Origin of the sequence: Streptomyces sp. NPDC002838 (genome assembly GCF_040295365.1) — a bacterium.
Classification (GTDB): domain Bacteria; phylum Actinomycetota; class Actinomycetes; order Streptomycetales; family Streptomycetaceae; genus Streptomyces.
This window is the reverse complement of the sequence record NZ_JBEOVF010000002.1, coordinates 169,632-225,704: the sequence shown is the minus strand read 5'-3', so window position 1 is coordinate 225,704 and position 56,073 is coordinate 169,632. Positions and strand designations below refer to the sequence as shown.

General features: G+C 72.3%; 52 protein-coding genes (1 of these 52 cut by a window edge). 23 read left to right on the top strand and 29 right to left on the bottom strand.

The features are described 5' to 3' along the window. On the top strand, window positions 1-693 hold the 3' portion of the coding sequence (locus tag ABT063_RS03675; protein ID WP_351055440.1) for a GNAT family N-acetyltransferase. The gene continues 204 nt to the left of window position 1, outside the view; 693 of the gene's 897 nt are visible here — the last part of the coding sequence; its start codon lies off the left edge, out of view; the stop codon is at window positions 691-693. 118 nt (window positions 694-811) lie between these two features. Further along, on the top strand, window positions 812-1,153 hold the full coding sequence (locus ABT063_RS03670) for a hypothetical protein (protein ID WP_351055439.1): 342 nt from the start codon (window positions 812-814) through the stop codon (window positions 1,151-1,153). A gap of 30 nt (window positions 1,154-1,183) precedes the next feature. Here the strand turns inward: ABT063_RS03670 and ABT063_RS03665 are convergent, their stop codons facing one another. Then, a complete protein-coding gene (locus ABT063_RS03665; protein WP_351055438.1) occupies window positions 1,184-2,065 on the bottom strand; it encodes a Gfo/Idh/MocA family protein in 882 nt (293 codons plus the stop codon). Window positions 2,066-2,364: 299 nt separating this feature from the next. Between ABT063_RS03665 and ABT063_RS03660 the strand changes: the two genes are divergently transcribed. Further along, window positions 2,365-3,222 (top strand): aldo/keto reductase, encoded by an 858-nt coding sequence (locus ABT063_RS03660; protein WP_351055437.1) that lies wholly within the window; start codon window positions 2,365-2,367, stop codon window positions 3,220-3,222. A gap of 402 nt (window positions 3,223-3,624) precedes the next feature. Beyond that, on the top strand, window positions 3,625-4,443 hold the full coding sequence (locus ABT063_RS03655) for an SAM-dependent methyltransferase (protein WP_351055706.1): 819 nt from the start codon (window positions 3,625-3,627) through the stop codon (window positions 4,441-4,443). Between the two features lie 56 nt (window positions 4,444-4,499). Here ABT063_RS03655 and ABT063_RS03650 read toward each other — a convergent pair whose 3' ends face one another. Together ABT063_RS03650 and ABT063_RS03645 are read right to left on the bottom strand one after the other, a co-directional pair. Beyond that, window positions 4,500-5,417, bottom strand: coding sequence for a helix-turn-helix domain-containing protein (locus ABT063_RS03650; protein WP_351055436.1), 918 nt, complete (start codon window positions 5,415-5,417; stop codon window positions 4,500-4,502). A gap of 99 nt (window positions 5,418-5,516) precedes the next feature. After that, entirely contained in the window at window positions 5,517-5,747 is a 231-nt protein-coding gene (locus ABT063_RS03645; RefSeq protein WP_351055435.1) for a DUF397 domain-containing protein, read from the bottom strand. Window positions 5,748-6,092: 345 nt separating this feature from the next. On the opposite strand from ABT063_RS03645, the gene ABT063_RS03640 reads away from it, so the two are divergent. From ABT063_RS03640 to ABT063_RS03630, 3 genes are all read left to right on the top strand, one after another. Next, window positions 6,093-6,521, top strand: a complete 429-nt coding sequence (locus ABT063_RS03640; protein WP_502990745.1) for an ATP-binding protein — start codon at window positions 6,093-6,095, stop codon at window positions 6,519-6,521. Window positions 6,522-6,549: 28 nt separating this feature from the next. Continuing rightward, entirely contained in the window at window positions 6,550-7,095 is a 546-nt protein-coding gene (locus ABT063_RS03635) for a hypothetical protein (protein ID WP_351055433.1), read from the top strand. Window positions 7,096-7,256: 161 nt separating this feature from the next. After that, on the top strand, window positions 7,257-7,514 hold the full coding sequence (locus ABT063_RS03630) for a DUF5133 domain-containing protein (RefSeq protein ID WP_351055432.1): 258 nt from the start codon (window positions 7,257-7,259) through the stop codon (window positions 7,512-7,514). A gap of 106 nt (window positions 7,515-7,620) precedes the next feature. On the opposite strand, the gene ABT063_RS03625 is transcribed toward ABT063_RS03630, so the two are convergent. Continuing rightward, window positions 7,621-8,625 carry a GlxA family transcriptional regulator gene (locus ABT063_RS03625; RefSeq protein ID WP_351055431.1) on the bottom strand — a complete coding sequence of 335 codons (1,005 nt, stop codon included), beginning with the start codon at window positions 8,623-8,625 and terminating at the stop codon, window positions 7,621-7,623. A gap of 194 nt (window positions 8,626-8,819) precedes the next feature. Between ABT063_RS03625 and ABT063_RS03620 the strand changes: the two genes are divergently transcribed. Then, the gene (locus tag ABT063_RS03620; protein WP_351055429.1) at window positions 8,820-9,305 is read left to right on the top strand and encodes a hypothetical protein; all 486 of its coding nucleotides are present in this window, start codon (window positions 8,820-8,822) and stop codon (window positions 9,303-9,305) included. 126 nt (window positions 9,306-9,431) lie between these two features. Further along, the gene (locus tag ABT063_RS03615) at window positions 9,432-9,644 is read left to right on the top strand and encodes a hypothetical protein (RefSeq protein ID WP_351055428.1); all 213 of its coding nucleotides are present in this window, start codon (window positions 9,432-9,434) and stop codon (window positions 9,642-9,644) included. A 7-nt stretch (window positions 9,645-9,651) separates the two neighbouring features. On the opposite strand, the gene tgmB is transcribed toward ABT063_RS03615, so the two are convergent. From tgmB to ABT063_RS03600, 3 genes are all read right to left on the bottom strand, one after another. Next, entirely contained in the window at window positions 9,652-10,638 is a 987-nt protein-coding gene (gene tgmB, locus ABT063_RS03610; protein WP_351055427.1) for an ATP-grasp ribosomal peptide maturase, read from the bottom strand. A gap of 16 nt (window positions 10,639-10,654) precedes the next feature. After that, window positions 10,655-10,846 carry a putative ATP-grasp-modified RiPP gene (tgmA, locus tag ABT063_RS03605; RefSeq protein ID WP_095755164.1) on the bottom strand — a complete coding sequence of 64 codons (192 nt, stop codon included), beginning with the start codon at window positions 10,844-10,846 and terminating at the stop codon, window positions 10,655-10,657. A 119-nt stretch (window positions 10,847-10,965) separates the two neighbouring features. Next, window positions 10,966-11,265 (bottom strand): YkvA family protein, encoded by a 300-nt coding sequence (locus ABT063_RS03600; RefSeq protein WP_351055426.1) that lies wholly within the window; start codon window positions 11,263-11,265, stop codon window positions 10,966-10,968. Window positions 11,266-11,498: 233 nt separating this feature from the next. On the opposite strand from ABT063_RS03600, the gene ABT063_RS03595 reads away from it, so the two are divergent. Continuing rightward, entirely contained in the window at window positions 11,499-12,617 is a 1,119-nt protein-coding gene (locus ABT063_RS03595; protein ID WP_351055425.1) for a hypothetical protein, read from the top strand. Window positions 12,618-12,799: 182 nt separating this feature from the next. On the opposite strand, the gene ABT063_RS03590 is transcribed toward ABT063_RS03595, so the two are convergent. Further along, window positions 12,800-13,987: a DEAD/DEAH box helicase gene (locus ABT063_RS03590; protein ID WP_351055424.1), complete on the bottom strand. Its 1,188-nt coding sequence runs from the start codon at window positions 13,985-13,987 to the stop codon at window positions 12,800-12,802. Window positions 13,988-14,400: 413 nt separating this feature from the next. Here ABT063_RS03590 and ABT063_RS03585 point away from each other — a divergent pair, with 413 nt between their 5' ends. Together ABT063_RS03585 and ABT063_RS03580 are read left to right on the top strand one after the other, a co-directional pair. Continuing rightward, window positions 14,401-14,757: a zinc-binding dehydrogenase gene (locus ABT063_RS03585; RefSeq protein ID WP_351055423.1), complete on the top strand. Its 357-nt coding sequence runs from the start codon at window positions 14,401-14,403 to the stop codon at window positions 14,755-14,757. Beyond that, window positions 14,733-15,014 (top strand): zinc-binding dehydrogenase, encoded by a 282-nt coding sequence (locus ABT063_RS03580; RefSeq protein ID WP_351055422.1) that lies wholly within the window; start codon window positions 14,733-14,735, stop codon window positions 15,012-15,014. The genes ABT063_RS03585 and ABT063_RS03580 overlap by 25 nt, the downstream gene beginning before the upstream one ends. 65 nt (window positions 15,015-15,079) lie before the next feature. Here the strand turns inward: ABT063_RS03580 and ABT063_RS03575 are convergent, their stop codons facing one another. The 4 genes from ABT063_RS03575 to ABT063_RS03560 form a co-directional block, all read right to left on the bottom strand. Next, entirely contained in the window at window positions 15,080-16,444 is a 1,365-nt protein-coding gene (locus ABT063_RS03575) for an FAD-dependent oxidoreductase (RefSeq protein WP_351055421.1), read from the bottom strand. Between the two features lie 129 nt (window positions 16,445-16,573). Continuing rightward, complete coding sequence (locus ABT063_RS03570) at window positions 16,574-19,243, bottom strand: SpoIIE family protein phosphatase (RefSeq protein WP_502990744.1); 2,670 nt, start codon at window positions 19,241-19,243, stop codon at window positions 16,574-16,576. A 375-nt stretch (window positions 19,244-19,618) separates the two neighbouring features. Next, a complete protein-coding gene (locus ABT063_RS03565) occupies window positions 19,619-22,114 on the bottom strand; it encodes a SpoIIE family protein phosphatase (RefSeq protein WP_351055419.1) in 2,496 nt (831 codons plus the stop codon). A gap of 117 nt (window positions 22,115-22,231) precedes the next feature. Continuing rightward, window positions 22,232-22,717: a lamin tail domain-containing protein gene (locus ABT063_RS03560; protein WP_351055418.1), complete on the bottom strand. Its 486-nt coding sequence runs from the start codon at window positions 22,715-22,717 to the stop codon at window positions 22,232-22,234. A gap of 158 nt (window positions 22,718-22,875) precedes the next feature. Here ABT063_RS03560 and ABT063_RS03555 point away from each other — a divergent pair, with 158 nt between their 5' ends. Together ABT063_RS03555 and ABT063_RS03550 are read left to right on the top strand one after the other, a co-directional pair. Then, window positions 22,876-24,387 carry an MFS transporter gene (locus tag ABT063_RS03555; RefSeq protein ID WP_502990743.1) on the top strand — a complete coding sequence of 504 codons (1,512 nt, stop codon included), beginning with the start codon at window positions 22,876-22,878 and terminating at the stop codon, window positions 24,385-24,387. A gap of 45 nt (window positions 24,388-24,432) precedes the next feature. Further along, window positions 24,433-25,305 (top strand): NAD(P)-dependent oxidoreductase, encoded by an 873-nt coding sequence (locus ABT063_RS03550; protein WP_351055417.1) that lies wholly within the window; start codon window positions 24,433-24,435, stop codon window positions 25,303-25,305. A 63-nt stretch (window positions 25,306-25,368) separates the two neighbouring features. On the opposite strand, the gene ABT063_RS03545 is transcribed toward ABT063_RS03550, so the two are convergent. Together ABT063_RS03545 and ABT063_RS03540 are read right to left on the bottom strand one after the other, a co-directional pair. Then, a complete protein-coding gene (locus ABT063_RS03545; protein ID WP_351055416.1) occupies window positions 25,369-26,565 on the bottom strand; it encodes a cytochrome P450 in 1,197 nt (398 codons plus the stop codon). Between the two features lie 151 nt (window positions 26,566-26,716). Next, window positions 26,717-27,181 (bottom strand): hypothetical protein, encoded by a 465-nt coding sequence (locus ABT063_RS03540; protein ID WP_351055415.1) that lies wholly within the window; start codon window positions 27,179-27,181, stop codon window positions 26,717-26,719. 205 nt (window positions 27,182-27,386) lie between these two features. On the opposite strand from ABT063_RS03540, the gene ABT063_RS03535 reads away from it, so the two are divergent. Together ABT063_RS03535 and ABT063_RS03530 are read left to right on the top strand one after the other, a co-directional pair. Next, complete coding sequence (locus ABT063_RS03535) at window positions 27,387-27,914, top strand: hypothetical protein (RefSeq protein WP_351055414.1); 528 nt, start codon at window positions 27,387-27,389, stop codon at window positions 27,912-27,914. Window positions 27,915-28,028: 114 nt separating this feature from the next. Continuing rightward, window positions 28,029-28,457 carry a DUF2267 domain-containing protein gene (locus ABT063_RS03530; protein ID WP_351055413.1) on the top strand — a complete coding sequence of 143 codons (429 nt, stop codon included), beginning with the start codon at window positions 28,029-28,031 and terminating at the stop codon, window positions 28,455-28,457. A 288-nt stretch (window positions 28,458-28,745) separates the two neighbouring features. Here ABT063_RS03530 and ABT063_RS03525 read toward each other — a convergent pair whose 3' ends face one another. From ABT063_RS03525 to ABT063_RS03505, 5 genes are all read right to left on the bottom strand, one after another. Continuing rightward, window positions 28,746-30,011, bottom strand: coding sequence for an MFS transporter (locus ABT063_RS03525; protein ID WP_502990741.1), 1,266 nt, complete (start codon window positions 30,009-30,011; stop codon window positions 28,746-28,748). A gap of 449 nt (window positions 30,012-30,460) precedes the next feature. After that, complete coding sequence (locus ABT063_RS03520; RefSeq protein WP_351055411.1) at window positions 30,461-31,024, bottom strand: hemerythrin domain-containing protein; 564 nt, start codon at window positions 31,022-31,024, stop codon at window positions 30,461-30,463. 260 nt (window positions 31,025-31,284) lie between these two features. Next, a complete protein-coding gene (locus ABT063_RS03515) occupies window positions 31,285-32,034 on the bottom strand; it encodes a metallophosphoesterase family protein (RefSeq protein ID WP_351055410.1) in 750 nt (249 codons plus the stop codon). After that, window positions 32,031-32,327 carry a BON domain-containing protein gene (locus ABT063_RS03510; protein ID WP_351055409.1) on the bottom strand — a complete coding sequence of 99 codons (297 nt, stop codon included), beginning with the start codon at window positions 32,325-32,327 and terminating at the stop codon, window positions 32,031-32,033. The genes ABT063_RS03515 and ABT063_RS03510 overlap by 4 nt, the downstream gene beginning before the upstream one ends. Beyond that, window positions 32,327-33,016 (bottom strand): nucleotidyltransferase family protein, encoded by a 690-nt coding sequence (locus ABT063_RS03505; protein WP_351055408.1) that lies wholly within the window; start codon window positions 33,014-33,016, stop codon window positions 32,327-32,329. Before ABT063_RS03505 ends, ABT063_RS03510 begins: the two co-directional genes overlap by 1 nt. 165 nt (window positions 33,017-33,181) lie before the next feature. Between ABT063_RS03505 and ABT063_RS03500 the strand changes: the two genes are divergently transcribed. After that, window positions 33,182-33,358 (top strand): hypothetical protein, encoded by a 177-nt coding sequence (locus ABT063_RS03500; RefSeq protein WP_351055407.1) that lies wholly within the window; start codon window positions 33,182-33,184, stop codon window positions 33,356-33,358. Window positions 33,359-33,436: 78 nt separating this feature from the next. Here the strand turns inward: ABT063_RS03500 and ABT063_RS03495 are convergent, their stop codons facing one another. Next, window positions 33,437-33,970: a DoxX family protein gene (locus tag ABT063_RS03495; protein ID WP_351055406.1), complete on the bottom strand. Its 534-nt coding sequence runs from the start codon at window positions 33,968-33,970 to the stop codon at window positions 33,437-33,439. A 58-nt stretch (window positions 33,971-34,028) separates the two neighbouring features. After that, complete coding sequence (locus ABT063_RS03490) at window positions 34,029-35,159, bottom strand: acyltransferase family protein (RefSeq protein ID WP_351055405.1); 1,131 nt, start codon at window positions 35,157-35,159, stop codon at window positions 34,029-34,031. 573 nt (window positions 35,160-35,732) lie between these two features. Between ABT063_RS03490 and ABT063_RS03480 the strand changes: the two genes are divergently transcribed. The 3 genes from ABT063_RS03480 to ABT063_RS03470 all read left to right on the top strand — a co-directional run bounded on the left by ABT063_RS03480 (window position 35,733) and on the right by ABT063_RS03470 (window position 38,845). After that, window positions 35,733-37,682 (top strand): DUF1996 domain-containing protein, encoded by a 1,950-nt coding sequence (locus ABT063_RS03480; protein WP_351055704.1) that lies wholly within the window; start codon window positions 35,733-35,735, stop codon window positions 37,680-37,682. A 72-nt stretch (window positions 37,683-37,754) separates the two neighbouring features. Then, complete coding sequence (locus ABT063_RS03475; protein ID WP_351055404.1) at window positions 37,755-38,030, top strand: hypothetical protein; 276 nt, start codon at window positions 37,755-37,757, stop codon at window positions 38,028-38,030. Between the two features lie 176 nt (window positions 38,031-38,206). Beyond that, window positions 38,207-38,845: an SAM-dependent methyltransferase gene (locus ABT063_RS03470; RefSeq protein WP_351055403.1), complete on the top strand. Its 639-nt coding sequence runs from the start codon at window positions 38,207-38,209 to the stop codon at window positions 38,843-38,845. A gap of 52 nt (window positions 38,846-38,897) precedes the next feature. Here the strand turns inward: ABT063_RS03470 and ABT063_RS03465 are convergent, their stop codons facing one another. Then, window positions 38,898-40,451, bottom strand: a complete 1,554-nt coding sequence (locus ABT063_RS03465) for a glycerol-3-phosphate dehydrogenase/oxidase (RefSeq protein WP_351055402.1) — start codon at window positions 40,449-40,451, stop codon at window positions 38,898-38,900. Next, window positions 40,448-41,044 (bottom strand): TetR/AcrR family transcriptional regulator, encoded by a 597-nt coding sequence (locus ABT063_RS03460; RefSeq protein WP_351055401.1) that lies wholly within the window; start codon window positions 41,042-41,044, stop codon window positions 40,448-40,450. Before ABT063_RS03460 ends, ABT063_RS03465 begins: the two co-directional genes overlap by 4 nt. Before the next feature lie 68 nt (window positions 41,045-41,112). Here ABT063_RS03460 and ABT063_RS03455 point away from each other — a divergent pair, with 68 nt between their 5' ends. From ABT063_RS03455 to ABT063_RS03445, 3 genes are all read left to right on the top strand, one after another. Next, window positions 41,113-42,708, top strand: coding sequence for an FAD-binding oxidoreductase (locus ABT063_RS03455; RefSeq protein ID WP_351055400.1), 1,596 nt, complete (start codon window positions 41,113-41,115; stop codon window positions 42,706-42,708). A gap of 58 nt (window positions 42,709-42,766) precedes the next feature. After that, window positions 42,767-43,648 (top strand): YegS/Rv2252/BmrU family lipid kinase, encoded by an 882-nt coding sequence (locus ABT063_RS03450; RefSeq protein WP_351055399.1) that lies wholly within the window; start codon window positions 42,767-42,769, stop codon window positions 43,646-43,648. 101 nt (window positions 43,649-43,749) lie between these two features. Beyond that, complete coding sequence (locus ABT063_RS03445; RefSeq protein WP_351055398.1) at window positions 43,750-45,468, top strand: hypothetical protein; 1,719 nt, start codon at window positions 43,750-43,752, stop codon at window positions 45,466-45,468. 65 nt (window positions 45,469-45,533) lie between these two features. Here ABT063_RS03445 and ABT063_RS03440 read toward each other — a convergent pair whose 3' ends face one another. The 6 genes from ABT063_RS03440 to ABT063_RS03415 form a co-directional block, all read right to left on the bottom strand. Further along, window positions 45,534-46,175 carry a cutinase family protein gene (locus tag ABT063_RS03440; protein WP_351055397.1) on the bottom strand — a complete coding sequence of 214 codons (642 nt, stop codon included), beginning with the start codon at window positions 46,173-46,175 and terminating at the stop codon, window positions 45,534-45,536. Between the two features lie 149 nt (window positions 46,176-46,324). Beyond that, window positions 46,325-47,554, bottom strand: a complete 1,230-nt coding sequence (locus ABT063_RS03435; protein ID WP_351055396.1) for a PucR family transcriptional regulator — start codon at window positions 47,552-47,554, stop codon at window positions 46,325-46,327. Between the two features lie 122 nt (window positions 47,555-47,676). Further along, window positions 47,677-48,621, bottom strand: a complete 945-nt coding sequence (locus ABT063_RS03430) for an alpha/beta hydrolase (protein ID WP_351055395.1) — start codon at window positions 48,619-48,621, stop codon at window positions 47,677-47,679. 20 nt (window positions 48,622-48,641) lie between these two features. Then, window positions 48,642-52,640, bottom strand: coding sequence for an acyltransferase domain-containing protein (locus ABT063_RS03425; RefSeq protein ID WP_351055394.1), 3,999 nt, complete (start codon window positions 52,638-52,640; stop codon window positions 48,642-48,644). Continuing rightward, window positions 52,637-54,400 carry a fatty acyl-AMP ligase gene (locus ABT063_RS03420; protein ID WP_351055393.1) on the bottom strand — a complete coding sequence of 588 codons (1,764 nt, stop codon included), beginning with the start codon at window positions 54,398-54,400 and terminating at the stop codon, window positions 52,637-52,639. Before ABT063_RS03420 ends, ABT063_RS03425 begins: the two co-directional genes overlap by 4 nt. A gap of 45 nt (window positions 54,401-54,445) precedes the next feature. Continuing rightward, window positions 54,446-55,984 (bottom strand): acyl-CoA carboxylase subunit beta, encoded by a 1,539-nt coding sequence (locus tag ABT063_RS03415; protein WP_351055392.1) that lies wholly within the window; start codon window positions 55,982-55,984, stop codon window positions 54,446-54,448. Window positions 55,985-56,073: the final 89 nt, after the last annotated feature.

Here is a 56,073-nt window from a genome sequence, read left to right as displayed (position 1 = left end):
TGGTTCGACGTGGCCGAAGGGGAGGAGGAAGCAGGCGCGGAACTCCTGCGCACCGCTCCCTGGCAGGTCGAACTCGAACTGAACCTGCCCGGAGGGTGGCGCGAGGACCCGGACCTGCGCGCCGCGGCCGAGAGCCGCCTCATCGCCGCACGCGCGGCCGGATACGACCTACTGGTGGAACGCTTCCTGTACCGGTGGACGCCGGAGCACGGCCTGCCCGAGCGGCCCGGCCGCCTGGTGTTCCGGCCCGAACCGGACGACGCGGTGTTCTTCGACGCGCTGCGCCGCATCCACTCCGCCACCCTGGACGCCCATGCCCTGCTGGCGATCGAGGAAGGCGGCGTCGACAAGGCCGCCCAGGAGGAGCTCGACTTCTTCCACTGGTGCCCGTCGCCGCGGGAATGGTGGCAGGTCGCCCACACCCCGCAGGGGGACCCGGTGGGCATCCACATCCCGGCGCACAATCCGACGGGTCCGTGCATCGGCTTCATCGGGGTCCTGCCGGAACAACGCGGACACGGCTACGCCTACGACCTTCTGGCGGAGTGCACCCACTTCCTGGTCGAGCAGGGCGCGGAGTTCATCGGCGCCGCGACGGACCAGGGCAACTTCCCCATGGCCGCGAACTTCACCAAGGCCGGCTACCCCGTCGTAAGTGAACGCCTCAACTTCCACACGACTCGCACCGGCTGAGGTCGTGCCCACGGACTGAAGTCGTCCGCCCCGGCGCTGACAGGCGGTCCGGTCCGTCTGTCAGCGCCGGGTGGCATGCTGATCGTCGGTGTGACCGGCAGCGGGCGACGGAGGCGCGGTGGGGTTCGACGGCGAGGTCTGGCAGGTGCGCAGTGGCGACGGGGCGGTGGGGGAGATCCTGATCGACGACGCCGACTTCCCGTGGCTGTCGGGCCACTTCACGGCCGGCCCGGCGTTCGCCGCCGTACAGGAACTGTTCGCCCGTGAGCTCGCCCTGGCCGAACAGGACGACGAGGAACACCGGGAGCAGTGGGAGGCGGCCTACGACGAGATCCGCAGACGTGTGTCGCTGTCCTCGCCCGACGGTCCCGTCCCCGAGTTCCTGCTGCACATCGCCGGCGACCGGGCGTGGTTCCGGTGGAGCGACGAGCCGTTCGCCGACGACCCGTCCGGCGGGTGAGCGACCCGACCCCACGGCCCTTGGTGAGGCTCAGCCGCCGTTCAGTACGGCCTCGGCCGCTGCCAGTATCTCGGTGACCCGCAGGCCGAACGTGGCGTCGCAAGCGTGGGGGCGGCCGGTGCGGGCGGTGGTGAGCAGGGCGTCCGCGGCGCGGCTGACGGCGGGCAGGAGGCCCTCCGGGCTGTCCGGGAGCAGAGTCACCCCCGCTTCGCCCCGCAGCTCGACCTCGGCTCCCGCGGCCGCGGGCGGGGCCGTGAGGCTCAGGGTCAGGGTGCTCGACGCGCCGCCGGCATGGTCGAGGACCAGATGCACCGTGTCGGCGGGGCCGTGCGCTGCCGCCGCCACACGCCGGACGTCGCCGAGCACCGGCAGGAGGATGGACAGGGCGTGCGGACCGACGTCCCACAGGGCGCCCTTCTCGCGTCGCCACGGCGAGTCCGCGAACGGGCTGTCACTGGTGAACACCGAGCCCAGCCACTGCGCCCGGCCGGTGAACCAGCCGCCCGTGTCCGCCTGTTCGGCGATCCACGCCTCGGTCTCGGTCCCGAAGCGGGTGGTGAAGAAGACGACCGAGGCGACGCCGGCCTCCTGGACGGCCTCGACCACGGCCCGCCCCTGCTCCACGGTCGCGGCGAGGGGCTTGTCCAGCAGCAGGTGGCATCCGGCCCGCGCGGCACGCACCGCGAGCTCGGCCTGCACGGCCGGGGGCAGCGCGACGGCCACGGCGTCCACGTCGGCGAGCAGCGCGTCGACGTCGTCGTAGGCGCGCGTGCCGTGGAGGCCGGCCAGTTCCTTGGCCGCGTCCGGACGGCGGCCCCACACCCCGACGAAGTCCAGCTCGTCGTGCCCGCTCAGGGCGGGGGCATGAGCCATCCGCGCCCAGGGGCCGGTGCCGAGCAGTCCTATGCGCATACCGCCGCCTCTCCACGCCGTGGAACCTGGTGACGACCGGTGCCGGGTGGCCGACGGTCAAGGGTGAGCGTCGCACATCGACAGGGCGCATGGGCAAGCCCCGCCGAGTTCGTTCGGCGATCCGCCCGCCTCCACCGCCGGGATTCAGCAGCCCGGCTGCTGAATGCGTTCTCATTCCTCTATTGGACCTTCGGGGCAGCGGGCGGAGAGGCTGGTGTGCGCCCGGCGCCGCCGCGAACCCCGTTGGCGGCGCAGGACGCCATCGGTTCCGCGCGACAGCCGAAAGAGGTCTCGAGCACATGCACACTCGCCGCATCGGTGACATCGAAGTCAGCGCGATCGGCCTCGGCGCCATGCCCATGTCCATCGAAGGGCGACCCGACGAGGCACGATCCCTCGCCACGGTCCACGCCGCCCTCGACGCCGGCCTGACACTGATCGACACCGCGGACGCCTACCACAGGGGCGCCGACGAGGTCGGCCACAACGAGACCCTCATCGCCAAGGCACTCGCCTCCCACGACCGGGGTCAGGACGTCCTCGTCGCCACCAAGGGCGGCCATCTGCGCCCCGGGGACGGCAGCTGGACGCTGGACGGCAGCCCCGGGCACCTCAAGGACGCCTGCGAGGCCTCCCTGCGCCGGCTCGGCGTGGAGGCGATCGGCCTCTACCAGTTCCACCGCCCCGACCCGAGGGTGCCGTACGCGGAGTCCGTCGGCGCGGTCCGGGACCTCCTCGACGAGGGGAAGATCCGCATGGCGGGGATCTCCAACGCCGATCCGGAGCAGATCAGGCAGGCCAACGAGATCCTCGGCGGTCGGCTGGTCTCCGTGCAGAACCAGTTCTCCCCGGCCTTCCGCTCCAGCGAGCCCGAACTGCGCCTGTGCGACGAACTCGGCATCGCCTTTCTGCCCTGGAGCCCGCTCGGCGGCATCTCCCGCGCCGGCGAACTGGGCTCGGCCCACGCTCCGTTCGCCCGGATCGCCGCGGCCCACGGGGTCAGCCCGCAGCGGGTGTGCCTGGCTTGGATGCTCGCCAAGTCACCGGTGGTCGTGCCGATTCCGGGAGCGAGCCGCCCCGAGACGATCCGCGACTCGGCCGCCGCGGCGGACCTCGTCCTCACCCCGGACGAACTAGCGGAGCTGGATGCCGCCTGACTCGAGGGGCATCGGGCGGGGGAGCCCGGGTGAGGCCCGGAGACGTGCCCCCGCCTCACGGTGGCGGGACGCGCCTGCCCACGCCGGGCTGCGTCTCCGTCCCAAGGGCCGGGGCGCCCACCCAGCCCACGGGCAGACGTGCCAGGACGGCGGACCCGTCCACCAACGGTCGGCGCGCCCGCCCACCGCGGGCAAACGCACCCGCCCCCACGGCAGCCCCGCCCGCCCCCCGCGTGCGACGCGCCGGCTCACAAAGTGCCGGCGCGCCCGCCCCGTTCCCGCTCGACCGCGCCCTTCCTCCGTGGAGGATCGTGAGTGGACTGGCATCGGCAATCGTCGAGTCCCTAGGATGGACTCCCTGTCCTGCCAGGCCAGTTGGCGCGGCACGAAGCTGGGGGAATGATGCACACGGGTAAGCAGCTGTCCACGTCGATCGACGCCACCGTACCCACGGCCGCGCGCATGTACGACCACTACCTGGGCGGCAAGGACAACTACGCGGCCGACCGGGCGGCGTGCGAGGAGCTCGACAAGGTCGTTCCCAGCACGCGCCGCCTGGCCATCAACAACAGGCGGTTCCTGCAGCGGGTCGTCAAGGTGCTCGCCGCGGACCACGGCATCCGGCAGTTCCTCGACCACGGCTCCGGCCTGCCCACCCAGGACAACGTCCACCAGGTCGCCCAGCGGATCGACCCGACCTCGCACGTGATCTACGTCGACAACGACCCGATGGTGCTGGTCCACGGCCGCGCCCTGCTGGAGCAGGACGAGCGCACGGCCGTCATCCACGCGGACATGCGGGAGACCGACGCGATCTTCTCGCATCCGGACACCGAGCGTCTCATCGACTTCTCCCAGCCCGTCGCCGTGCTGTTCAACTCGGTGATGCACTGCATCCCCGACAGCGAGACCGACGGTCCCCCCGTCCTGGTCCGCCGTGTCGTCGAACGGCTGGCGCCCGGCAGCTTCCTGGTGATGTGCCAGCTGGTCAGCGAGGACCCCGAGGTCCGCGACTTCGTCACCAACTTCATGGACCAGGCCACCCAGGGCCACTGGGGCCGAGTCCGTCAGGAGAAGGACGTCGCCGAGTGGTTCGAGGGTCTGGAGATCCTCGAACCGGGCCTGGTGGAAGTCTCCACCTGGCGACCGGACTCCGAGGTGGCACCCCGTCAGCTCACCCACGAGTGGATCGAGTTCGGCGGCGTCGCCCGCCTCCCCTAGCACCCCGAGAAGCGACGAACGCCCCTCACGCGACTCCCGTGAGGGGCGTTCCCGGTTCAGGCGCCGTAGCGCTGCTTCATCGTCGTCCGCAGCAGCTCCAGGGAATCCCTCGGCTCGAGCGCCTCGTCGGCCAGCCGGTCCAGGGCGAGGCGGTACTCCTCCGTCTCGTCCCGGTCCTCGAGGAAGTTGGCGCTCTTGATGTGCTCGAGGTAGACGACGTCCGGCAGATCCAAGCCGCCGAAACGGAGATACGTGATCGGGAAGGACGGCGCCGAGGCATGCGAGGCGTCCAGCGGCACGACCTGCACGGTCACGTTCGGGCGTTCGGCCAGCTCGACCAGGTGCTCGAGCTGGTCCCGCATCACCTCGCGACTGCCCAGGACCCGCAGCAGTACCGACTCGTCGATGACCGCCCACAGTTGCGGGGCATCCGCCCGCGACAGCAACTCCGCGCGCCGCGTGCGCAGTTCGACCCGGCGCCGGACCTCGCTCGCGGCCGCGGCGGGCAGACCGCGTTCCACCACCGCCCGGGTGTAGTCGGGGGTCTGCAACAGGCCGGGCACGTACTGGATCTCGAAGGTACGGATCGCGGCGGCCGCCTCCTGGAGGCCGACCAGCCGGTCGAACCACTCGGGCATCAACCGCTTGTCGTAGCGCTGCCACCAGCCGGGCTCACCGGCGCGCCGCAGAAGTTGGAGCAGCACCGACGCCTCGTAGTCATCGGTGCCGTACAGCTCCAGCAGCGCGCGGACGTCGTTCTCCGCGGGCGGACGACGGCCCTTGCCCGACTCGATGCGGGACAGCTTCGCCGCACTGAACCCGAGGGCCCGCGCCGCCTGGTCCTGGGCGAACCCGGCGTCCTCGCGGAAACCCGCCAGCTGTACGCCGACCAGCATCTTCAGCAGGGTCGGAGCCGGCTCCGGGCGGTCCAGATACGGCTGCAGACGGGAGATGCGATGCGACTCGGCGGACATCCTGACTCCCAGTAAACCGGCATAGAGGCGACTTACATTATCGCACTCCACCGTGCCTCACCGCATCCATCCGTGTACGCAAGGGAGTTGACCTCCCCGTCACAGCAGGTGGTCGAACTCACCGTCCTTCGCACCGGCGAGGAACGCCGCGACCTCGGCCGGCGTGTAGACGAGCGCCGGGCCGTCGGGGTCACGGGAATTGCGCAACGCGATGCCCCCGCCGACCAGAGCGGCCACTTCCACACAGTTGCCCTCGGCGTTGCTGTGCCGGCTCTTGATCCAGCAGGCGTCCAACGCGCTCGCCCGCACTCCGTTCTGCACTGGTGGCACCGCAGTCTCCTTGCTGTTCACGTTCCTCACCGGGCGCCGTGCCCGGCCTCCGGGAAGGGACGAACCGCGTTTTCCACGGCCCCTCCCGCCCCACCCGTCTTTCGTGCAATTTCTCGTGCAATTGCACGTGGGCGCTGTCAGCGTGGATAATAGCTCCAGCGTCAACCCCCACGTTGACCCCCTGTCTTGACGTCGCATCAGGGAGATGTCGTGTCATCACCTGCGAACCACGTGCTCCGGCAGCCCGGTGAGATGCTGCCCGGGGCAGGTGGAGCGGCCGTGACCGGCGGACTCCCGCCGCGGCCGCGATCGGTGGACCCGAGTGAGCAACCGTCCCTGAGACCCGTGCGCCCGAGCGGCGCCGCGGACTTCGCCGTACTGCGCATCAGATGCGGCGGGGAGGGCTTCGCCCAGGCCCGGTCCTTCACCCGGGACACGCTGCACTGCTGGTCGCTCGATCACCGCAGCGGCGACGCGGCCCTCGTGATCACCGAACTCGCGGCCAACGCCGTGGCTCACGCCATGCCCCGGCTCCCCGCCAGCGAGAGGGAAGTCTGGCTCGGCCTGCTGCTCGATCCCGCCCATGTGATGCTCACCGTCTCCGACTCGGGCGACAACCCGCCCGAGTACCCGGCCACCGAAGGCTCCGATCTACGGGAGCACGGCCGTGGCCTGTGCATCGTCGACGCTCTGGCCGAGGAGTGGGGCTGGACCCTCAAACCCCCGGCAGGCAAGACCGTCTGGGCCAAGCTGTCGACCTGCCCTCCCCCCTGACATGACCGCCGCGGAAAGGCCCCACGCCATGCGCACCGCTCCGAAGCGCCAGCCGAGCACCGAGCGCACCGATCACCCAGTGCCGCCCACCGGGGCGGCCAGAACCGCGCCCCTGACGGGCCTGGACCGGGTGCCGTGGCGCGAGATCCAGGATTCCACCGGCTGCGCGGCGGCCATCCCGCTGCTCCTCGACCGCGTCGCCCGGGGCGACGCCGACACCGCCCGGGCCGCACTCGTCGAACTGCGGGGGCGCGTCTGCCAGTACGGCTTCGTGGTGGAACAGGCCACCGCCGCCACGGTCCCCTTCCTCTGGGAACTCGCCCAGCGGCCCCACGTCACCTGCCGCGCTGAGATCATCCAACTGCTCAAGAACATCGCCGACGCCCGGCAGTGGGAGAGCACGGCCGCCGTCTACCCCAAGCTCCTCAACCACCGCGAGAATCACGTGGTGTGGGAGCGCGCCGCGCGACAGGCCGTCCACGAACGGCGCGGCGCCCTGCGGCGGTTGATGGCCGAGGAGGACACCGAGATCGCCCGCGCCACTACGGAGCTCGCCCGCACGCTGGGCGTGTGACACCTCCCCTGGGGGTGCCCCCAGGCGCTCAAGGCACTGAGGAAGCTTCACCAAGGCAGGAAGTAACGGTTTTGCGCCAAATGCGCCCCGTATGGCGGCTCAGGCGCATGGTCGGGCACGGATCGGGCATACGCAGCGAAAAATCGAGAGAGGGGCGCTACGTGCTCGTTCCGGACCCCAAGGTCGTCAGGAAGCTGCTGACTCGGTACGCATCGCTGCGGATCGCTCAGGCGGAGAGGGAGAGGAAGGCGACGGCACGTGAACTGGCGGACGTCAGTTACACACTGTGCGTGATGATGGGTACGAGCGACATTTACGAGGCGGTCGCCAAGGCCGACGCCCTGCTGATGGAGGCCGCGCGCCCGGATGCCGGCGCGACGGATCCTGAGGAGGAGAACGGTCTGCGGCTGGCTGTGTGACGCCGCGTCGCCCCGGCCGTACGCCCGCTCACGCGCGTGCGGCCGGGCCGACAGACTTCAAGGGCCTGTCCGGCGGATCACGCCGCAGACGCGGAGTCCGGCACGCCTACCGGCGTCCATGAGGCGCCGCCGTTTTCCTGCGACCTGATCCGTCGGACAGGCCCTTGCCCTGGAAGGCGGCGCGGTAGGCCTGCGGAGTGGTGCCGACCACCCGGCGGAACCGTTCGCGGAAGGCGGTGGGTGAACCGAACCCCGCCTGCCCCGCGATCCGTTCCACCGCCTGGTCGCTGTTCTCCAGCAGGTACTGGGCCCGCCGTACGCGCGCCCGCAGCAGCCACTGCAACGGCGTGGTGCCCGTCTGCTCACGGAAGCGACGGCTGAAGGTGCGCTCGCTCATCCCCGAGCGGGTCGCCATCGCCCCCAGGGTGATGTCGTGGGCCAGGTTGTCCTCGATCCACTCCAGGAGCGGTTCGAGACTCGAGCCACGCGGCACGGGCGGGTGCTCGTGCACGATGAACTGCGCCTGCCCGCCCTCCCGTTCCAGCGGCATGACGGACATCCGGGCGGCGTGCGCGGCGACGGCCGACCCCAGATCCCGCCGGATCAGGTGCAGGCACATGTCCATGGCCGCGGCGGCTCCGGCCGAGGTGAGGATCTGGCCGTTGTCGACGTACAGCACGTCCGGCTGCACCTCGACGCGTGGATAGCGCCGCGCCAGCACATCGGCGGCCACCCAGTGGGTGGTGGCCCGCAAGCCGTCCAGCAGACCGGCCTCCGCCAGCACGAAGGCTCCCACGCACACGGACGCGATCCTGGTGCCGGCCTCGGCGGCCCGCCGCAGCGCCGCCACCACGTCGGCGGACGGCGGAGCGGCCTCCTCGGAGCAGCCCGGCACGATGATCGTGTCGGCCTCGGCCAGCGCCTCGAGTCCCCGCTCCACCCGCAGGGTGAAACCGTCCCCGTCCGCGCGCACATCCGGCGACTCGGCGCACAACCGCACCCGGTAGGGGCGGCGGCCGTCGGGCAGCCGTGTCCAGTCGAACACCGTCATGGGCGCCGCCATGTCGAACGGCACCACTTGATCGAGAACCAGGATCGCCACAGTGTGCATGACCGCAACGATAGGCAGGTTCCCGCCATGCCCATGAGCCCTGGTCCACGCCCCGCCAGAAGGGGAAACGCATGATGGAGGTTGTTGGCGAGAATCCGTTGGAACCTGTCGTTTCCGCCCCTGTGTGATCACTGACGGGGTTCCTAGGGTGGGTCGGACACCGCCGATCGCAGCACAGGGAGACACCCCATCCGATGACCAAGTTCCTGCTGACCCTGCATGTCCTGGCCGCCATCGTCGCCGTCGGACCCGTCACCGTCGCGGCCAGCATGTTCCCGCCGGCCGCGCGCCGCGCCCTCGTGAGCCCGGACGGAGCTGACACGGCAGGGTCCGACACGGACGGGGTCGGCACCGTGCGGCTGCTGCACCGCATCTGCCGGGTCTACTCCGGCATCGGCCTGGCCGTACCCGTCCTCGGACTCGCCACCGCGCTGGCGATGGGCGTCCTGGGCAGCGGCTGGCTCGTCACGTCCATCGCCCTGACCGCCGCGGCCGCCGGGATCCTGGTCGCCTTCGTACTGCCCCGCCAGGACGAACTCCTCGGCCAACTGACCGCGCACCAGCCCGTGGAGCGCGCCGGTACCGTCCAACTCGCCATGTTCACCGGTGCGTTCAACCTGCTGTGGGCCACGGTCACCGTCCTCATGATCGTCCGCCCGGGCTCCACGACAGGAGCCTGAGCGCAGGGCATACACGCGCCCTGTGTCAAGCCCACCACTCGAATGCACGTGTCGGTGTCCGGGGGCGCCTAGACTCGGCAGCCGTGCCCATGTGCATGGGCTGTGATACGAAAGGCGCGTTGACGGGTGTTCCAGGATTCCCCCATCTACGACCGACTCGTCGCCGAGCACGGCGACATCCCCACTCAGACACGCAGGGAGGCCGAGCGTGTGAGCAGGGAACTGGAGTACGTCATGCGGCCGCTGCAGTCCCACGCTCCCGGCCTCCCCGCCGACCGCCCGGCCTCCCCGGGCGCAGGCTGGCAGCGGGCCGCCCTGCCCGGCCCGCGCCCGCACTGATCCGGTCTCAGCGCACCGCCGTGTTCGCCCCGTTGGCATGGGCCTGCGGCGGCGGTGGGCCCGGTCGGGCCAGCCACTCGGCGATGGCGCGCGCGATCGGCTGGCCCGTCTCCACCTCGATGAATCCGAACTGGCCCGACTGGTTGCACTCCAGGAACCACCAGGTGCCGTCCGTGTCCTCGGCGAAGTCGAAGGCGCCGTAGGCCAGTTCGGCGGCACGCAGATACGCCTGGACGGCGGTGGCGACGCGCGGCGGAACGTCGGTGGGACGCCAGGACGAGCCGGCCGTGGCGAAGCGGACGTCCACCTCGTCGGCATCCGCGTCGTCGGGGCCGGCCTTGCGGGCGGCCAGCATCCGCTCGCCCACGACGGTGAGGCGGATGTCGGCCCGCTTGGCGACGCGCCGTTGCAGCAGCGTGGGCCCGTAGGCGACGGCCGCGAAGTCGGTGTCCGGGGCGACACGGCTGGTCGGCACCGCACGGGGCGGATCCTGCGGATGGGCGCCGGAGACGGGCTTGACCACCAGGTCCGGATAGCGTTCCGCGAACTCCCGTGCCGCCTGCGGGAACGTCGTGATGAGAGTGGCCGGCACGGGCAGGCCGCAGCGCTGGGCGAGACGCAGCTGCCAGGGCTTGTGGCGGGCCCGGCGGGCCGCGTCGGGGTGGTTCATCCAGCGCGCGTCACAGCTGCGGAGCATGCCGTAGAGCGCCTGGGAGGCCTCCTCGGTCAGCCAGGCGGACGGCTCGGCCGCCCGCGCGGCCGGCGTTCCCGGCCTGCGTACCCAGACGGACCGCAGCCCCCCGATGCTCACCAGGCGGCCCGCGGCCGAGAGATGGCCGCGGAACGCACCGTGCACATACTCCCCGGACAGCGAGACACCGCCGGTCAGGTCGGCCGGATCGAGCCGGACCACCGGAACCCCCGTTGCGTTGAGGTGCACGACCACCATGTCGGCGGTCACGTCCTCTTCGCAGGTCAGAATCAACACGGTCATGGTCGGGTGCCCGTGTTCAGTCGTCGAAGTGTGTCTTGGAGCCCGCGGTGGAGGTCGTGGTCCCCAACTCCCTCATCAGGCCGTGGTCGCAGGCGGCTATCCGCCCGTCGAACAACACGTTCAACTGCAGTCCGGAGTCGTAGAAGTACGGAGTGGTGGCCTCCAACTCCGCTGCCGGACGTGCGTAGTTGAGCGCGAACGGTTGCATCGTCTCTCCCTCGCCGGTGGTGCTGCGATCAAACGACGGTCACCCTGCGGCCTCGTTCGGTCCGCCGACTTGCTCGGGCTTCCAGAGAGTTATACGAATCGAACGGATGAATGGTTGCCTCACGGTGCGTAGTCACGGTCGGCGCGGTGGCCCGCGCCCGCCGGGGAGCCCCGCAGGGAGCGCAGAGCGAGGAGCAGAACGCCGATGTCGTCCAGGTACACCGGATCCGGCAACACGTCGGTGGGCAGGACGAAATACAGCAGCGCGCCCCAGAAGACCCAGCGCGGCCCGGTCGGCAGTCCCGCACGCCGCAGACTGCTCCGGGCCCGGACCAGCCGGACCAGCAGCACGAGGGCGACGGCCAGTGCCAGTGCCGCGAGAAGCGCGACGACGACGATGACTGCTGTGGTCGAATCCACGGCGGCCTCCTCAAGCCGATGCGCCGCGATGCGTGCGCTGTTTGTCGGATTCCCTTATTTGGCGCCCGCATAGCCTGCCGGAGCGTCCGGTACGTCCGAACGCCTGTCAGAACGTCGGCGCCGACCGGCTGGTGCGGGGCTCGGCGCACGGCTGGGGGCAGGCACTCATCCCTGTGGATCACCCGAGTGGCGCGCCGCGGCGGGGACGCCTAGTAATGGTCATCAAGCGTCGCGTGTCGCGCGTCGGGGGCGCCAAGACCGGCCGCACTCTTCCCCTGGAGCAGAGCATGACCACCGGCTCTTCATCAGCCCACTCGAACAAAGCCGACATACCCCGCACCGAATCGACCGTCACCAACGACCCGGTCGAGTTCGCGTACGGTGATCCGGTCGACGAACTGGTACGTGCCGCCGTGGCGGACCGGCCGCTCGAGGACATCGCCCACCTCATCACGCTGTTGGAGCAGTCGCCCGAGTACGCCGAGGCCACGATCGCCGCACTCCGCGCGGTCGGCGTGGGCCGCTCCGTCGAGGACGTCACCCGGCTGGTGGCCCTGTTGACCCGGCCGCCGCGTGACGCCGCCAGCGCGGACGAGGCGATCCGCGCGGCGGCCGAGTGCCGCCCCGTGGCGGAGGTGACCCGGCTGCTGGAGCTGCTGCACCGGACACCGCTGGAACCCCACTGCGGTGAAGAGGCGGTGCGGGCCGCCGCCGGCCGGTCGGTGGAGGAACTGGTGGACCTGATCGGGCGGCTCGCTGAGGAACGGCAGGCCCGTGCGGACCTGCCGACACCGGAGCCGGAGTCCGCACCGCCGACGGAGGGGGCCGAGGAGCCGCCCGGGGAGGACGGTGGCCCGCTGCCCGTCCGCGAGGTCCGCCGGACCGCCCGTCCCGCGCGACCTCGGCGGTACCGGGTGGCGGAGCGGGCGCCGAGCCCCGCGTACCGGCCGGCTTGGCTGGTCGTCCTGGTGCTCGCCGTGTGCGGAGCGCTCAGCTTCCCGCTGGACCGCGACGGTGCGTCCGTCCGGGTCTACGGGTTCGCCCTCGCGGTGTCGGCCGCGTGCGTGCTCCTGGCGCTGTTGCTGACCGTACGGCCGACCGCCCCGATGCTCGTCGCGGCCGTCGTGCTGCCGGCTGCGGTGGCCGCGGTGCAACTGTTCGAGGAGAAGGTGCGTTCCGCCGGCCTGTCCCGGGCGCTGGACCTGATGCTGGCCCCTGCCTCGCTCGTCGGCCCGATCGCCGTGTGCGCGTCTCTGGCGGCGCTGACGGCCCTCATTACGCGTCTGGCATGGCAGCGGCCGACGGACGCGCCGCCCCGGCCGATGGCCGAGGCCAACCGCCCGGCGGACTGACCCGGCGACTCGCGACGGCTCGGCGACGGCTCAAACAACGTACCGAGGACAAACGGGCCCTCGCTCACCGCCCTGGCCGCAGTACGCGCCACCCTGGACCCCTCACCGAGTCGGAACGCCTCGCCCTGGGCGCCGACGCCGACCGCTTCCCGCTCTTCTGCTGAAAGGCGTCGGTGACCTGACTATCGCTCGGAGCCGTCCGGCCCGCCGTCGGCGTCGCTCTCCTCACGCGTGCCGGGCGTGGGGCGCAGGGCCTTCGCGGTACCCCTGAGCCGTTCCAGCGTCCGGCTCAGCTGCTGGAGCGGGGACGCGGGTTGCGCGACGGACGGCTGCGACGGCACGGGGACGGAGGCCGCGTTCTCGCGGTACGCGGCCAACGCCTCGTGGGCCGCTTCGGCGGCCTCCCGGTACAGGTCCCGGGACTTGGTCATCGCGTCGAGCGCCTCGGCGTACATGGCCACCAGAGCGCGTTCCCGGGCGAGTTCCTCTTCGAGGGTCAGCAGCCGCCACTGCTCCCGCAGCGCGGTGAGGGCGTCCTCGGCGCCGTCCGGGAACGGCCGCGGCGACGCGACGTACCGGGTCAGGGTGTCGATCAGTTCGGAGGGCTCCGAGCCGTCGAGGAAGACGGTGCGTACGGAGAAATCGCCGCCGGTGTACTCGGGCGGGGCCGGATGCCCGGGCAGGACGATGGCCCCGCCGCGCGGTACCTCCACGCCGATGACCCGCAGGGCCCAGTTGACGGCGCGCAGTTGGTGCGGTGCGGCGCGGTGCTCCACCACACGGTGCCGCAGGCTCGCGGGCAGCAGCCGGGCCAGCGGCAGCCGACCGTGTTCGTCCGGTGTCATCGCCTCGTGCACGACGACGTCGACGGCCCAGCTGCCGCGCACGGCGTCCCGCAGTATGCGCCGCATGGCCTTGTCGTCCGAGGGGAGCCGGTTGACGTCCCCCAGGCGCAGGCCGGTGGCGGCGTCGTGGTCCCAGTCGGCGTCCGGCTCCTCGGGCCAGAACATGGTGGCGGGGGAAGGCCACCGCTGGTCCCACGGGCGTTCCGCCTCCGCCACCAGCACCCACTCCTGCCCGGCGTCCGTGCCGGGCGCGAGCGTGAGCCGGGCGCGTACGGTCACCGTCTCGGCCACCCGCCAGCGGGCCTCGAAGACGAGCTCCCGGGAGCCCCCGGAGTCCTCGGGGTTGCCGGAGTCCCCGGCGTCCTCGTCCTCGGACGGATCGAGGTAGTCGTCGATGGCGCCGCTGTCCTTGAGCTGCCTCAGACGGCGCAGGAGGACGTCCTGCGGGGCGGGTCCGACATGGCGGCCACGGGCCAGCCAGACCGTAGGGGGCATCGTGGGGCGGACGCTGGGGGAGGTCGGCATGAGTCCATGTGGGGGTGGGGGCACGTGCGAGATCCAGTATCGCCGTCGGGCCTCGTCAACGATCACGCGGGGGTCCCCAAGACCTCCCTTCGCGGGAGTCGGCCGGCCCGGGTTGACGGGATCCGCACACGGGAGGCGTACTGCGCACTCGGGGTGCGAACTGGCCACTCCATAAGGCACTTGTTCACTCGTGTCCCCGCTGCGGCACCCCCACCACAATGACTCACCGAACAGGGCCCGCCCACCATCCGCATTGGGGCGGGTCCTGTTCGCCTTCGGCGTGTCGTGCACCTGGCCTGGACACTGGCTCGGCTACAAGGCAGCAGCCGATACATCCCTGGCCGACCAGCCGCGGCACCGCGGTACTGCCCCGGCCCGAGGGGCTCGACGCCGTCGCGGGTGCCGCGGTGTGGATGCCGTACCTGACGGCTTACGGAGCGCTGGTCGAGGTCGGCGGGATGCGGGCCGGGGACACCGTCGTGCTCACCGCTGCCTCCAGCGGTGTGGGGCTGGCCGCGATCCAGGTCGCCCGGCGCGTGGGAGCGGTACCGGTCGCCACCACCCGTACCGGTGCCAAGCGGGACGCGCTGCTGAACGCCGGCGCGGCCGAGGTGATCGTCACCGACGACGAGGACGTGGTGGAGCGCGTGCTCGACGCGACCGCCGGACGGGGCGCGGAGTTCGTCTTCGACGCCGTCGCGGGCCCCGGAGTGCTGAACCTCGCCCAAGTGTCGCCCCGGGCGGCATGTTGTTCCTGTACGGGGCGCTGAGCGGCGAGGCCGCCCCCTGTCCGGGGTTCGAACTCGGTATGCCGGCGCTGAACATGCGCACCTATATCGTCCACGAGACGACCAGGGATCCGCGGCGGCTGCGCCGGGCCGAGGCGTTCGTCGCCTCCGGTCTGGGCTCCGGTGCCTTCGCTCCCGTCGTGGACCGTGTGTTCGGCCTGGAGGAGATCGTCGAGGCGCACCGCTATCTGGAGGCGGGCACTCAGGTGGGGAAGATCGTGGTCGCCGTCGACCACTGACGCGGAATGGTCGCAGCGGCACGGCGGGTCCGGAGCGTCGGCTCCGCACCCGCCGTGTTCGGCTGTTACGCGCCGCTCGCCTTCAGCATGTCCTCGCGCTCGACGATCTTCACGCGCTCACGGCCCTGCGGCTCGCCCAGCGCCTTCTCGGCGGCGTCCAGCCGGTACCAGCCGTCCCAGGTGGTGAAGCGGACGTTCCGCTCGGCGAGGAACGCGTCCACGGCCTCGGGCGCGGGCGAAGCCGGCGTGTGCAGACGGTCGTTCGCGAAGTCGTCCAGGAGGTTGGACACCGTCTCGTTGGCGTCGCCCTTGGTGTGGCCGATCAGGCCCACGGGGCCGCGCCGGATCCAACCGGTGACGTACGTGGACTGCAGGTGCTCGCCGCTCTCCTGGACGACCCGGCCGCCCTCGTCCGGGACCGTGCCCGAGTCGATGTCCCAGGGCAGCTTGGGCAGTTTGTCGGACAGATAGCCCACGGCGCGGTAGATCGCGGTGACGTCCCAGTCCTTGAACTCGCCGGTGCCCTTGACGTTGCCCGTGCCGTCGAGGGCGGTGCGCTCGGTGCGCAGGCCGACGACCTTGCCGTCCTCGCCGAGGATCTCGGCCGGCGACTCGAAGAAGTGCAGGAACAGCTTGTGCGGCCGGTTCCCGACGTCGCGGATGGCCCAGTTCTCCAGGGTCTTGGCGACCATGTCGGCCTGCTTGTTGCCGCGCCGGGTCTCGATCGAGCCCTCGTCGTAGTCGATGTCCTCAGGGTCGACGATGACCTCGATGTTGGGGGAGTGGTCCAGCTCGCGCAGCTCCATCGGGCTGAACTTCGCCTGCGCCGGGCCACGGCGGCCGAACACGTGGACCTCCAGCGCCTTGTTGGCCTTCAGGCCTTCGTGGACGTTCGGCGGGATCTCCGTCGGCAGCAGCTCGTCCGCCGTCTTGGCGAGGATGCGCGCCACGTCGAGCGCGACGTTGCCGACGCCGAGGACGGCGACCTTCTCGGCCTCCAACGGCCAGGTGCGCGGCACGTCCGGGTGGCCGTCGTACCAGGAGACGAAGTCCGCCGCGCCGTAGGAGCCGTCGAGGCCGATTCCGGGTATGGACAGCTCCCGGTCGGCCGTCGCGCCCGTGGAGAAGATCACGGCGTCGTAGAACTCGCGCAGGTCGTCCAGGTTGATGTCGGTCGGGTAGTCGACGTTGCCGAAGAGGCGGATCTGCGGCTTGTCGAGAACCTGGTGGAGGGCCGTGATGATGCCCTTGATGCGGGGGTGGTCCGGGGCGACGCCGTAACGGATCAGTCCGAACGGTGCCGGCATCCGCTCGAAGAGGTCGATGGACACACCGGGGTCGGCGGCCACGTCGGACTTGAGCAGTGCGTCGGCGGCGTAGATCCCGGCGGGGCCGGCTCCGACGATGGCTACCCGCAGGGGGCGGGGCATGATCAGGTTCCCTTCGAGCGGCGATAGATCGACTCGTCGGGAAGCCTAAGCTAAGGCAAGCCTAAGTCGGTACACGGGTCCGGTCTATGAGCTCATAAGATCACTTTATGAGCGGGCTTCATGGGGGATTCATGAGGGAAGGGCCTGTGCCGCCCAGATGACCTTGCCCGCAGGCGTGTAGCGGGTGCCCCAGCGTTCGGTGAGCTGGGCGACGAGGAACAGGCCGCGTCCGCCCTCGTCGGTCATGGCCGCGTACCGCAGGTGGGGCGAGGTGCTGCTGCTGTCGAAGACCTCGCAGATCAGGGTGCGGTCGTACATCACCCGGACGTGGATGGGGTCACCGCCGTAGCGGATCGCGTTCGTGACGAGCTCGCTGACGATCAGCTCCGTGGTGAACGTCAGCTCGTCCAGTCCCCACCGGGCCAGCTGCCGGGTGATCGAGGCGCGGGCCTCGGCGACGGCCGCCGGATCCGACGGCACCTGCCACTCGGCGATCCGGTCGGCGGGCAGGGCCCGGGTACGCGCCACGAGCAGGGCGACGTCGTCGCTCGACCGCGCCGGAAGCCGGGAGTCGAGGACCACCCGGCAGGTGTCCTCGGGTGACTTGCCGGCCCGCTCCAGCGCGGTCCGCAGCTGTTCGAGCCCTACGTCGATGTCGTGCTCCCGGTCCTCGACGAGCCCGTCCGTGTAGAGGACGAGCCTGCTGCCCTCCGCCAGTTCGAGGTCGGCCGTCTCGAACGGCAGGCCCCCGAGGCCGAGCGGAGGACCGGCGGGCACGTCCGGGAACTCCACGCTGCCGTCGGGGTGGATCAGGGCGGGCGGCGGATGGCCGGCGCGGGCGACCGTGCAGATCCGGGAGACCGGATCGTAGACGGCGTAGAGGCAGGTCGCGCCGGTGACGGGGGCGCTGCCGCCCTCCTCCGTCTCGTCCTGGTCGATGCGTCCGACCAACTCGTCCAGCAGCGCGAGCAGTTCGTCGGGCGGCAGGTCCAGGGCGGAGAAGTTGTGCACCGCCGTCCGCAGCCGTCCCATGGTGGCCGCGGCGTGCAGTCCGTGGCCGACCACGTCCCCCACCACGAGTGCCACTCGGGCGCCCGACAGCGGCAGTACGTCGAACCAGTCGCCGCCCACGCCCGCCTGCGCCGGCAGATACCGATAGGCGATCTCCAGGGCGTTCTGCTCGGGCAGCGTGCGGGGCAGCAGACTGCGCTGCAGCGTCACCGCCATGCTGTGCTCGCGTGTGTAGCGGCGCGCGTTGTCGATGGAGACAGCCGCACGGGCGACCAACTCCTCGGCGAGCGCCACCTCCTCCGTGTCGAACGGCTCGGGCTTCTTCGACCGCCAGAAGCTGACCACGCCGAGCACCAGGCTGCCCGCGCGCAGCGGCACGGTGATCAGTGAATGGATGCCGTACTCCACGATCTGGGCGGAGCGCTCGAGGTTCTGTGCCTGCCAGCCCACCGCCTCGCTCAGGCGCGGCTCGATGACGGCCTGTCCCGTCCTGAGGCTGCGGGCCTGCGGAGAGGAGTCGACGAGTCGGATCTGCTGGCCCAGCGGATAGAGCGGGGCGTCCTTGCGGATCCCGCCCATCGCCGTACGGCGCAGCGTCGTCGCCCCCTCCGGCTGCCCGCCGCTGAGGACGGCGTCGAACAGGTCCACGGTGGCGAAGTCCGCGAACCGGGGGACGGAGAGTTCCGCCAGTTCCTCGGCGGTGCGGGTCACGTCCAGACTCGTCCCGATGGCCACGCCGGCGTCGTACAGCATGTTGAGGCGTTCCCGCGCCGCCTCGGCCCGGCCGGAAAGCGCCCGCAGCTCCGTGGAGTCGCGCAGGGTGGCGACGCTGCCGGGCGGGCCGCCCTCGCTGTCCGTGGGCCGCTGGTTGATGGCCAGCAGCCGGTCCTTGACCAGGTGCACCTCGTCCGTGGCGATCCGCCCGGAGGACAGCAGACCGGCCGTGTCCGGGGTGAGGCCGATGTCCTGCACATGCCGACCCTCGGCGTCCTGGGGCAGGTCGAGCAGGCGGTGCGCCTCGTCGTTGGCGAGCAGGAGGGTGCCCTCGCCGCCGACGATGAGCACTCCTTCGCGTACGGCGTGCAGTACGGCGTCGTGGTGCTCGTACATCCGCGTCATCTCGTGCGGGCCAAGGCCGTGCGTCTGGCGCAGCAGCCGTCGGCTTACTAGCGCGGTGCCCCCCGTGGCCAGGGCGAGTCCCGCCGCGGCGGCGAGCAGCACGAGCGGCATCTGGCGGTTCGCGGCACCGCCCACGCTCTCGGTCGTGATACCGGCCGAGACCAGGCCCACGACCGAGCCGTCGGGCGCCTTGACCGGTACAACGGCCTGCACCAGCGGGCCAATTGTGCCCGTGATCTCCTCGGTCACCGTGCGTCCGGCCAGCGCCGGTGCGATGGTGCCGACGAACTTCTTGCCGATGCGGTCCGGTTTGGGATGGGTGTAGCGGACGCCGTCGGTGTTCATGACGACGATGAAGTCCACCTTCGTCGCCTTGCGAGCCGCCTCGGCCCGTGGTTGCAGTACCGCCGACGGGTCGGGGGCGCGCAGTGCCTCGACGGTGCCGGGTGCGTTGGCGAAGGCCTCGGCGACGGCGACGGAGCGGTTGCGGGCCTCCTTCGTGGTGTCGTGCCGGACTTGGAGCACGAGGGCCAACACCGCGGCCACGACCAGCAGCAGCACGATCACCACTTGCAGGACGAACACCTGTCCGGCGACGCTGCGTCCGCTCAGCGCCGACCGCAACCGGCTTGCTGCGTGCGGCCGTGGGGTGAGCGGACTGCCGGGCATGCGTCGCGCTCGTCGCTCGGGCGCTCTTGGGGCGCGGTCGGGCGCGTGCGATGGGCGCGGACCGCTGGGACGACGGGTCGACCGGGCCCCGGATCGACCCAAGAGTCGGACCATGTGCCCATGTCTACACTGCCGGGCCTCAGGAGGCGAGGGGCGTCACAGGGGGTGACGGCCCTCGCGGCGGCCGGCGCGGGTCTCGGCGCAGGGTGTTTCGCCCCCGCCGCCCCTACCCGTCCCATCCCCAGGGGCTCCGCCCCTTCGCCCCCGCCAGGGGCTCCGCCCCCTGAACCGCCGGCCATGTGCCTGCCCACCACCCGACTCGGTCGGCCAAGAGGTGGCCCTCGTCCTGGGGCTCCGCCCCAGACCCGCATACGTTCACCGTGCCGTCCGGCGGGCCGCCAGCAGGAGGGCGATGTCGTCGGGGCGGTCGACGGTGTGGCGGGCCGTTGCGGTGAGCTTGTCGGCCACGCCTGCCAGTGAGCGGCCGCCGGGGCGGGCCGCGGGCGCGCCCGCCTTGGCCAGGGCCACCCGCAGTGCGCTGATGCCGTCGTCGATGTCGCCGCCGGGCCGTTCGACCAGGCCGTCGGTGTACAGCGCCAGGATCGCGCCGGGGTCCATCCGCAGTTCCGCCACGGGGTAGCGGGCACGGGAGTCCACCCCGAGCACGACCCCGCCGGGCAGATCCAGGACGTGGGTGCGGCCCTCCGGTAGGCGCAGCAGCGGCGGCGGGTGCCCGGCCCGGGCCGCCCGGGCCAGACCGGTGGCGGGGTCCAGCCGGATGTAGCAACAACTCGCGAACAGCCCGGGATCGAGGTCGATGAGGAGGTGGTTGGTGCCGCTCATGACCTCCTCGGGCGGCCGGTCGCCGAGCGCGAACGCCCGGACGGCGCTGCGCAGTTGACCCATGGTCGCCGCCGCCTGCACCCCGTGCCCCTGCACGTCGCCGATGACCAGGGCGAGACCGTCCCCGGCCTCGACGACGTCATACCAGTCCCCTCCCACGTCCATGCCCTGGGTCCCGGGCAGATAGCGTCCGGCGGTCTCCACCCGCGGATGCGTCGACAGGCGCCGGGGGAGGAGGGCCTGCTGCAGCCCGCGGGCGAGCGCGGCCTCGGTCTCGTAGCGCTGCGCCTTCTCCATGGCGTGCGCGATGAGCCCGGCCAGCGCGGTGAGCACCGTTCGTTCCTCGGTGCTGAAGCTGCGGGGCCGGTCGAAGCCCAGGATGCAGGAGCCGACCGGGCGGCCGGAGGCGATCAGAGGCAGGAAGGCGCGGGCTCCCTCTGTCGCGTCCAGCGGGATGCCGGGGTAGGCGGCGGTCAGCTGCTCCATGGAGTCGAAGAAGAGCGGGCGTCCCGTGGTGAGCGTCTCGACGCCCGGCAGGTGCGCGTCCAGTCCCACTCCCTCGAAGGGGGCGAGGAACCCTTTCGGGAAACCGGTCTCCCAGGCCAGGTACAGGTGCCTCTCCTGCATCAGGTAGATGGCGAGCCGGCGACCGCCGAACGCGGGCAGCAGTTCCTGCATGACCACGGCGGAGACCTGCCGGGCGGTGACGGCCTCGGTGAGGGCGATGGCCAGGGCGATGGGCCGGTACAGGGACGCCGTCGTGGGCTCCGCCCCGCTGTCCGTACCCTCGACGTGCGCGGGGTCGGAGGGGCCGTCCGCCATCCGGTCGGCGGTGCGGACGGTGCAGGTGAGGATGTCGGGGCCGGAATACACGGACAGAGCCAGCCAGTCGCCCTCGTGGGACTGCGCGGCGGGCTCCTCTTCACCGGGCGGGCGGCGGACGTGGCAGTGCACGGGCCCGGGGGAGAGCAGGGCGGCCCGCAGATGCTCCTCGAAGGCGGGCTGGTAGAGCCACGGCACGCCGTCCCACAGCGGCCGGCCGAGGAGTTCGGCGCGCGGGCGGCGCAGCAACTGAGCGGCACGCGGATTGGCGTAGACGATCTGCCCCAGCCGGTCCAGGCAGAACACGCCCTCGGGGAGCAGGTCGGCCGCCCCGCCGGGGCCGGGTTCGAGGACGATGCCGCTGACGGCACGGACCCCGTACGGCCCCGGGGCCACATGTTGAGCGCCCCACAGCTGCAGCAGCCGGGGTGTGCCGTCCGGGGTGCGCACGGGCAGCGGCAGGGGAGGTGGCCGACCGGCGGCGGTCTGCCGCAGCAGATCCAGCACCTGGTGCGGCTCGTCGGGGGCCACGGCGGCCGCGAGCCCCGAGGCGTCCGTGAGCGCGCTTCCGGGCGGCAGGCCCAGGAGGGCGGGAAGGTGAAGGTCGGTGGTGAGGACTCCGGTCTCCGGGTCCCAGCTGAACCGCGCCACGCGTGCCGTGAGCGGGTCCTTGGCCGGTGGGCGCACGCACACCGGCTCCTCGTCCCAGGTCACGGGCGATCCGTGGCGCTCCAGACGGTGCAGGGCCGCGCCCAGGCGGTCGGCCAACCGTGCCGTGCGGTCGCGCTGCGTCAGTACCTCGGCGGCGTCCGGGGCGGGCGCGCGCAGGACGGTCAGAACACCGTAGGTCGTCGACCCGTGGGTGACGGGCACATGGATCGAGCCGAGAGGAAACGGCAGACCGGCCGCGAACTGGGGGTAGCGGCGCATGGTTTCCGTGGCATTCGGCAGCACCACCTGAACCCCGAGCCGACAGGCGTTGGCGACCGGGAAGGGGCGGTCGACGTGGACCTGCCACCACGGGCGGAACAGCGGCCCGGGCAGGCCCGACAGCGAGGCCAGTCGCAGCAGTCCGGGCGTGCCGGAGCGCAGGTAGACGCCACCGGCGTGGCCGTCGGCCGCGCCGATCGCCTCCGCCGCGGCCTCGGTCAGCACCGCGGCCAGCCGCCCGGGCGTCGCGTGTTCGCTCCCGGCGCTCCCACTCATCGGCCTACCCCATCCGTGCGCCGCCGCCCGGGCGACGCCACAGCCAGAATGCGCCACGTGCGCCCCTGCGCGCATCCGCACGGCCCGCCCGGGACCCCGGGCGGGCCATGCCGGCCGTCAGCCGTGGAAGCTGATGTAGCCGTTGCGGTCGCGGTCGGAACCGGTCTTGGTGTACGAGTGCACGTCGGCCTTGCTGCCGGACGGCTTGTACACGTAGATCGTGTCCTTGTCGTTGTTCCACATGAAGTTGCAGTTGTCGCGGTAGACGACGTTCTTCGCGTCGGAGTCGGTGCCGTTGCCGCCGCGCAGCTTCACGTAGTCGCCGGGCTGGAGCTGGTGGCTCGCGGTGAACTTGAAGCGGTTGCCGGCGGCGTCCTTGACGACGTACCCCTTGAGGTTCACGGTCGCCGTGCGCGAGTAGTTCTTGATCGTCAGGTACTCGTCCTTGGTGTTGCCGGTGGCGCAGTTGTTGCGGTCCGTGCCGGGTGCGTCGTACTGGACACCCTTGATCTTCAGCGCCGACGAGTATTCGGCGGCCTGCGCCGGAGTGGCGGCTATCGAGCCGGCAGCGGCGGCGGTCGCCAGGACATGGCGTATACGCATGGGAAACCCCCCAGTTGTGCGAATGGAGCGCGAGGAGCCTACACGCCTGGTGAAGTAATGGTGACGGAAGGGTGCGGAAAATGTGAAGGCTCGCGGTTGGCGGCACGTGCGTATACCGGTGGCGCGGGATACCCGTAAGGCGGCGGAGAGGAGTGCGCGTGGGTGTCGAGACACAGGCGGGCGAGCAGGGAGACGGCCCGGTGGACGCGGCCGAAGGAGTCGATCCCAGGCGGTGGAAAGCGCTGTGGGTGACGCTCGTGGCCGGATTCATGAGCCTGCTCGACGTCACCATCGTCGCGGTGGCGCTGCCGTCCATGCAGCGGGACCTGCACGCGTCGGCGCCCGCGATCCAGTGGGTCGTCTCCGGCTACGCCCTGGCGTTCGCCCTCGTCCTGGTCACCGCGGGACGGGTGGGCGACGCGATCGGCCGCCGCCGGATCTTCCTGCTGGCGCTCACGGCGTTCGTGGTGTGCAGCGCGGCGGCGGGCGCGGCTCCCACGATCACGCTGCTGATCGTGGCCCGGCTGGCGCAGGGCGTGGCCGCGGGCTGTCTGGCCCCGCAGAACTCCGCCCTGATCCAGCAGATGTTCCGGGGCGCCGAGCGCGGCCGGGCGTTCGGACTCTTCGGTGCCACCGTCGGCATCTCCAGTGCCGTCGGCCCGGTCGTCGGCGGACTCATCCTCGCGCTCGCGGACGGGCCGCAGGGCTGGCGCTGGATCTTCTACGTCAATGTCCCGGTCGGCGTGATCGCCCTCGTGCTGGGACTGCGGTGGCTGCCCAAAGTCGCCCCCGGCCGCGGCCAACGGCTCGACCTGCCGGGCGTCGCGCTGCTCGGCTGCGGCGTGCTCGCGGTCATGCTCCCCCTGGTGCTGGCTGAGTCCGGCGGTGTCCGACGGCTGTGGTGGCTCATCCTCGTGGGAGCCGTGTTCCTGGCGGCCTTCGCGCGGTGGGAACGGCGGGTCGCCGCGCGTGCCGGACGGCCGCTGCTCGACCCCCGGCTGGTCACCGGGACCCGCGGCTACGCCGCCGGAGCAGCCATCGCCACCCTGTACTTCGTCGGCTTCAGCGGCGTGTGGCTGGTATTCGCCCTCTACCTGCAGAACGGCGAGGGGTATTCGCCGCTGCTGTCCGGGCTCGCGGTGACCCCGTTCGCCATCGGGTCCGCCGCGTCCGCGCTGGTGGCCGGGCGTCTGGTGGAGCGCCTGGGCCGGCTGCTGACCGTGTGCGGACTCGCCGCGGTGGCACTCGGACTGGGCGGGGCGGTGCTGATCCTGCGGTTCGCGCCCGAGGACATCGCGGTGTGGTGCGCGGCCCCCGCCCTGTTCGTCGGCGGCATGGGCAGCGGCTGCGTCATCTCCCCGAACGTCACGATGACCTTGCGGGACGTGCCGGTGCGGATGGCGGGTGCCGCGGGAGGCGCACTGCAGACCGGACAGAGGCTGGGCAGCGCCGTCGGTACGGCCGCCCTGCCCGGGTTGTTCTACATGGTGCTGAGCGCCGACGGCGACGCCTACCGTTCCGCGGTCGCCATCGCCGTCGGCTCCGGCATCGTGCCCGTGCTGTGCGCGCTCGGGGTGGCGGTGCGCGACTGGCTGCGGGACCGCAGGGCGCGGCGGCAGGCCTGCCCGCCCGAGGTGTCCCACAGCCCCGTGCACGCGAGTCAGAGCTGATCGATCCCCTTCACCCCCTTCCACAGGCGGCGATAGGGTCCCGGCATGGTGGACGCGGACGTGGGGGACGTGGGGATCGTGCACCCGGGTGCCATGGGAGCGCGGGTGGCCGCGCAGGCCGTGGCGACCGGCGCCAGGGTCTGGTGGCTGCCGCAGGGACGTTCGCCCGCCACGCGGGAGCGGGCCGCGGAGCTGGGGCTGCGACCAGCCGGCAGCATGGCCGAGCTGACCGCCCAGTGCACGGTGGTCCTGAGCGTCTGCCCTCCGGCGGCCGCCCTGGACGTGGCCCAGCAGGTGGCGGCGGCCGGTTTCAGCGGTGTGTACGTCGACGCCAACGCGATCAGCCCCGGGCGCATGGCCCAGATCGCCGAGGTGTGGGACGGCACCGGGGCGGCGCTGGTCGACGCGGGCATCACCGGGCCGCCTCCCCGCCAGGCCGGGACCACCCGGCTGTACTTGTCCGGTGACGACGCGACGGTGGCCCGGGTCCGCGCGTTGTTCGACGGCACTCTGCTCACGCCGGTCGTCCTGGCCGGGCCGGTCGGCCGGGCGTCGGCGCTCAAGCTGGCCTTCGCCGCCTACAACAAGATCTCGTACGCGCTCGCCGCCGAGGCCTGTGCCCTCGCCGACGGACACGGGGTCCTGGACGACCTCCGAGACCTCGCCGCGCACCTGCTGCCCGGCACCCCGCTGGCCGGTTCGGAGCAGCTGGCGGGCGCCGGACACAAGGCCTGGCGCTGGGAGCCGGAGATGCGGGAGATCGCCGAGGCCTCGCGCGGCGTCGGCCTGCCGGGTGCCTTCGCGGACGCCGCGGCGGAGACCTTCGAACAGTGGCGGGAACACAAGGACGACCGGACCGTCACCAGTGACCGGTTGATCGCCGACCTCAGGGGGCGAGGGCCGGGCGCGGCCACGTGATGGACCGGGTCGGCGTGCCCGGACGACTCCGGCGAGCCGCGCGGCCGTACCGCTCCCTCGGTGTCACTGCCGACGGGGAAGGGCCACCGTCAAGTTCCTGATCTCGTACCCGCCGATGTCGTTGTTGAAGGACACGCGCGGCCGGGTGGTCATGCGCAGGCCGTCGAGCGCGAACAGGCGGCTGAGGAACACGTCCGCCTCCAGCAGGGCGACGTCCGCACCCGGGCAACGGTGCGCGCCGTCGCCGAAGGACAGGCCCGCCGGGCCGGGCCCGAGCGCCAGGTCCCGGCCCGGACGCAGCAGCCGCGCATCCCGTCCCATGGTCCGCGGGTCGGCGTTGGCGTCGTCGACGAACAGCTCGATCAGCTCGCCCGGCCGGACCGGCACTTCGCCCGACGGCGTCCGCAACGTCAGCGGAGCCGTCGCCCTGCGGCACAGCCGTGCCACCACCGGCTCCAGCCGCAGGATCTCGCGCAGCACGCCCAGCCGTTCCGGTTCATCCGCCGCGCGATAGCAGGCGAGGAGCTCCGCGTCGGTGAACAGGTGCCAGGCGGCGACACAGATGAACTCCCGCGTGGTGACCATCCCGGCCGCGGCGAACGTCAGGCACTCGCCGAGGATTTCGGCGTCCGAGCACCCTTCGGCCAGCAGATGGGAGATCAGGTCGTCGCGCTCCTGGCGGCGGTGCGCGCGGACCGCGGGGCGGACGTCGGCGAGGTAGATGCGCAGCCAGTTCGCGTTCTGCCGCAGCAGCCAGTAGACGCCCCGCACGCTGGTCAGCCCCGGCCGGCCGAACTCCTCGGGGAAGAAGCGTTCGAGCCGGGCGCGGATGCCCGGGCGGCTGTGGCGCAGACCGATGACGTCGCTCGCCACCGCGATCGCCACATTGAAGCTCAGTTCGGCCAGTTGGGCCTCACCGGCCGTGCGCAGCGCCGTCAGCTGCTCCTCGGCGATGCGCACCATCAGCGTGCGGTAGTGCTCGTCGACGCGCCGCGGGGTGAAGAAGCGGGCGGTCTGCCGCCGCTGTTCCCGGTGCTCGGGTCCGTCCTGGTACAGGACGGGGCGGCGGATGCGCGGGGGCAGTTTCTCCACCGTCTCTATGCCGAGACCCGCCTGTACCGTCGCCGTACTGCGCAGCACCGCGCGAGCGTTCGCATAGTCGTGCACCTGCCAGACGCCGTCCGAGGCGCGGCTCACCGGACACCCGGGCCGGCCGCCTCCCCGGTCCGTCTTGCGTGCGGACTCCCGCGCCTCGGCCATCAGGTCCCCTCTCCGCGCACCCGGTGGATCGCAACGGTTCAGGGCAGCAGTGTGGCCGGGGAACGGCAGTCCGCGAGTGCTCATTACCGGCCAGTCGGCGTCACGGGCCCGCGGCACCACAACCGAGGGACGGGCTCCCCCGCCGACACGCTCAGCTCCCCAGCGGATACGTCACCACAGAGGCGAGCCTCTCCGGCCTGTCGTCGGTGTAGGTGAGGGTCATCCGCGTGTAGTGCCGGAGCTGCGGGTGCTTCTTCCACGGCTCCGGCTGATCGAGCCGTACGACGACCGGATACGAGTGGAACGTGCCCGCCGCGCAGTACGGCTCGCAGTCGTTCACGACGTTGCGTCCCTTCGCCACCGCCGACTTCGCATCCCAGCGTGACCAGTCGAGCGACGTCAGGCGGCTGTTGCCGTCGCCGCAGGCGAGCATGAAGTCGGCGGGGCGTTCCTGGGGCTTCCAGAGACAGTCGACGAGCACGGGGTCCTCGTACCGCTGTGCCGCGGAATGGGTCCCCGACGGCGTCGCGGGGGTGGCGGATGCCGTGCCCAGGGCCGCGGCGAAGGCCGCGGCCGCACAGAGCGCGGCCGTCTTGGTCACCCCGAATTTCGGCATGTCCGCTCCCGACCGTTCGCTCCGTGCGGCTTCGCCGGTGCCGACGGTACGACCGTGACGGGGGCCGCACCACTCCGACGGAGCAACGGGACGGATGTGGCCGAGGCCACGTCGCCGACGAGTCCCGCGCCATGTCCGCCCGATCGGGGCTCGGGCTACCGTTGCAGTCCCTCTGTCCCCCGGAAGCAGTTCGGACGGCCCGGCAGTGCTCGCAGACCTTTCCCCGCTGATCGCGGCGACCGCCCAGTGGCTGACGTGCGCCTACCCGTCGGGTGGCGGCGCGCTGGCCTCCGCCCTGTGCGAGGTGCAGGCGCGGCAGGCCGTGACGGTCGCGGCCTGGCTCAGGTACCCGACGCCGATGGACGCCGCCCTGGTCCACATGGCCGGCCCCGGCGGTTCCGCACGGCTGGACTGGATCACGGGCGCGGACGAGGGCGGCACGCACGACGCGGACGACCGCGCCTGGCGCAGCTGGGTCGACGAAGTCGTCGCGAGCTGGGCGGCCTGCCTGCTCACCGACCCCGAACTGGCCGACCTGGCGGTGGCCGCGGTCGCCGACGACGGCCACACGGCCGGTACGCCGGTCGAGTTCCGCCGCCTGATCGCACCCGACGCCACCGACCGCCGGGCGGCGGCACTGCTGCGCCACCCCGACCTCCTCGCCCCCGTGGCCGAACTGCACCAGGCTCAGCTGCTGGAGCGCCTCCGGCCGGGAGAGGCCCTCATCGCCTGAGGCAGCGGCGAGCGAGCGCTTCCTCACGCGCCACCCGCGTGTGATGGACGTCCCTGTGGTTACCCGGGCCATGGCCCTTGAACTGCGGCAGTACATCCACAAAGGAACGCGGACATGCGGCACGACGAAATCATCGGCAAGGTGCAGGCCCTTGCTCACCTCCCGGATCGTGGCTCGACCGAGCGTGCGACACAGTCCGTACTGCGGACCTTGGCGGAAAGGCTGCCGACCGGGCTGGCCGACCACCTGGCCGCGCAGCTCCCGCCGGATCTGGCGGCGTACATCCGTGAAACGACCGCGTCGGCCACCTCGGAGGGACGGCCCAGCGGTGCGGGTGAGCCCTTCGACCTGACGGCCTTCGCCGGCCGGGTCGCGGTCCGGGCCGGTACCACGGAGGAAACAGCGCTCCGGTACTGCGCCGCGGTCCTGGAGGTTCTCGACGCCGCTGTCTCACCCGAGGAGATGCGGAAGCTGACCGACGCCCTCCCTTCCGACATCCGCGAGCTGCTGCCCACAGGACGCGCCGACGAGCCTCCCTCCTAGAGCCTGTCCGGCGGATCATGCCGCGGACGCGGAGTCTGGCATGCCCGTCTGCCGCGTTGTCGTCGGTTGCCGACTCCCCCACGCTCGAACAACCTCGCGCGGGGGACCTCCATCGCGTCGCCGCCCTCCTCCGCCTTGCAGCTGAACGCTCCCCCAGGCTCGAATACGCTCGCGCGGGGGTCCATCGCCCCCGCTCACCTGCGCTAACGGGTCGCCGCCGATTTCCTGCGACCTGATCCGCCGGACGGCCCTAGCACGGCGTGGAGCCCAGCGTGGACCCGGGCCCCCTCACGCCGCCGTGCTCAGCTCGGCCCGTCCCGCCACATCGCCCTGCTCCGTGCGCAGGACCACCGTCGGGTTCCGGCGGCCCCGCAGGAGGAAGCCGGCCCCGATCGCGCCGGCGATGATCAGCCCGCCGGTGACGAGGGCTCCGCGTGCCCCGGCCAGCTCCATGAGGAGGCCCAGCGCGGGTGGCCCGCCCAGGCCCCAGACCGTGCCGATGCTGCCCCACACGCCGAGCACCCGGCCCCGCAGATGGGCGGGCGGGTCGGTCTGCAGGACGGCAGTCCCGGCGGTGTCGGAGACGGACTCCACCACGGCCATCGGCAGGACGAGCACGAGCAGTACGGCCATCGACGGCGACAGCCCCGCCGCCACCTGGAGCACCGCGCCCGTGGCCGCCAGGGTGCCCACGAGCCGCACCGAGGGACGGCGCAGCCGGGCGCCGAGCACCGCGCCGACGATGCCGCCGACGGCGAGGACGGTGGAGACCGTCCCGAACGCTCCGGCGCCGCCCGCGAGAGGCCCGGTGACCAGGACGGCCAGGGTGAGCCCGTAGTTGCGCCCGAAGACCGCGCTGATCCCGGTGACGCCGGCGAGGGCGACGAGACGGGGCCGGCGGGCGAAGAAGGCCAGCCCCTGCCGCACGGTCATGTCGGGGCCCGTGCCGCGCCGCCCGGCGGGCGCGCGCCCCACGGGCTTGGTGGGCTTGGTGGGCCGGGCCGCCCCGGGCGCCGGACGCAGGAACGGAATGACCGAGGCGACGAAGAGGAACGACAGCCCGTTGGCCGTGTACGCGGCGGCCGTGCCGAGGAAGCCCACCGTCACGCCGGCCAGGGCGGCCCCCAGGAGCCGGCCCGCGCTGTGCACCAGCGCGCCCACGCCGATCGCGGAGGGGACGTCCTCGGGCGGGACGAGGTCGTTGCCCAGCAGGGCGCAGGCGGGATTGTCGACGGTGGCGACGATGCCCGTCACGGCGGCCAGCACCAGCAGAGAGGTCATGTCGAGCCGGTCCAGTGCCACGAGCAGCGCCATCACGAAGGCGACCGTGCCCAGGAGGGCCTGGCTGACGGTGGCCGTCACCTTGCGGGGCCAGCGGTCGACGGCCGCGCCGCCGAGCAGGCTCATGAGCAGGGCGGGCGCGGCCTGGACCGACATGGACAGTCCCGTCGCGGCGGCGGACCCGGTGATCTGGAGGACCAGCAGGTTCTGGACCGTGAGCTGCATCCACGTACCGGTGTTCGACACGAAGTTCGCGAAGGACCACCAGCGCATGCTGCGGTACCGAAGGGACCGCCACGGAGAGCGGGACGTGCCGTCGGACGGCCCGTGGGCGGATTCCGGCGCAGGGGAGAGCGAGGCAGGAGAGGAAGGCACAGTGCGTTACTCGTAGACGAGTCGGAGGACTCAGTGGAGGTGTCGGCGAGAAAGGGAACACCGGCTGCGCTGCGCGGCTGCTCCTGAGAGCCGGGGTACGGCGCGGACCATGGTGGCAGAGGGGAGGGGCGAGTCGGTGCCGGTACACGGTGCTCCACCGCCGCACGTCTTCCCAACCGTCTGACGGCATACGGCACTTGGCGCTCCGAGTGCGGTTGATCACAGCGTTGGCGGGAGCGCCGCCTCTCCGGCGCTTCCCGTGCCGCACGTCACAGCGGGTGGCGGCGAAGGAAGCGCAGAAAAGGGCCCGTCGCCGTGGCGACGGGCCCTGGGGACGGGAGTGGGTGTCAGTCGCGCTTGCCGCGGCCCGTCAGCGCGTCCCGCAGGCGGTCGACCAGGCCGGCCCCCGGTGCCAGCAGTTTGTTGGCCGGAGGCTTGTCCGGTGCGGACGGGTGTGGCCGGGTCGGCGCCACCTTCTTGGCCATGCGCACCTTGTCGCCCAGTTCGTCGAGCATGTCGGCGGGGCATGCCGCGCGCAGCCCGGGGAAGAGGTTCTCCTCCTCGTCGGCCACGTGCGAGCGGATCTCGTTCATCAGCATGCCGATGAGCCGGTCGAACTCGGGATCGTCCGCGTCGCAGTCCTCCAGATCCTTCATGATCTGCTCGGCCCTGGAGTGGTCCTCGATCTCCTTGTCGGCCATCGCGTCCCCGCCTGGCACGTGCTCCCGCACCGCCGGATAGAGGTAGGCCTCCTCGGCCACCGAGTGCCGTACCAGCTCCATGGTGGCCTGGTCGGCGTAGACCTTGCGGTCCTTGTCGCCGGACGGAAGCGCCGCGATCCGGCCGAAGATGTCCTCGACCTCCCGATGATCGGTCACCAGTTCGTCGATGACGTTTCCTTCATGTCCCATGCCCTTCACCTCCAGCCAGGCGGTGGCGGCTCCGGGGCGGACCCGCCAGGACCCCGAGTGCCCCGGGCCGTGCGTCCTACGCCGTCACAGACTCGTCAGGATCTGCGGCGACGCTCTTTGATCAGTACCTGGGCTCTTCCGGCATCGGCAACGTCAGCGGGCGCGTGCCCGCCATCCACCCCTTCGTGGCGATCACGGATCCGGAGGGCTCCGACCACACACCCGAGTTCACCGCGCCGTGAGTCGCCGGGGCGCCGCCGTCAGCCGGTGCCGGTGGCGGGGTCACTGTCAGTGTGCAGCTGGTACACGTTGAACGCCCGCCGGATGACCGGCTGGGCCACGTTCCGCACCCGTACGCCACCCGCCGTCATCCCGTGCTCCGAGCCCATGTGGGCATGGCCGTGGACGGACAGGTCGGCACCCGCCATGTCGATCGCCTCGGCCAGCAGATAGCTGCCGAGGAACGGATAGATCTCCGGCGGCTCACCGGCGAGGGTGTCGGCGACGGGGGAGAAGTGGGTGAGGGCGATCCGTACCGCGCAGTCGTCCTGGTCCAGCTCCTCCAGAGCGATGCGCAGCCCGTCCGCGCTGCGCCGGGTGTAGCGGACGAACTCCTTCATCAGCGGCTCGCCGAACTCCCCGGCGCTGCGCCCGACGAAACCGCCGCCGAAGCCCTTGGTACCGGCGATGCCGACCCGCGTTCCGCCGCACTCCACGACCGTCCCCTCGCCCTCCAGCACCACCACGTCCGCATCCTGGAGGATGCCGGTGACCTTCTCGGGCTGCTCGTCGTGGTGGTCGTGGTTGCCGAGCACCGCCACGACCGGCACCGACAGCCCCCGTACCTCCTGGGCCACCACTCGCGCCTCCTCCGGCGTGCCGTGGCGGGTGAGGTCGCCGGCCAGCAGCAGCAGATCGGCACAGTCGTGCAGGGTCTCGAAGGCGGGCCGCAGCAGACCCTGGGTGTCGTGCCCCATGTGGATGTCCCCCACGGCTGCGACGCGGATCATGGCAGGTCCTCCGCATGGTCGGGGGAGGCGTTGTCCGCCACCACGACATCGGTGTGCACGGCGAGCCCGGCCAGCGCCTCGTGGACGGTCCGCAGCAGCGTCTCGCGGCACTGCTCCGAGGGGACCGTGCCGGTCACCACGACCGCCCCGGCCCGCACCTCGGCCCGTACGCCCAGCTCGCCGAGTTCCTCCGCTGCGAGCCGGTCGCGCAGGTGGGCGACACGGTATTCGACGTTCTCGGCCGCGGCGGCCTCGCCGGCTTTGCCCGCGTGGTCCGCGACGGGCTCGGTCATCACTGCTCCTCCTTCGGCCTCGGCGGAATGACCTCCAGCCGCTCCAGGAAGTAGAAGAACGCGTCGGGCATCGGGGCGTCCCCACAGGCCTGGCGTACGGCGTCCCAGTCGACCTTCTCCCGCAGCGTGCGGGCGATGGGCAGCACCGCCCCGAAGTCGCAGTGGTGCTCGGAGAAGGCCGCCACGAGGCTGTGCACCAGGTCGGTCGGCGACAGCACCGGCATGAAGACCGAGTCGACCGACAGCTCCTCGGCCCGCGCCAGCAGTTCCGTCGTAACCGGCTGGTGGGCCAGTTCGAAGATCAGGTCGACCTGCTGTCCGAGGCAGTTGGCCTTCAGCAGCCAGTCCTCCGGCGGCGCGTACACCGGCAGGCCGGCCTCTCGGAGCGTCTCGGCGACGGCCTCCGCGTCCTCGGGGCGGAAGCAGAAGTCGACGTCGTGCTGGAGGTTCTGGGTGCCGCCGTGGGCGTACACGGCGACGCTGCCGGCGAGGGCGAAGGCGTGACCCTCCCGTTTCAGGATCGAGGCGACCTGCTTGGTGGCCTGCAGGATGGCCTGGTTGCGGTCCAGGGGCAGATCCTCCGCGAGTGCCTCGTTCTGGGGGACGAGCTGGGGATCTCCCGAGGCCAGACGGAGCTCCGCGACGCCGGCGTGCTGGCCGAGTGCGTGGTCATCGGCGTGCTGCGTCACCGCTGCCCCCTTTCCTGGTCGGCCCGTCGTCCGGTCCGTTTCAGAGGTCCCTGGTCGAAGGGCTGTGACGGAGGCCCGAGTACCCGGTGCTCCGGCTTCGACACGAACGCCGTACGGAAGGCGGGGAGCATCACTTTCCCGCTGATTTCCGGGCACTCGGTCCTCATGGGCCTGCTCTCGGACGAGGCCGCCGCGGACCTGGCCCACTGGGTCACTGCCCGGGTCACCGACACGGGCTTCAACGAGGGGGAGGGTCCGCACGTCGAGGGCCCCGTCCGGATCACTCCCGCGGACAAGGAAACGGTCCACCGCTGGCTGACGGCGCAGGGGCACACCATCTGACGTGCCCCTGCGCGGCGCATTGTGCGCCCACCCTGTCGGCCAGGCCGGTCGGTCAGGCCGGTCGGTCAGGCCGGTCGGTCAGGCGGGCAGCCTGGCCCGCAGGTGTCCGGCCGCGGCGGCGGGCCGTGCGGTGGCGTGGACCGAGCGGCGTACCAGGTTCGCCTCGCGCCGCAGGTCATGGGCGGTGTGCCGGCCGCGCCACCACAAGGAGGGGTGACCGGCGGTGTCGTCGGCCGCGATGAGCAGCCCGCCGAGCATCGAGAGGTTCTTCAGGAAATGGATGCGTTGCTCGGCCCGCTCCTGAGGATCCTCGGCCTCCCAGAAGCGGTGTCCGGCCATCGTGGTGGGGACGAGCGTGGCGGCGATGGCCAGGGCCGCCACCCGGGGAACCCGGCCGATGCCGAGCAGGACGCCCGCCGCGACCTGTACGGCGCCGTTGAGACGTACGAGTTGTTCGGTGCGGTCCGGCAGGACGTCGACGCGTTCGGTGACCGGTTGTGCGACGGGTTCGGCCGCGGGCGCCACCGCTTCGGGCTCGCGCAGCGAGCTGAGGCCGCCGGAGACGAACATGGAGGCGAGCATGGGGCGACCGACCAAGCGCAAGAGACTCATGACCCTCTCCAGAATGTGGGTGCCTGCTGCCGTCTCCGGGTTCCCGACGGAGACGGGCTCATTCGACACCGACACGCCGTTGTAGAGACGACGCCGTTGTCGTACGGCGGGCCGCCGCGGCCTCGAAGAACCACGTCATCCTCGGCTCCACCGCGAACCGGAAGACGCGGCGCACCCCAGAGGTGCACAGCAAGGTCACCACCACGGCTGCCACGACCGAGACGGCGGTCACCCCGAGCGGACCGTGCACCCACGCGTGGTCGTACACATGCAAGGGCTTGACGCCCTGGACGACGAAGCCGTGCAGCAGGTAGCCGTACAGCGTGCCCGCGCCGAGCGCCGTGAACCACATGCGGCGTCGGGGCACCAGGGCGAGGAAACAGATCACCAGGACCGTGGAGCAGCCGAAGACCGCGAGCGTCATCACGGGCCCGGCCCACACCGGCGCCCCGATCTCCTCGGCGCTGTCGCGGTGGTAGAACCAGGCGGGGCTCATGTACGGGCGCGACCAGTAGGCGACGACGAAGGCCGACACGAGGACCGGCACGGCCAGGAAGCGCACGGCGCGATGCCGCACCAGCTGAAAGTGCTCCGGTTTCAGACACAGACCCAGCACGAAGTACGGCAGGAACTGCAGAGCCCGCTGCAGATCCAGGTCCTCGCCGATGGCCGGCGACATGGTGGCCAGCATCGCGACACCCAGCGCGAGCGGCAGCGGCCCTCGCACGATCCGCCACAACGGGGTGGTCAGCCGCCAGATGAACAACGCCGCCAGGAACCACGTCAGATACAGCGGTTCGAGCACGCTGATCGGCCGGTCCGGCACGTGGTCGCTCCACCTCGTGAACAGGGTGTAGGCGACCTCGAAGATCACATACGGCAGGGCCACGCCGGTCACCAGGCGCTGGATGCGCCTCGGGGCAGCGTCGAAGCCGCGGGAGAAATAGCCGGCGATGATGATGAACGCCGGCATGTGGAAGGCGTACACCGTCGTGTAGAGCGCGGTGACGACTTTGCTGTCGTCGCGCAACGGCTCCCAGGCGTGCCCGACCGCCACCAGCACGATGGCCAGGTACTTCGCGTTGTCGAAGAACGCGTCCCGGTTGCCTGCCGGTTCGAGGCCGCCCGCCTCCTTGGCCGGCTCGGCGTGTCTGGCGCGTTCACTCGTCGAGGGATCACTCTGCGGCATCCCGGTCGGCTGACCGATTCCGCGCCGCGCAAACGTGTGTCGTTTCTCGCGCCGGGCACGGAACCCGTCTCCCCTGCGACTTGGTCACGAGCAGTGCCGTACCTCACATGCGCGGCCAGTCGTCCCGCCCGGCCAGATCGAGGGCGAGGGCCGCGATGTTCCGGGGCGTTTGCGCAGGCCGTGCGCTTCGGTGAAGACCGCCTTGGCGTTGCTGCGGCTCCGGCCGAAGGGGTACGGCGTGCCCGTGGCCCGGCACTGCCGGACTCTCGCTGACCGCGCCCCGGGGGCGGGAAGCCGGGCCGGCAGGTGGCTTCGACGTCCACGACGTTCAGCACCTCGTTTGCCGTGCTCACAGCGCCGCAACGGCAGGACGGACGCGGTCGGCGGCACCCGGGCCCGTAAGAGACTCCTGTGAATTTCCGAGTCGTTTGAACACCCGAGGCTCCTCCTCCGTATGGGGCGGGGGATTTCCACGCTCGGACGGCCGACACGCGCAGGAGTACTTTCGTGGGACGCAACAGACGCAGACGCCCGACAGGCACACAACGTGCGACCTTCGCCGCAGTGGCACTGATGCTGGGCGGTGGGGGGCTGGTGGCGGCCAATGTGTACGCCTCGGCAACCGAAGGCGACCCGGGCGGCGGCGTGTCGGCCCAGCAGTCCGGCGACGCGGAGTCCGGCCGCTCTGCGGGAGCCGCCACGATCGACTGCCCGGACGTCGGCGCCGAGTTGACGGAAGTGCCGGAGGGGACGAGGGCGGACGTCGACAAGGAGCTCGCGCTCCTCGACCAGCAGATAGCCGACGCGTACGGGCAGTTGCGGGATCCGGCACGCGCGGCGCAGGGCGACTCCGGTGCCGTCGGCAGCGAGATCATCGATCCGCTGAAGGAGGAACGGGCCGCGACGATCGAGCGCATCGCCGCCGCCATCGACCGGGTGGGAGAGCGCCCGGAGGGTCTCGACACCTTGGCGGCCTGCGAACTCCGCCCGACCGGCGACCAGGTCGACGCGGCCAACGGCGACCGGGCCGAGGACGCCAACAGTGGCCGGGACGAGGCGGGCAACGCCGACGGCGGTCAGGAGCAGCAGCAGGGCAACGGCCCCGTCGCCGCCGACTACGCCGACATCAAAACCGCCCCGGTCACCGGTCAGAGCCCCGCTCCCCGGGCGGACGCGTCGCGCGGCACCTTCGTCACCGACTGCGGCGTCAACGAGAACGGCCTGTTCAACTCGGACAATGTGATCGTCGCCCCCGGTGTCACCAACGGAGCCCACCACTTCCACGACTACGTCGGCAACCAGGCCAACAACGCCTTCTCCGACGACGAGGAGTTGGCGAACGGCGACACGAGTTGCCAGGACAAGGGAGACAAGTCCTCCTACTACTGGCCCGTGCTGCGGCTGCAGAACGGCACCCAGGAGCAGGACGCCAACGCCCCCGGCGGCGGCATCGAGGGCAACATCGGCGAGATCGTGACGCCCAAGGCGGTCACCCTCACCTTCGTCGGCAGCCCGCAGAGCAAGGTCACGGCCATGCCCCGGCTGCTGCGCATCATCACCGGTGACGCCAAGGCGTTCGTCAACGGAACCGCCAACGCCAACGCGTCCTGGAGCTGCACCGGCTTCGAGGACCGGCAGTTGAAGGACAGGTACCCGCTCTGCCCGCAGGGCAGCGACGTGGTGCGCACCTTCAAGTTCCAGAGCTGCTGGGACGGACGCAACGCCGACAGCGCCAACCACCGCACGCACGTGGCGTTCGCGCAGGCCGACGGCTCCTGCCCGGAGGGCTTCAAGGCCATCCCGCAGCTGGTCCAGCGCATCGTCTACGACGTCGACGCGCCGAGCCTGAAGGACGGCGGGCGGACGACTCCGCTGTTCGCCGTCGACGCCTTCCCCGAGCAGCTGCACAAGCCCGTCACCGACCACGGTGACTTCATCAACATCTTCGACGAGTCCCTCATGCGGGACATGGTCGACTGCATCAACGACGGCCGCCGGTGCGGCGTGGGCGCGGACGAGGGCTCCGGCAACGGCTCCGGCGAGGAGCAGCCGGAGCAGCCCCAGGAGCAGCCGAAGCCGACCCCGGACGCCCCGGGCGGCGGAAACGACGGCGACAAGCCCGGCGGTGACGAGAAGCCCGGCGGTTCCGGTTCCGCGGACAAGCCGACCGCGGCCCCCTCGACCAGCGCACCGGCCCCGGCGAAGCCGGACGGCGGCGCACCCACCGCACCCGACGCCGACGAACCCAAGGCCGACGCCACGCCCACGCCCGCACAGAGCGCCGCCGGGACGTCGCCCGAGGCCTGGACAAGGGACCAGGCCGACGGCCCGGCGGACGAGTCCAGCAGCCCGTCGGCCACAGCCGCCGCCGCGGAGTCTCCCGCCGGTTCGCAGACCGAACCGCAGGCGACCGGAGGCGGGCTCGCCGACACGGGGACCCAGCTGTGGCCGGCCGCCGCCGGGGCGATCCTCCTGATCTCCGGTTTCGTACTGCTCCGGCGCACCAGGCGCGGTACCCGGTGAGGCCGACCCGGTCGGCGTACGGCCGACCGCTCGACGCGCGGAACGGCGGCACCCTGCCTACGATCACTTCACGTGGGACACGTATTCGACGAGCTCGTGGAAAAGCAGCGGGCAGCGGACCAGGCGCACAACCGCGTCGACGAGCTGCGCCACACCTACGGGCCGCCCGCCGCCCACAAGTGGACCAAGCAGCAGACCGTCACGTACGAGACCGCGGTGCGCGCCTGGCGTGACCTCGACCGTGACGTCCAGTCCGCGGTGACGGAGTACTCGAAGGAACGGGGCCGGCCACGGCGGGAGGTACAGGCGGACGTGCAGACGGCCGTGGGGCGTGCCAAGCGGAAGTAGAGCTGGAGCAGGGGCCTGCTGCCCGACAGGGCGGTGGGCCCCTGCTTGTTGCCGTACTGGCAACTTCCTTTGCCCCCGGCCCTGTCCCGACGGAGGCTTCCTGGCAAGGGGAGGTACGAGCTTTCCACTCGACCCAACCCCTTGACCACCAGCCGTGTTCCGTCCGGGAGGGCGCCATGACCCATATCCATCCGACCCAGGCCGCCGAGTTCTGGGAGGCCCGCTACCAGGGCGTCGAGCGCATCTGGAGCGGCCGCCCCAATCCGCTGCTGGTGCGCGAGGTCAGCGGCCTCAGGCCCGGCACGGCACTCGACCTGGGGTGCGGCGAGGGGGCGGACGCGGTGTGGCTGGCGTCGCAAGGCTGGCGGGTCACGGCAGCCGACATCTCGCGTACGGCCCTGGAGCGCGCGGCCGGTCACGCCGCCGAGGCCGGAGTGAGCGACCGTATCTCGTGGGAGCGGCACGAACTCGGCGTGACGTTTCCGGAGGGCTCGTTCGACCTGGTCAGCGCTCAGTTCCTGCAGTCCCCGGTGCCCTGGGACCAGGATGGAGCCCTACGACGGGCTGCCGCGGCTGTGGCGCAGGGCGGCACGCTGCTGATCGTCATGCACGCCGGATGGCCGTCGTGGCAGGACGAACCACCCTTCGACGCCGAGTTCCCCACGCTGGAGGGCACGCTGGCGGCACTCGCGCTGCCGGAGGAGAGCTGGAGCGTGGAAACGCTGGACACGGTCCGCAAGCAGAGCGTTTCGCCGGAGGGGGTCGACGGCTTCCGCGACGACAACGTGTGGCGGATCCGGCGTACTGGCGCCTGAGCGGCCGGCAGCCAGGGGTCACCCGTCCGGCCGCCCGAAACCACCCCGGCCGTCAGCCCCGCTCCGCCAACACCTCGCCCACCACCTCGCGCGCAACCTCCAGCGCCGCCTCCCGGTCCTCCGGCACCAGCCCGATGCGGGTGCGCCGGTCGAGAAGGTCGTCCGCGTCGAGCGCCCCCTCGTGGCGTACCGCCCACAGGAGTTCGGCGCGGGTGACCGGAAGTCCCGGCAGTACGGGTTCGCCGAGGCGGGGGTCACGGGCGGCGAGCGCGTGGACGGCCGGTGCCTCGGTGCCGTAGCGGCGGATCAGGCGGTCCGGGGTCCGCAGGGCGCCGAGGACGTGGGGCGGTGCGGCGCCGACGAGCGGGAGCGAGGCGGTGGGGGACGGGCCGGCGGCGAGTCGGCGGGCGGTGACCGCCGCGTCGACGGCGTCCTCGGCCATGCGCCGATAGGTGGTGAGCTTGCCGCCGACCACGGTGATCACACCGTCCGGTGAGGTGAGCACCGCGTGCCGGCGGGAGATGTCGGCGGTCCTGGCCGCCGTACCGTCGGGCGTCGTGTCCAGCAGGGGGCGCAGCCCGGCGAACGCGCCGACGACGTCGCCGCGGTGGACGGGGACGTCCAGGACGCAGCCGAGGACGTCGAGCAGGAAGCCGATGTCCGTCTCGGGCGCCTCGGGCACATCCGGGACGTCGCCCTCGACGGGTTCGTCGGTGAGCCCGACGTAGACCCGGCCGTCACCCTGGGGCAGGACGAGGACGAAACGGTTGCTCTCCCCGGGGACCGGGATGTGCAGTCCCGTGGGCAGCGGTCCGAGGTGCTCCGAGCGCAGCACGAGGTGGGTGCCGCGCGACGGCCGTATCCGGATGCCGTCGACCAGGTCGCCCGCCCACACGCCGGAGGCGTTGACCACCGTGCGAGCCCGGATGTGCCCTTCCCGGCCGGTGAGCTCGTCGCGTATCCGGGCGCCGGATCCGGTGAGCTCCAGGGCCCGGACGCGGGTCAGGATACGGGCGCCGCGGGCGGCGGCGGTGCGGGCGAGCGCGGTCACCAGGCGGGCGTCGTCGGTGAGCCGGCCGTCCCAGGACAGCAGGCCGCCGCGCAGGCCGTCGGCGCGCAGCACCGGGGCCAGGTGTCGGGTCTCCACCGCGGACAGCCTGCGCGGCGCGGGCAGGGTGGCCCGGGCCGTACGGGCGGTCAGCCGCAGGGCGTCACCGGCGCGGAAGCCGGCCCGGGCCAGGGCGGCCTGGCCTCGGGAGACCAGGGGAGTGAGGGGAAGTACGAACGGCTGGGCGCGGACCAGGTGGGGTGCGGTGCGCTCCATCAGCACGCCGCGCTCGACCGCGCTCTCGTGAGCCACGTCGAACTGGGCGGAGGCGAGGTAGCGCAGCCCGCCGTGGATGAGCTTGGAACTCCAGCGGGACGTGCCGAAGGCCAGGTCGTGGGCGTCGACGGCGACGACCGTCAGACCACGGGCGGCCGCGTCCAGCGCGGCTCCGGCACCGGTCGCGCCGAGGCCGACGACCAGGACGTCCACGACGGGTCCGTCGACAGTGTCGGTCAGTTCACGCGAACGTCGTACGGCGGACAGGGAGGACCGGTTCACGGCGTCAGGGTCCTCTCCAGGATGGTCCGCAGTTCCGCGAGGAACGCCTCGGAGGTCAGCCCGGCGTCGTCCTCGTCGGTCATGGTCCGCAGGGACAAGGTGAAGGACTGCACGATCAGCAGCAGGGACCGGGCCTGTCGTTCGGTGTGGTCGACACGTACCGATCCGTCGGCGTGGCCCGCCCGCAGGTCCTCCGCCAGCAGCCCCAACAGCGCGTCCTGGCTGGCTCCGCGCCGGTCCAGTACGTAGGGCAGGAGCAGCTCCGGATCGACGTCGACGATCTTGCGGAAGAGGGGATGGGCGCGGAAGCCGTCCACGCCGGCCACCAGCCCGTCGACGATGAGGCTCCGCGCGTCCACCCCGGGACGGCGCTCGGGCCTGGCCCGCTTGGCCACGCCGACCCACTCGCGGGTCATGAGATCGCCGACCAGGGTCCGCACATCGGGCCAGCGCCGGTACAGCGTCATCCGGGAGACACCCGCGCGGCGGGCCACGTCGGTCAGCGTGGTGCGGCGGACCCCCACGGCCAGGACGCAGTCGCGCACCGCGTCCAGCACCGCGTCGTCCGAGTGGTTGTGACGAATAGGCGTCATGTGTCACAGTGTAACGCCTCATGGGGCAGCCAGGAACGGCATCGCGACAATCGGTGAGGACGACAGCCATGGACATGCTGTGGAGCGGCTGGGGCGACCCGGCCAAGGCCCAGCCGTTGCCGGACTCGGTGGTCGGGCTGTTGCGCGAGTTGCTCGGAGTCAAGCCGCGCGGCGCGGAACCGGTCGCCCTGGAGGACATCCCCGTACCCCCGTCACCGCTGGACCCGGCCGCACATCGCGCCCTCCTCAGCGCCGTCGACGGCGAGGACCACGTGCGCACCGACGCCGAGACGCGGATCCGGCACACCCGCGGCAAGTCCACCCCCGACCTGCTCCGGATGCGCAGCGGCGACGCCGCCGACCTTCCGGCGGCCGTCGTCCTCCCGGCGAGCCACGACGAGGTGCTCACCGTCCTGCGGACGTGCGCCGAACACGGCCTGGGACTCGTCCCGTTCGGCGGCGGCACCTCCGTGGTCGGCGGCCTCGCCCCGGAGCGGCGGGGCACCTTCGTCGCCCTCGACCTGCGCCGCATGGACCGCCTGATCGCCCTCGACCCGGTCTCCCGCACCGCCACCCTGCAACCCGGACTGCGCGCCCCACAGGCCGAGGCGCTCCTGGCCGAACACGGCTTCACCCTCGGCCACTTCCCGCAGTCCTACGAGTGGGGCACCATCGGCGGATTCGCGGCCACCCGCTCCAGCGGGCAGGCCTCCGCCGGCTACGGCCGCTTCGACGAGATGGTGCTGGGACTCACCCTCGCCACACCCGAGGGCACCCTCGACACCGGCCGTGCCCCGCGCTCGGCGGCCGGCCCCGACCTGCGCCAGCTCGTGCTCGGCTCCGAAGGGGCGTTCGGCGTGATCACGTCCGTGACCGTCCGGATCCGCCCCGTCCCGCAGGTCCGCGGCTACGAAGGCTGGCGCTTCGCCTCCTTCGAGGCGGGCGCCGCCGCGCTGCGCCGGCTCGCCCAGGACGGACCCCGGCCGACCGTCCTGCGGCTGTCCGACGAGACCGAGACGCTGATCGGCCTCGCCCAGCCCGACGCCATCGGCTCCGTGGACGCGCAGCGGGCCGCCGGATGCACGGCGATCGCCGGCTTCGAGGGAACGGAGGAGGACACCGCGTACCGCCGGGACCGGGCCGCGGCCGTGCTGCGCGACTGCGGCGGGACCCCTCTGGGAGAGGAGCCGGGACAGCGCTGGGCCCAAGGCCGCTACTCCGCCCCCTACCTGCGCGACTCCCTGCTCGACGCCGGGGCGTTCGCCGAGACGCTGGAGACGGCGACCTTCTGGTCCCGGATCCCCGAGCTGTACGCCTCCGTCCGCGACGCGCTGACCGCCACGCTCACCGGCGCCGGCACCCCGCCCCTGGTCATGTGCCACATCTCCCACGTCTACGAGAACGGCGCCTCGCTGTACTTCACGGTGGTCTGCGCCCAGGGCGACGACGCCCTGGCGCACTGGACACGGGCCAAGCACGCCGCGGGCGAGGCGATCCTCGCCGCGGGCGGCACGATCAGCCACCACCACGGCGTCGGCACCGACCACCGGGACTGGTACGTCCGGGAAGCGGGCCCTCTCGGCGTCGAGGCCCTGCGCGCCGTCAAACGACGACTGGACCCGGCCGGGCTGCTCAACCCCGGTGTCCTGCTGCCCACGGACTGAACTCTCACCCCTGCCCGCGGTACGACCCACCCCCCCCGCCCGCCCCGGAGGCACACCCATGCGACAGTTCACCGCCGTCGTCAACCCCACCGCGGGCGGATCCACCGGAGCCGCGGCGCTGCTCGGCGTGGCGCGCCTGCTGCGGGAGGCCGGCGCCGAAATCGAGACCGAGTACAGCCGCAGCCTGCCCCACGCCCAGGAGCTGGCCCGGCACGCCGGGGAGCGGGGACGGGTGGTACTCGCCGTCGGCGGTGACGGCATCACCGGGGGCGTCGGCGGAGCCCTCAGCGGCACCGGCACGCTGTTCGGCATCGTCCCCGCGGGCCGTGGCAACGACTTCGCCCGGGCACTCGGACTGCCCACCGACCCGGCCGACCTGGCCCGCATCCTGCTCCACAACGAACCGAGCCCGGTCGACACCATCGAGCTCCACTCGGCCGGGCACGACGGCACGGTCGTCCTCGGCAGCGTGTACGCCGGTGTCGACGCGGTCGCCAACCGCCACGCCAACAGCGCCAAGCTCCTGCGCGGCACCGCCTCGTACTACGCGGGCGGACTGCGGGCCGTCACCACCTGGCGTCCGGTGCGCTACCGGGTCACCGTCGACGGGGTGGAACACCCGCACACCGGCTACACGGTGGTGGCCGCCAACTCCCGCTTCTACGGGTCGGGTCGCGTCATCGCCCCCGACGCCCGCATGGACGACGGCCTCCTGGACGTCGTGATGATCGCCGAGGCACCGCGCCGGCTGTTCTTCGCCCTGATGAACGAACTCAGGACCGGCGCCCACGTCCACCGGCCCCAAGTGCGCATCCTGCGTGGCAGGGAGATCCGCATCGAGGCCGACCGCGCGGTGCCCTACGGTGCCGACGGCGAGGTCGAGGCCGTCCTCCCCGTCACCGCCAAGGTGCTGCCCGGAGCGCTCAGCGTGCTGCACTGACGCACAGGCTCTGTGTGGGCTGGTGACAAAGGAACCCGAGGGGTCTGCGTTCCTGTGAGCACCGCCTGAGCGGGCGGTCGTCCCCGCCCTACCGTCCGGCTATGAACACGAGTCGCAGCAGAGTAAGAACGTGGCGATGCGCCGCGCTGGCGGCGCTGCTGACCGCGGGCGGGCTCACGGCCGCCGCCCCGGAAGCGCAGGCCCGGGGCGAACGCACGGAAACGCCCGTCGCGTCGACGTCCCCGGTCGACGAGGTGACCGAGTCGGTGGTGCGCGTGAAGGTGCCGCTGCCGGCGTCCTTCGGGGCGCGTCCGGAGGCGTGCGACTGGCTGTCGTATCTGCGCTACCGCTCCTCCGACGGGCCGGACGCGTCGGCCGACGCCGACCGGATCCTCGTAGCCCAGCCGGGCATCCTGGAGGGCGCCGGGGCGTTCGACAGCGTCGCCCGCAACACCGTGGCCCGGGCCGCCGAACAGGGCAGCCACATCGAGTTCTGGGCCCTGGACCGGCGCTCCAACTGCCTGGAGGACCGCACCGGAATCGCCTCCGGCGACCAGCACACAGCCGTCGACTACTACTACCGGGGCAAGCAGGTCGCCGGCCGGACCTTCGGCGGCTTCGTCGGCAACGGCCGGCTGGGCTGGATGGCCAAGCTCGGCATCGAACAGACCGTCCGCGACGAATACGACCTGCTCACCGCCGAGTTGCCTGACCAGGGGCTGCGCAAGCAGAAGGTGCTGTGCGGCGGACACTCCCTGGGCGGCGTGATCACCGGGTACTTCGCGACCGCCGACTTCGACGGCGACCGCACCACCACCGCGGACGCCGGACACCGCCAGTGCGCCGGCTACTTCGCCCTCGACACCACCGTCTCCACCTCCCTGGCCGACCTGAGCGGCAGCATCCCGGACGACACCAACCTGCCGGACATCGGCCTCGGTTACGCCGCCGTGCAGACCGGCCTCGACACCGGAGTGCTGCCGCGCTCCCTGTCCGCGCCGGTCCTGCTCAACCCCGAGACCATGACCCTGCTCGCCATCGCCGGCCTGGGCACCCTCCAGGACGCCGACGGCGAGGCCGACCTGCCCCGCTACCTTCCCTCCAACGTCAACATCGAGGCCACCAACCGCTTCCTGTTCTCCAAGGACACCGCCACGTTCCTCACCGGCTCACCCGGTGTGAAGGACTTCCGGCTCACCAACGCGGCCGTACTCGGAGCCCTGATGGACGACCACTCCGTACCGCTGGCGTTCCTGCAGACCAGCGTGGGCTTCTTCGACGGCGGACCGGTCGCCGACAAGAACTTCCCCGTGGCCAACGGCAGCGATCAGCAGCCGGGGCTGTTCGGCACCGAGTACAAGGCCATCCCCGACCGACCCCAGGGACCGCTGTACACCTGGCGCGATTACGACCGTGTCGGCGACCCCGACGATCCGGGGTACCGGTCGGCCGACGGCACTCCGTTCACCTCGGCCGGAAAGGAGGTCACCGACATCCGGGAGCTGGCCCGCAGCCTGGCCGAGCAGCCGCTGGACTTCACCGAGCAGTACTTCCCGACCAAGCTGGTCACCGACCTCCAGCTCGCCACCTCACCCCAGGTGAAGCGGCTCGTCGTCCACCCCGAGGGCATCGAGGCCAACCCGGCCCTCACGGTGCTCGCGGGCGACGGGCTGCTCGCGGGCCGCGTCCCGCCCGACCTGAACCCCGTGGTCGCCGACGGCTACCAGCACCTCGACGTACTGACCGCGGCGCCCGTCCAGAACAACGGCAGGCCCGAGCCCGTGTCCACCAACCTCGCCCGGTTCGCGCAGTCACCCTAATAGCCGTTCCCACACGGCTGTGGGCCCGGGAGGAGATCCTCCCGGGCCCACAGCCCTTGTACGACTCAGACCTTGCCCGCGGCGAAGGCGGCCGCCGCGTCGGCGTCGTCCCGGTAGCTGAGGTGCGCTCCCGTGTCACCGCCGCCGCTCTCGCAGACGGGGTCGCCCTCGGCGCAGATGTCCATGGTGCGGCTCTGGTAGGTGCCGGTGACGCTCTTGCCGAGAGCACGGATCGGGTTGCCGAACAGCAGCACCGCTGCGACCTTCGGTTCGAGTGCGGCGGGGATGGTGGCCACGATGGGGCTGCCGACCACCGCGCCCGCGCTGCTGATGCCGATCGAATTGTCGACGACATTCGCGCCCTGCGAATAACCCACCAGAATGAAACGCTGATTCGGGCAGGCCGCTGCCTGGCTATTGACGTGGTTCACCAGGTCCCTGTTGCCCTGCGCGGCCGAGGTCAGGGAAAGGTCCGCAGGGTAATTCACCTTGTAGCTGGAGAGGGTTTTGCCGGTGATTTTCTTCTGCAGCGCCGAATACACCGGGTCGCCGACTATGAAGCCGAGCGTGCCCGGCTCGAAGGTGCCACGAGCCGCCACGACGTTGATGTCCGTGCAGGGAGCGGCCGTTGCCGTGGGTGCCGAGAGAGTGGCCAGTCCGGCCCCGCCGGCCAATGAGAGCGCGGCGAGGCACAAGCGGATACGCATGGGGAATCCTCCGCGTGCGGGGCGCGTGATGCGCCTGCGAAATGGAACGGTCCCGAACGTATTCGCTTTCCCGCCGGAGTGATATGCAGAGGATTATGGAATTCTCTCGGATTTTTGCGCCCGTATGAGCATGAGCTCAGGAAGTGATTTCAGGTGTCGCCCGCCCCTTGCTCCCGCAATGCCTCGGCACGCAGCGCGAGGACGAGATCCAGGCGGGCGTCCGGGTCGTGCAGCGCGTCACCGAAGAGCTTCTCCAGCTGCCGGAGCCGATAGCGGACCGTCTGCGGGTGGATGTGCAGCCGGGCGGCGACGTCGGGGACGTTGCTGCCGCTGAGCAGCCAGGCCAGCAGCGTCTCGGCGAGCCGGGGACGCTGGCCCGCCGAGACCGAGTCGAGCGGGCCCAGGACGCGCGCCTGCAACTGGCCGAGCAGCGCTTCGTCGCCGTACAGCAGCAGCGTCGAGAGATGGTCGGCACACCGCACCACGCCCTGCCGGGGGAGGACCCCACGGCCCATCAGCCCCAGCGCCCGGGTGGCCCAGTGCAGCGACCGCGCGGCCTCGGCGAGCGGGACCGTCGGCCCGATCGCGGCCGGCCGGCCGCGCAGCGCGAGGGCGAACGCCCGGCCGCCGAAACGTCCGGAGCCGTCCGGATCGGGCACCAGCATGCGCGGCGGCCGTGACTCCATGTCCACCAGCGCGCCCGCCGCGGCCAGCGGCCGGTCCTCCTCTCGCTGGTCCGGGCCGGCCGCGAGCGCGACGACGGCGACCTGTCGCGGCACCGACCAGCGCGCTCCGTGCGCCAGGTCGTGCACGGCCTCCACGGACACCGGTCCCTCGCCCAGCAACAGATCGAGCAGCCGCCTGCGGCGCCGCTCCAGCTCGTCCGTGCTGCGCAGCCGGGCCTCCGCGTACCCGGCCGCCGCGGCCTCCGCGACCTCGTGCACCGTCCGGAACGCGAGCTCGCCCAGCGCGGCCACGACCGCCGAGTCCAGCCCGAGTTCCTCCGCCGTGCGGCCCATCAGCCGCCAGGCGTGCAGCCCGCCGATGCGCAGCGCAGACTGCAGCGCGTCCAGACCGCGGCCCTCCAGCGCCTCGCCGCGCCCCAGTTCGTAGTACGTCGCGAAGATCGCCTCGCCCCGGCCGCGCGGGTCGGCGATGTGGTCCACGAACAAGGTCAGCGCCTGCACGACCCCGGCTCTGAGGTTCCTGCCGTAGGTCCCGTCGGTCGGCCGGGCGTACTCCGGCACCTGCCGGCGGACCTCCTGCTCCACCTCGTCGGCGACGGTCTCGAGCTGGGCGTACAGCAGTTCGGCGAGATCGAGTGGCAGCGGTACGGCTCCGGGGTCGGCCGGCACGCCGTGCGGGGTGGGCACAGCCATCACGGACACTCCTTTCACCCGGAAACGGCTCACCCGCGGGCTGTTTCCCGTGGGGCGCACGGGGCGTCCTGGGTTTGACGGACGTCCCCCGCGCTCCGTTCCGTGCCCCGACGGCTCCGACTTCACTCGGGCAGCCCGAGAGCACGGGCGAGCATCGGCCACGATGCCGCGAACTCCGGCTGCCAGTACGCCCAGTCGTGTCCTCCTCCCTGGTAGAAGTGCGCGGTGACCGGGACGCCGAGGCGGCGCAGCGTGGCGGCGAAGCCCTGGGCGGAGGGCCACAGGGCGCTCTCCAGCACACCGGGCAGCGGATCACCGCCGCCGCCCCCCAGTCCGCTGCCGTTCGAGACGTACAGGGAGGTGCCGCGCAGCCCCTCGGCGCGGGCGCGCGGGTTGTGCTCGCGCCAGGTGAGCAGGTTCAGGACCGGATGGCCCCACAGGGAGGCCGGCGACAGGTTCTCGCGGGCCACGATGGCGTCCATGATGGCCGGGACGCCGGGCGCGGTGGTGTCGAGGATGCCGCTGTAGGAGGCCGCGGCGGTGAACGCGCCGGGGTGCCGGGCCGCGTGCGCCATGGCCCCGTAGCCTCCGGTGGAGACACCGGCGACGGCCCGCACCCCGGAGGCCCGGTAGTCCCGGCGGAGCAACGCCGGGACTTCCTCCAACTGGAAGGTCTCGTAGTCGGGACCGTCGCGCCAGGCGGTCGGGATGCCCGTGGGTCCCGCGTCCGGCATGGCCACGATCAGGTCGCGGCCCTCGGTGAAGGCCTCGATGTCCGTCTCCCGGGTCCAGGACGTGTAGTCGTCGTGGGCGCCGTGCAGCAGGTACAGCACGGGGTAGCTCCGACCCGGCTGCGTGCCGAAACCCGACGGCAGGATCAGCCGCACCGGCGCGCTGCGACCGAGCGCGGCGGAGGACACGGACAGGTCCAGCGTGCGCGGGCCGAGCCGGGTCGCGGCCCCGGCCCGGCCGGTGGCGGCCCCGGCGCCGAACAGGACGGCCAGACCGGCGACGGCCGCGGCCTTGGTGACGGTGCGCCGGGGGAGATCGGTGCTGCGGTGAGACATGGCGGCTCCTCGGTCTCGGTTCAGCGGGCCTGCTCGGTCAGCATCCGCCGCAGATGTACGGCGATCTCGTCGACGTGCGGCGGGTCGAGCAGCGACAGATGGTGCCCGGGCACCGGCACGACCTCCAGGCGCGGGCACACCTCGTCCCAGCCGAGCGCCTCGTCGTCCCGCTCGTACGCCGGGTCGCGCACGGTGTGCGGCGCGGGTTCGGCGGCCCGGAACAGCACCACCCGGCCGTCGTAGCCGCCCGGCGAGTGGGCCTCGCCGATCCGCATGTCCAGGTAGGAGGCGCGCTGATGCTCCAGCGCGGCGGGCGGCACCTCGGCGACCTCGCGCAGGGCGCGCAGCACGGCGTCGATACGGTCGCCGTCGTCGTCCATCGTCACCAGGTCGTCGTACGGCAGCTCCAGCCGGGCGCCGTAGGTGTCGGCGACGTGCCGGGCGAAGCCCGCGAAGTGGGCGCGGATCCGGTCGGCCCGCGTACGCCCGGGCTGCGGGAGGGGCCGTACGGAGTCGATGAGCGCTACCAGCTCCACGTCCCGCCCGGCGGCCGTCAGTTGTCGCGCGGTCTCCTGGGCGACGAAGCCGCCGAAGGACCAACCACCCAGCAGGCAGGGCCCGTCGGGGTGGACGGCGGCGACGGCCTCGGCGTAACGGCGGGCCTTTTCCGACACGGTCCGCGCCTCTTCCAGGCGCTCCAGCCCGTACACCGGCCGGTCGTCCCCCAGACGTTCCGCCAGCGCCCGGTAGACGTCGGTCGGCCCGCCGGCTGCGTGCACCAGGAAGAGCGGGGGCCGGGAGCCGGTGGCGCGCAGCGTCCGCAGCGGAGCGTTCGCGTCCGTGGTCCTCGCGGTGAGTGCCCGTTGGATGCCGGTGGCCGCGTCGGCGACGGTGGCCGCGCCGAGCAGGTCGCGCAGGGGCAGTTCGATCCCGAACTCGCGCTCCACGGCCGTACGGATGCGGACGGCCATGAGCGAGTCCAGGCCCAGATCGGCCGGCGCGGTGCCGGCGGTGATGCGGGTCGGCGGATGGCCGGTGACGGTGCTGATGTGGCGGCTCAGACGGGCGAGGACGGAGGTGGCATCCGCCGCCCGGTCCGTCGGGTCCGTCCGATCCGCCGGCCCGGTCCATCGGTCACCGGTCGCGGTGGCAGCACGGCCGTCCGTCCACCAGTGCCTGAGATGCCGCCAGCGCGGCGCGGGCAGGTCGATGACCCGGCCGGGCGGGAGGGGCAGACGCCCGCCTGCGGCGTACAGCGTGCCCAGCCGTTGGGCGAACGCGGCGGCTCCGTCCGCGTCGCGGCCCAGCGTGCCGACGGCGAGCGCGTCGGGGACGGTGTCGACGACGGCCCGTGTCAGGACCGGGTGGGGCGAGATCTCGACGAAGGCGGAGTGCCCGTCGGACGCGGCCGCGGCGATCGCCCGGTCCAGGCGCACGGGCCGCCGCAGGTTGGCGGCCCAGTGGGCGGCGTCGAACACGCAGTCGCCTCGCGGATCGTCCAGGACGGTGGAGTAGACGGGAACCTGCGGCGGTCGGCCCCGTATGCCGGACAGCGCCTCGGTCAGCTCCGGCAGCAGCGCGTCGACCTGCGGTGAGTGCCCGGCGCCGACCACCCGCATGGCTCGTGCGGCCCGGCCCTGTTCCGTCAGCCGTCGTACCAGCCGGTTCACCGCGGCCTCCTCGCCGGTGACGACCTTCTGCCGGGGCGAGGACTGGACGGCGACGTGCACCCCGGGGAAGTCCCGTGACAGGGCGTCCAGTTCGGCGTCCTCCAGGTCGACGACGGCCATCGCGCCACCGCTCAGCCCGCTCAGCAGCCGTGCCCGTACGGCGACGACACGGGCCGCGTCCGCCACGTCCAGGGCACCCGCGCACACCGCGGCGGCCACCTCGCCCATGGAATGACCGATCACGGCGGCGGGCTCCACACCATGGGCACGCCACAGCTCGGCGATCGCCAACTGCAGTCCGAACAGGACCGGTTGGGCGACCTCCAGGCGGTCGAGGGCGTCACCGGAGGCCAGATGGTCGTACAGGGACAGGCCGCACTCGGCGGCCAGCTGCGGGTCGAGCTTCTCCACGGCGGCGGCGAACACCGGCTCCTCGGCCAGCAGCCGCCGACCCATGCCGGCCCACTGGCTGCCGTACCCGGAGAAGACCCACACCGGACCGCGCCCCAGGAGATCGCGATCGCCCGTGACGACCCGCGCGTGCGGGCGCCGATTCGCCAACGCGGCCAATCCGTCCACGAGTTCGTCCCGGTCACGGGCCGTGATCGCGGCGCGCACGGGTCCCCGGCCGGTGCGCCCGGCGAGCGTGTGCGCCACGTCGGCGAGGCGGGCGGCGCTCCCCTCGGGGCTTCGGAGCCAGTCGGCGAGCCGCGCCGCGGTGTCGCGAAGGCGTTCGGCGTCGCGGTCGGAGAGCAGGTGCAGTCGGGCGGCAGGCTCCTCGGCGGCAGGGGGCGTGGGCGTCGCGGGTCGCCATTCCTCCAGTACCGCGTGGGCGTTGGTGCCGCCGAACCCGAAGCCGGAGACCCCGGCGACGGCCGTGCCGCCGTAGCGGGGCCACGGCTCGGCCTCGGTCACCATCCGCAGTCGTGCGTCACCCAGCGAGCTGCCGTCCGCGCAGTGCAGGGAGGGCGGGATGCGGTCGTGGTGGAGGGCGAGCACCGTCTTCACCAGGCCGGCGATGCCCGCGGCGGACTCCAGATGGCCGAGGTTGCCCTTGACGGAGCCCAGCAGCAGCGGCTGGTCGGGGTCGCGGCCCGGCCCGAGCACGGCGTCGAGCGCGCTCGCCTCGATCGGGTCGCCGAGCGGGGTGCCGGTGCCGTGCGCCTCCACGTAGTCCACGGACGCCGGAGCGAGTCCGGCCCGCGCGTATGAGGTCCGCAATACGGCCTGCTGGGCGGCCGGGTTGGGTGCCATCAGGCCGCCCGAGCGGCCGTCGGAGTTGACGGCGGTGGCGCGGACGACCGCCAGCACGCGGTCGCCGTCCCGCTCGGCGTCGGACAGCCGCTTCAGCAGCACGGCCGCGCACCCCTCGCCGCGGCCGATGCCGTCGGCCGCCGCCGAGAACGGCTTGCACCGCCCGTCCGGCGCGAGGGCTCCCGCCCGCTCGAACGCCATGGTGACGGTGGGGGAGAGCAGCAGGTTGACCCCGGCGGCGATCGCCGTGTCGCTCTCGCCCGTGCGCAGACTGACGCAAGCGTGGTGCATGGCGACCAGCGAGGAGGAACAGGCGGTGTCGACGGCCATGCTCGGCCCATGGGTGTCCAGGACGTACGCCAGGCGCCCGGCGGCGACACTGAGCGCGGCACCCGCCGGCGCCCATGGATCGACGGCGGCCGGATCGGCTCCGGTGAGCTGCCCGTACTCCGGGGCCGATATCCCCACGAAGACACCGGTGTTGGTGCCGGCCAGGGACGCGGCCGGCACGGCGGCGTGGTCGAGCGCCTCGTGGACGACCTCCAGGAGCATCCGCTGCTGAGGGTCCATCACCGCGGCCTCGCGCGGGCTGATGTGGAAGAAGTCCGCGTCGAACCCGGCGACGTCGTCGAGGTAACCGCCGCAGGAGGGCACGTCCGCCGGCGGGAACGCGGCGAAGTCTCTCCACCGGTCCTCGGGAACCCGCCGGACGGCGTCGACGCCCTCGCTCAACAGCCGCCAGTAGTCGGCCGGTCCGTGCACCCCGCCGGGCAGTCGGCAGCCGACGCCGATGACCGCGACCGGCTCGCCGGACGATGCCGGGGCGTTCGCCGCGGGAGAGGCGACGTCCTCCGCCCGGCGGCACAGACGGGCCACCAGCGCGTCCCCGGTCGGCGTCTCCCACAGCAGCGTCGGCGGCAGTTCGCGGCCGAGGGCGTGGGAGAGCTCCCCGGCCAGGGCGACCGCGTCCCGCGAGGACATGCCGAGGTCGGCGAGCGGCCGGTCCATCGGCACGGACTCGGGCGCCATGGCGTTCCAGGCGGCCACCCGCTCGACGATCAGGCGACGCAGCGCGGCCTCGTCGGCGGCCCTCATCCCGCGACCCTCGACGACTCGTCGGGCTGCGCGTAGGCGCCGTCGAGGTAGCGCTCACGCGTCAACGCCCGTGACACCTTGCCGCTGGAGGTGCGGGCCACGGTCCCCGGCGGCACGAGCACGACATCGGCCAGCCGCAACCCGTGCCGGGCGGAGACGGCCCTGCGCACCGCGCGCACCAGCTCCGCAACGTCGATCTCGGCCAGGTTCATGGACCGGGCGTGCTCGGCCACGACCACCACCCGCTCGCCCGCCGTACCGGGTACGGCGAAGGCGGCGAGCCGGTCGCGACGCACGGCCGGGTGCGCTTCCTGGGCCGTGGCCTCGACATCCTGCGGATAGTGGTTGCGCCCGTCGACGACGATCAGGTCCTTCAGCCGGCCGGTGACGACCAACTGCCCCTCCAGCACGGTCCCCAGGTCACCCGTGCGCAGCCACCGGCCCGGCCCGGCCGCGGCGTCGGCGAGCTCGGCGCCGAAGACGTGACGCGTGTCCCGGTCCCGATTCCGGTAGCCGCGCCCGACGTTGGGTCCCTGCACCCAGATCTCACCGACCTCCCCCTCCGACAGGACGGCCCGCGTCACCGGGTCGGTGATGCGCAGCCGCTGGCCCGCCGGAGTGCCGCAACCGGCGAGCAGCACGGCTCGCGGGTCGTCGGGGCGGGCGGGCAGCGCCTTACCGGCGGCGAGGGCGTCGCGGTCGAGCGCGAACCGGCGCAACGGCTCTCCCGGCCGGGCGGCGCTGACGAAGACGGTGGCCTCGGCGAGCCCGTACGACGGGCAGTGCGTCTCGGGAGCGAGGCGCCGGTCGGCGAAGGCGGCGTGGAAGCGGTCGACGGTGCCGGGGCGGACCGGCTCGCTGCCGTTGATCAGCGCGGCCACCCCGTCCAGCCGCAGCTCCGCCTTCTGCTCGACGGTGACGGCCAAGGCGCAGTAGTCGTAGGCGAAGTTGGGCGCGGCACTCACCGCGCGCGGATGCGCCGCGAGCAACCGCAGCCAGCGCACGGGCTGGTGCAGGAACGCGGCCGGGTCCATCAGCACCGACGGCAGCCCTCGTACGACGGGAGCGGCGACGCTCAGCACGAGCCCCATGTCGTGGTAGAGCGGCAGCCAGCCGACGCAGGTCACGGGGTGGGCGTCGGCGCCGTAGGCGGTCAGCGCCTGCCGGGCGTTGGCGACGACGTTGCCGTGGGTGATCTCCACGCCCGCCGGAGCCCGGGTGGAGCCGGAGGTGTACTGCAGGTAGGCGATGGCCTCCTCGTCCGGCGTGACCGGTCGCCAGTGCTCGGCGGCGGAGTCCGGGACCTCGTCGGCGGCGACGATCCGTACCGGGGTGCGGTCGCAGAAGTCCCGTACCTCCGCCCGGACGCGGCTCGTGGTCACCACGACCGCGGGCGTCGCGTCGGCCAGCACGCCCGCGAGCCGGTCGGCATGCCCGGGCAGATTCGGCGGATACAGCGGTACGGCGACCAGGCCGGCCGCCAGCGCCGCCAGGAACCCGGCGATGTACTCGGTGCCCTGCGGACACAACAGCGCCACCCGCGATCCGGGCTCGGCCTCCTCGGAGAGCCGGGCGGCCAGCGCCCGTACGCGCAGGTCCAGGCGCCGCCAGGTCAGGGTGCGGTGGACGCCGCGCGAGTGCGGCGCGGGGTGGTCGACGAAGGTGAACGCCCGGCGGTCGGGGGTGGTGTCGGCCCAGTGCCGCACATACTCCGGCAGGGTCCGGAACGCGGGCGCGAGCGGGGGGCGGCGGCTGTCCATCGGGGGGTGGCTCCTCACGTCGAGGGCAGACGGGCAGGGGGCGGGTCAGAGCGGGATGTTGCCGTGCCGCCGCTGCGGCATCGGCGCGCGTTTGCCGTGCAGCGCGCGCAGGGCGCGGCAGACCTGGGCGCGGGTCTCGCGCGGCGCGATGACGGCGTCGACGTATCCGCGTTCGGCGGCGAGGTAGGGCGTGCCGTGGGTGGCCTCGTACGCGGCGACGAGGCGGGCGCGCAGCGTCTCGGGGTCGGCGGCCGCGGCGAGTTCGCGCCGGTGCAGGACGCCCACCGCGCCCTCGGCGCCCATGACGGCGATACGGGCGGTGGGCCAGGCGAGGTTGACGTCGGCGCCAAGGTGCTTGGAGCCCATCACCGCGTACCCGCCGCCGTACGCCTTGCGCACCACCACGGTCACCTTGGGCACGGTCGCCTCGGCGTAGGCGTACAGCAGTTTCGCGCCGCGCCGGATGATGCCGCCGCGCTCCTGGCGGACGCCGGAGAGATAGCCCGGGACGTCGGCGAAGGTCAGCAGCGGGATGCCGAACGCGTCGCAGAACCGTACGAACCGCGCGGCCTTCTCCGAGGCGTCGATGTCGAGGACGCCGGCGGCGTGCAGCGGCTGGTTGGCGACGACCCCGACCGAGCGGCCCTCCACGCGGGCGAGGGCGCAGATGATGTTCGGCGCGAACAGCTCCTGTACGTCGAGGAGCTCACCGTCGTCGACGACCGCACGCAGGATGTCGCGCATGTCGTAGGCCTGCCCGAGCCGGTCGGGCACGACCTCGTCGAGCCGGTCCCCGGCGGGCGCGGGCACGGGCGCGTATTCCGGAGGCCGCTCAAGGTTGTTGGCGGGCAGGTAAGACAGCAGGTCCCGTACGGTGTCGAGGGCGTCCTCCTCGTCGGCGGCGAGGAAGTGGGCGTTGCCGTTGACGGAGTTGCTCGTGCGCGCACCGCCCAGGTCCTCGGCGGTGGTGCGCTCGCCGGTGACCGTCTCGATGACGTCGGGCCCGGTGACGAACATGTGCGAGGCGCCGTCCACCATCACGGTGAAGTCGGTGATCGCGGGCGAGTACGCGGCCCCGCCCGCACACGGCCCCAGGACCACCGAGATCTGCGGGATCACCCCGGACGCCTGCACATTGCGGCGGACCAGCTCGGCGTAGAGGGCGAGCGAGGCGACGCCCTCCTGGATGCGGGCGCCGCCGGAGTCGTTGAGCCCGATGACCGGGCAGCCGGTCTTCAGGGCCAGGTCCATCAGGGCGACGGTCTTCTCGCCGAACGCCTCGCCCATGCTCCCGCCGAAGACGCTGGAGTCCTGGGCGAACACACAGACCGGGCGGCCGTCGACCGTGCCGTGCCCGGTGACCACTCCGTCGCCGTAGGGGCGGCGGGCCCCGTCTCCGGTGGGGCGGGCCCGGACGAACTGGCCCGTCTCGGTGAAGGACCCGGCGTCCAGCAGCCGTTCGATCCGCTCGTGGGCACCGAACTCCCCCCGTCTTCTCGGCCCGCCCGGAGCCACCGCCAGCGCCCGACGGTGTTCCAGATCGGCGATGCGGTCGGCGGTGCGGTCGGTGCTGAGGTCGGGCACGGACCCCGCCGTCTGCGATGCCGCGGACGTTGTCACCTCTGTCGTCACAGCCACCTCCGAAGTCGCCTTCGAATATGGCAGCGACCGGG

Bases quoted from the DNA above. Each gene is read 5' to 3' on its own strand.
- ABT063_RS03665 (WP_351055438.1), bottom strand. From the start codon at position 2,065: ATGCGCATAGGACTGCTCGGCACCGGCCCCTGGGCGCGGATGGCTCAT.
- ABT063_RS03660 (WP_351055437.1), top strand. From the start codon at position 2,365: ATGCACACTCGCCGCATCGGTGACATCGAAGTCAGCGCGATCGGCCTC.
- ABT063_RS03655 (WP_351055706.1), top strand. From the start codon at position 3,625: ATGCACACGGGTAAGCAGCTGTCCACGTCGATCGACGCCACCGTACCC.
- ABT063_RS03650 (WP_351055436.1), bottom strand. From the start codon at position 5,417: ATGTCCGCCGAGTCGCATCGCATCTCCCGTCTGCAGCCGTATCTGGAC.
- ABT063_RS03635 (WP_351055433.1), top strand. From the start codon at position 6,550: ATGCGCACCGCTCCGAAGCGCCAGCCGAGCACCGAGCGCACCGATCAC.
- ABT063_RS03625 (WP_351055431.1), bottom strand. From the start codon at position 8,625: ATGCACACTGTGGCGATCCTGGTTCTCGATCAAGTGGTGCCGTTCGAC.
- ABT063_RS03620 (WP_351055429.1), top strand. From the start codon at position 8,820: ATGACCAAGTTCCTGCTGACCCTGCATGTCCTGGCCGCCATCGTCGCC.
- tgmB (WP_351055427.1), bottom strand. From the start codon at position 10,638: ATGACCGTGTTGATTCTGACCTGCGAAGAGGACGTGACCGCCGACATG.
- tgmA (WP_095755164.1), bottom strand. From the start codon at position 10,846: ATGCAACCGTTCGCGCTCAACTACGCACGTCCGGCAGCGGAGTTGGAG.
- ABT063_RS03590 (WP_351055424.1), bottom strand. From the start codon at position 13,987: ATGCCGACCTCCCCCAGCGTCCGCCCCACGATGCCCCCTACGGTCTGG.
- ABT063_RS03585 (WP_351055423.1), top strand. From the start codon at position 14,401: ATGCCGTACCTGACGGCTTACGGAGCGCTGGTCGAGGTCGGCGGGATG.
- ABT063_RS03580 (WP_351055422.1), top strand. From the start codon at position 14,733: ATGTTGTTCCTGTACGGGGCGCTGAGCGGCGAGGCCGCCCCCTGTCCG.
- ABT063_RS03575 (WP_351055421.1), bottom strand. From the start codon at position 16,444: ATGCCCCGCCCCCTGCGGGTAGCCATCGTCGGAGCCGGCCCCGCCGGG.
- ABT063_RS03570 (WP_502990744.1), bottom strand. From the start codon at position 19,243: ATGCCCGGCAGTCCGCTCACCCCACGGCCGCACGCAGCAAGCCGGTTG.
- ABT063_RS03565 (WP_351055419.1), bottom strand. From the start codon at position 22,114: ATGAGTGGGAGCGCCGGGAGCGAACACGCGACGCCCGGGCGGCTGGCC.
- ABT063_RS03560 (WP_351055418.1), bottom strand. From the start codon at position 22,717: ATGCGTATACGCCATGTCCTGGCGACCGCCGCCGCTGCCGGCTCGATA.
- ABT063_RS03550 (WP_351055417.1), top strand. From the start codon at position 24,433: ATGGTGGACGCGGACGTGGGGGACGTGGGGATCGTGCACCCGGGTGCC.
- ABT063_RS03545 (WP_351055416.1), bottom strand. From the start codon at position 26,565: ATGGCCGAGGCGCGGGAGTCCGCACGCAAGACGGACCGGGGAGGCGGC.
- ABT063_RS03540 (WP_351055415.1), bottom strand. From the start codon at position 27,181: ATGCCGAAATTCGGGGTGACCAAGACGGCCGCGCTCTGTGCGGCCGCG.
- ABT063_RS03530 (WP_351055413.1), top strand. From the start codon at position 28,029: ATGCGGCACGACGAAATCATCGGCAAGGTGCAGGCCCTTGCTCACCTC.
- ABT063_RS03525 (WP_502990741.1), bottom strand. From the start codon at position 30,011: ATGCGCTGGTGGTCCTTCGCGAACTTCGTGTCGAACACCGGTACGTGG.
- ABT063_RS03520 (WP_351055411.1), bottom strand. From the start codon at position 31,024: ATGGGACATGAAGGAAACGTCATCGACGAACTGGTGACCGATCATCGG.
- ABT063_RS03515 (WP_351055410.1), bottom strand. From the start codon at position 32,034: ATGATCCGCGTCGCAGCCGTGGGGGACATCCACATGGGGCACGACACC.
- ABT063_RS03510 (WP_351055409.1), bottom strand. From the start codon at position 32,327: ATGACCGAGCCCGTCGCGGACCACGCGGGCAAAGCCGGCGAGGCCGCC.
- ABT063_RS03500 (WP_351055407.1), top strand. From the start codon at position 33,182: ATGGGCCTGCTCTCGGACGAGGCCGCCGCGGACCTGGCCCACTGGGTC.
- ABT063_RS03495 (WP_351055406.1), bottom strand. From the start codon at position 33,970: ATGAGTCTCTTGCGCTTGGTCGGTCGCCCCATGCTCGCCTCCATGTTC.
- ABT063_RS03490 (WP_351055405.1), bottom strand. From the start codon at position 35,159: ATGCCGCAGAGTGATCCCTCGACGAGTGAACGCGCCAGACACGCCGAG.
- ABT063_RS03480 (WP_351055704.1), top strand. From the start codon at position 35,733: ATGCTGGGCGGTGGGGGGCTGGTGGCGGCCAATGTGTACGCCTCGGCA.
- ABT063_RS03470 (WP_351055403.1), top strand. From the start codon at position 38,207: ATGACCCATATCCATCCGACCCAGGCCGCCGAGTTCTGGGAGGCCCGC.
- ABT063_RS03460 (WP_351055401.1), bottom strand. From the start codon at position 41,044: ATGACGCCTATTCGTCACAACCACTCGGACGACGCGGTGCTGGACGCG.
- ABT063_RS03455 (WP_351055400.1), top strand. From the start codon at position 41,113: ATGGACATGCTGTGGAGCGGCTGGGGCGACCCGGCCAAGGCCCAGCCG.
- ABT063_RS03450 (WP_351055399.1), top strand. From the start codon at position 42,767: ATGCGACAGTTCACCGCCGTCGTCAACCCCACCGCGGGCGGATCCACC.
- ABT063_RS03445 (WP_351055398.1), top strand. From the start codon at position 43,750: ATGAACACGAGTCGCAGCAGAGTAAGAACGTGGCGATGCGCCGCGCTG.
- ABT063_RS03440 (WP_351055397.1), bottom strand. From the start codon at position 46,175: ATGCGTATCCGCTTGTGCCTCGCCGCGCTCTCATTGGCCGGCGGGGCC.
- ABT063_RS03435 (WP_351055396.1), bottom strand. From the start codon at position 47,554: ATGGCTGTGCCCACCCCGCACGGCGTGCCGGCCGACCCCGGAGCCGTA.
- ABT063_RS03430 (WP_351055395.1), bottom strand. From the start codon at position 48,621: ATGTCTCACCGCAGCACCGATCTCCCCCGGCGCACCGTCACCAAGGCC.
- ABT063_RS03425 (WP_351055394.1), bottom strand. From the start codon at position 52,640: ATGAGGGCCGCCGACGAGGCCGCGCTGCGTCGCCTGATCGTCGAGCGG.
- ABT063_RS03420 (WP_351055393.1), bottom strand. From the start codon at position 54,400: ATGGACAGCCGCCGCCCCCCGCTCGCGCCCGCGTTCCGGACCCTGCCG.